Source organism: Oxalobacteraceae bacterium OTU3CINTB1 (assembly GCA_024123955.1).
Taxonomy (GTDB): Bacteria; Pseudomonadota; Gammaproteobacteria; order Burkholderiales; family Burkholderiaceae_D; genus Rugamonas.
The window spans coordinates 3,281,702-3,338,264 of sequence record CP099652.1; the positions used below are offsets into that span (position 1 = coordinate 3,281,702).

Genomic DNA, 56,563 nt, shown 5'->3' on the forward strand with positions numbered 1-56,563 from the left:
GCATTGCAGGCCTACGACGGCAAGCCGCGTCCGGGCGGCGGCGTCTACAGCTCGGCCTTGTCGGCGCCTGCCTGGAACCCGCTGGAAAGCTACCGCGTCGGCGAGAAGACCACTGCGGCCTACGTGCAAGCGGATCTGGCCGGCGACAGCTGGAACGCCGACCTCGGCGTGCGCTTGGTGCACACCAAAACCACCGCGCAGGCCTGGGACGCGAAGATCACCGACATCATTGAAAATGGCGCCTTCAACTACACGGCCGTCTACGCCACGCCGTCGGCTGTCGAACAGGATTCCAGCTACACTTTCGCGCTGCCGGCGGCCAACTTCACCTACATGCTCACCGACGCCCTCCAGTTGCGGCTCGGCGCCGCCAAGACGATGGCGCGCCCGTCGGTGGACAAGCTCGCTCCTTCCAGTACCACCGCCAGCATTTCCTGGGGCGACTTCACGCAGATCTACGGCGGCAATGCCGAGCTCAAGCCGTACACCGCGCGCCAGGCCGACGTCTCGCTGGAGTGGTATTTCGCCAAGGACTCCGCGTTTACGGTCGCCGTCTACCAGAAGAACATCAAGAACCAGATCACCAGCCTCTGGTTGTCGGGCCAGGACATCGGCGCGCCCGGCGGCCGGTTGTTCAACGTGCAGCGTCCCGTCAACGGCGACAAGGCCACCGCGCGCGGCGTCGAGATCGGCCTGCAATACCTGTTCGACAATGGCTTCGGCGTACGCGCGCAGTACACGCGCAACCGCTCGCGCAGCTGGGTGAACGGTACCGAACGCCCGCTCGAGGGCATCGCGCCAGCGACCGCGTCGTTGGGCTTGCTGTACGAACGGGGCCCGTGGAGCATGAGCACCACGGCCGACTACACCGATGCCTTCGTCACCGCCACCAATGTGATCGGCGCCGGCTTCAACGAGACGGCCAACGCCGTGACGTGGCTGACCGCCCAATTGGCCTACGAGGTTAACAAGTCGCTGCGCATCAGCATCGAAGGCAACAACCTGACCGATGCGGTGCAGAAGCCTACGCTGGGCAACGGCACCATCAGCCTTCCCAACGGCTATTACCGCTACGGCCGATCCATCACCTTGGGTGCAAGCTTGAAGTTTTGACTATCTCAATGAAAACAAGTAAAGGGTTACGCATGCCAGATTGCCGGTCCAATAACGGAAAATTACACCGGCCCGCTGTCGTTCGCGGGCTGCTGGCGGCGGCGCTGGCCATGCTGGTCATGCCGGGCGTCGCCATGTCCGGCGACGATCCACTGGCGCCGGCGGCGCGGTGGGAAGGACGCGCAGGGGGAGGGGCGGCCACGCCGCCGATGGGCTGGAACAGCTGGAATGCGTTTCGTACCGAAGTCGACGAGGACAAGGTCATCGGCGCCGCCCGGGTGCTGGTCGACAGCGGGTTGGCGGCGCTCGGCTACCGGTATGTCAACGTCGACGATGGCTGGTGGCTCAAGCGACGCCAGGGCGATGGACGTTTGCAGATACGCACGAATATCTTCCCGTCGGCAGCCACCGGAGGCAAGGATGGGACCAGTTTCAAACCGTTTACGGACAAGCTGCACGCCATGGGCCTGAAAGCCGGCATTTATACCGACATCGGTCGCAATGCCTGTTCGCAGGCCTATGACCTGCACTCGCCCAATCTGCCGCAAGGCACGACCGCCGAGCGCGAAATTGGACTCGATGGGCATGTCGAGCAGGACATCGAACTGTATTTCAAGGAATGGGGCTTCGATTACATCAAGATCGACGCTTGCGGCCTCGCCGACTTCGTGCCCGGCTCGCCGTTGGTGGCACAGCAGCAGTACCGCGCTGTCGCCCCGCTGATCGACCGCGGCGCGATCAACCGCACCGATAGCGACGCGGTGCGGGCCCGGTACGAGGCGGTTGCCGCGGCCCTCAAGGCCGCCAATGCGGACGACGACTACATCCTGTCGATCTGCGCCTGGGGCATGGCGAATGTCCGTTCGTGGGGCAAGGACGTCGGCAACCTGTGGCGCACGAGCAGCGACATCACGCCCAGCTGGACCAGCATGCTGCATAACTTCGACAGCGCGGCGAAGCGCGCGCTCTACGCCGGCCCCGGCCACTGGAACGATCCGGACATCCTGCACATCGGGCACGAGGCTTTCGATGCGGACCATTTGGTGGAAGCGCGCTCGCACTTTACCTTGTGGGCGATGATCAACGCGCCGCTGCTGATCAGCTACGACCTGCGCACTGGACCGGCTTCGCTGCTGGGCGTGCTGGGCAACGCGGATCTGGTTCGCCTCAACCAGGACAAGGCGGGACACCAGGCGGTGGTGGCCTACGACTCCGACGATGCGCAGATCATCGTCAAGACGCTGGGCGAGGGCGACCGCAAGGCCGTGGCGCTGTTCAACCGTGGCGCGACGCCGACCCCGGTGGTCTTGCTCGCCAGTCATCTGAAGTTGGCCGACGATGCGCCGGTCGTCCTGCGGGACCTTTGGACCAAGGAGCGGTCGACCTTCAGCGGCGAACAGGCGTTCACGTTGGCCCCGCACGAAACGCGCGTGTTCGAAGCGACCGGCAAGCGGCGCTTGTCGAACGGCGTCTACCTGTCCGAAATTCCCGGCGCGATCAACGTCGCCGTCGATGGCACCCGGCAGCCGGAGCTCGACCCGACCATCCATCGCATGATCGACCCCTGGACCGGCACGCGCTCCGGTGGAACGCGACCCCAGTACGCGGGCTGGGGCGGCGCGCAGGCGGACACCACGCCTTTCGGCCAGACGCTGCAGATTGCCGGACAGCCGTTCGAATCCGGCCTCGGCGTGCTGTCCAATTCACGGCTTCAAGTCCGCAACGACGCTGGCCATGCGCTGCTGATGGCGTCGGTGGGCGTGGATGATTCCTCCGGCAAGGCGAGTCCGGGCGTACGGTTTTTTGTCTATGGCGATGGCAAGCTGCTTGCCGAAAGCCCGGTGACGGTCTGGGGCGGCAAGGCGGCCCCGATCAGGGCCGATATCAAGGGCGTCAAGCTCATCGAGTTGGTGGCGCGGAACACGAAGCGGGAACCGGTGCAGCCGACGGTGGCGACCTGGGGCGATGTGCGTCTGGTCACCGACGCCGCTGCGGCGCGTTGATGCTGCGCCGTCCTGCCGCTGCGGTCCCTTAACCGGCCGGCTGCGCGGCCAGCCATTGAACCAGCGCGGCGCTCTCGAGCGGCCGGCTGTACAGGTAGCCCTGGCCCTTGTCGCAGCCCTGGCCATGGGCCACGCCGGCCTGTTCGACGGTTTCGATCCCTTCGGCCACCGTGTTCATGCCCAGGCTGCGCGCCACCAGCACCGTCGCTTCGATCAATACCTTGTGGTGGGCGCTGCCGGCCGCCAGGGTGATAAACGAGCGGTCGATCTTGACGGTGTCGACGGGCAGCAGGTGCAGGCTCGACAGCGATGAATAACCGGTGCCGAAATCGTCGAGCGCCAGCTTCACGCCCAGCCTTTTCAGGCCGAGCAGTTGCTGCTGGATGTCGGCGCCTTGCGCCGCCAGGCTCTCGGTGATCTCGAGCTGCAACTGCTGCGCCGGCATGCCGCTGGCGGCGAGGATGGCGGCGACCTTGTCGCACAGGTCGGACTCGGCCAGCTGCGCGCGCGACAGGTTGACCGCCAGCAGACGGGGCGCACCGGCGCCCAGCTGGCCTTGCCATGCGACGAAATCGCGGCAGGCCGTGGCCAGCACCTGCTCGCCGATCGCATGGATCATGCCGGTCGATTCGGCAACGCCGATGAACTCGATCGGCGCGACCAGGCCGCGCACCGGGTGGCGCCAGCGCACCAGCGCCTCGACGCCGGCGGCGGGATCGATCCGGCCGTCGTCCATCAGGCCGACCACGGGCTGGTACACATTGAACAGTTCGCCGCGCTCGACCGCCGTGCGCAAATCCGCCTCCAGGCTGCTGCGCAACAAGGCTTGATCGCGCATGTCCTGCTCGAACCGCACCATGCGGTGGCCGCCCTGCGACTTGGCCACCGTCATCGCGATCGCCGCGTCGCGCAGCAGGTCGTCGGCATCGCGCGAGCCCCCCTCCAGCATCACCATGCCCAGGCTGCAGGTCAGGGCCAGTTCGCGGTCGCCGACGCGATAGGGCTGGCCGAGGCGTTCGAGCAGGCGGGCGGCGATGCGCCCGACCACCGCCGGTTCCGGCAAGCCGTCGAGCAGCACGGTGAATTCGTCGCCGCCCAGGTGGGTGGCGGTTTCGGTGGCGATGCCGTCGTCGCTGACGCGGCCGCCGGCGCGCAGCGTCGTGCGCAGCCGCTCGGCAACCAGCGCGATCACCTGGTTGCCCACCGCATTGCCCAGCGTATCGTTGACTTGCCTGAAGCGGTCCAGGTTGAGCAACAGCAGCGCGCCGTGGTCGCCGCTGGCGTCCCGCCCGCGCGCGGCCATCTTGCGCAGCAAGGCCAGCGTCCCGGCCCGGTTGGGCAACTGCGTGAGCGTGTCCACCTGCGCCGCGCGCGCCAGCATGCTGCGTTCGCGCACCACCTCCTGGGTGGCGTCCAGCAGCACCGCCATCAGGCGGTTGTTGTCGAGTTTGAGCAGGCCGAGCGAGAGCACGGCTGGGGCCTCGGCGTGGTTGCCGGCGTCGTCGACGCCGATGCGCAGGCCCTCGCAAATGACGCCCTGCGGCGCGGCGAAGTCCGCGCACCGCTGCGGCAAATCGGGCGCGTGGCGGCGCAGCACGTGGAAAAAGTTGTCCATCTCGCCGTCCGGCGCGAGCGGCATCAGCAGGCGCGCCGCCATCGGGTTGAGCATTTCGATGGCGCCGTCCTGCTGCAGCTGGATCAGCGCCACCGGCGCCCGATACAGGAACTGGATCAGCGCCTCGTAGGCGAGGTCGGTGTCGCCGCTCATGCCGGCGCTGGCGCTTGCCACGCGGCCACCCGGTTGCGTCCGCCCCGCTTGGCCGCGTACAAGGCCTCGTCGGCGCGCTTCATCAGGTCGTCGAAGCCGGCCAGCGTGTCGTCCATGACGGCCACCCCCAGACTGATCGAGTACGCGATCGGCTGCTGCGCGTAGGTGACCGGCGCCGAGGCCACCTCGGCGCGCAGGCGCTCGGCGATGGCCAGCGCGTCGTCCAGCGCGACGGAAGGCAGGATGATGGCGAATTCCTCGCCGCCGATGCGCGCCAGCACGTCCACCTGGCGGCACACGCGGCGCATGGTTTGCGCCAGATGGGCCAGCACCGCATCGCCGGCCGGGTGGCCGTGGCCATCGTTGACGGCCTTGAAATGGTCGGCGTCGATCACGATCAGCGCCACCGGGCGCACCGCCTTCTTGCGGCGCGTCAGCTCCAGCTCGGCCGCCTCGAAGAACGCGCGCCGGTTCGACAGGCCGGTCAGGTGGTCGCTGTAAGTGGCCTTGCGCAGGTTGTCGCTGGCGTCGCGGCAGTCGGAAATGTCGCGGATGATCATGCAATAGGCCGGCTCGTCGTCGGCTGCCGGGCCGCCGGCGGGAACGTCCTCGTCGCCGCGCAGCGGCAGCGGCGAAATCATGGCGCTGCCCCAGAACTCGCTGCCGTCGGCGCGCCGCCGCAGGCCCTCGTCCAGGGTCCAGCCGTTTTCGTCGGCCTCGCGCAGGCGGTCCAGTTGCTGCGCCTCGGTGGTGGCGCCGTCGGGATAGAAACGCGCGTAGTTTTGGCCTTTGATGCCGGCCGAGTCATAGCCGGTGACGCGCTCGATGCTTTCGTTCCAGGACTCGACCCGTCCCTGGCGATCCAGGCTGACCAGCGCATAGTCGGTGATGTTGGTGATGATGGCATTGAGCCAGGCGTCGGTCTTGCGCAGTTGGCGCTCGCGGCGGTCCTGCACGGTGACGTCGGTGAGCACCGCCATCAAGCGATCGGCGTTCAGTTTTAAAACGCTGAGCGACATGACCTGCGGTCCGGCGCCGTTGTCGTCCGCATGCAAATACAGGCGAACGGCGTCGCACACCTGTCCCTGCGGGGCGGCGAAACTGGCGCATTGCGAGCGCAGGTCGGGCGCCACCGGCGCCAGCGCCTCGAACAGGTTGGTCAGCCCGCCATCGCGGCTGAGCGGCATGAGCAGCTGCGCCGACAAGGGATTGAGCATCTGGATGGCGCCGTCGGCCGCCAGCTGCACCAGGCCCACCGGCGCCAGGTACAGGAACTGCAACAGCGCCTCGTATTCCTGCGCGTCCGGATGTTCGGCGAGGGCGCTCACGGCCGCTGCACCAGCACGTATGCCAGCGCCGCGCCGGGCTGGTACAGCAGCCGCAGCTTGACCTTGGTCGGGCGCATGCGCAAGGTCAGCACGTAGTTGATGGTGTCGTCGAGCGGCGCGCCCTCGGCGCGCGCGTCGGTGAAGCGCTGGGCCACCATGAAGTTGTTCATGCACGGTGCGACGGCCACGAACAGGTCTTCCCCCACGACCCGCTGCGCCCGCAGCCCGGCAGCTTGCGATTCGAAAGCGTTGTAGCGTTGGACGCGGTCGTCATGGTCGAAACCGATGACGCCGAATCCCAGGGCGTCCAGCCCTTCGGCGTCGCTGTGTTCCAGCAAGGCGGCCAGATCGGGCTGGTCGAACGGTGTTTCTGCATGCAATGTCATTTTTGGCTATTCCTTCGGTGGCGGACAGGAAGAAGCATAACATTGGCTCACAGCAATTCGCCAGCGCCGATGCGCGGCGTGCGGGCTTTAATGGGACATTTGTGGGCGGAAGGCATCAACGCGCAAGGAATGTGCCCTCATGCTCCTGTAAGCAAGCGCAGCAGTTGTCCGGCTATCCAGCCGCCGTACGTGCCCAGCGCATAGCCGAGCACGGCCAGCAGCACGCCCACCGGCGCCAGCGCCGGGTGGAAGGCGCTGGCCACCACCGGCGCGCTGGCCGCGCCGCCCACGTTGGCCTGGCTGCCCACGGCCATGTAGAACACGGGCGCCTTGATCAGCCAGGCCATGCCCAGCATCAGCGCACCGTGGAAGCTGATCCAGATCAAGCCCAGCACGAACAGCTCGGGGTCCGAGAAGATGGCGGCCAGGTTCATCTGCATGCCGATGGTGGCCACCAGCACATAGATCGCCACCGAGCCGACCTTGGACGCGCCCGCGCCTTCGAGCTTTTTGGCGCGGGTGAACGAGAGCAGCAGGCCGAAGGTGGTGGCCAGCACCGTCACCCAGAAAAAGTTGGCCGTCAGGCTGAAGCGCTCCAGGTGCGGCGCGTGGGTCTTGATGAAGGGCACGATGTAGCCGGCCATCCAGTGCGCCAGGCCGGTGGCGCCCAGACCGTACGCCAGGATCAGCACCATGTCGTAGGAACCGGCGATGCGCGCGCTTTCCAGCTGCACTTTCTCGACCTTGATCCGCAGCGCGTCGAGCGCGCTGGTGTCGGCGCCGCGCCAGGCGTCGATGCGGGCGCCGCGGCTGGCCAGGAACAGCAGGAAAGCCATCCAGATGTTGGCGCAGATGACATCGACGGCGACGAATTTGCCGAACACGTCCGCCCCCACGCCGTACACTTCCTTCATGGCCGCCTGGTTGGCGCCGCCGCCGATCCAGGCGCCGGCGGTGGTGGTCATGCCGCGCCAGATGGCGTTCGGGCCTTCCGGGTTCAGCAGTGACGGGTCGAATGCGCCCATGATCGCCAGCGCCACCGGCGCGCCGACGATGACGCCGGTGGTTCCGGTCAGGAACAGGATGATGGCTTTGGGTCCGAGCCGCGCGATCGCGCTGAGATCGCAGGCCAGGGTCAGCAGCACCAGCGCCATCGGCAGCAGGTAGTCGCGCGCCATCGGATACAGGCGCGAGGTTTCGCCGTCGATCACGCCGAAGGTGTTGAGCAGGCCGGGGATGAAATAGCACAGCAGCAGCGCCGGCACCACCGCGTAGAACTTGCGCCAGAACGGGTGCGTCGAGCGTTCGCTGGCCATCACCAGCGCAAGAATCGTGACCAGAATGCCGAGCACCACGGGATCGGAGGCGATGAGCGGGGCGGAGGCGGGGACGGTTGCGCTGGAGACGGCCATGGATTTCCTGTAGTGGGACGGATGAGTCGGCGATATTACCACCCCCCGAAGCTGATACATAACAGAAACAATTGGTAATCAGACAGTAATCGCAAGGCGGCTAAAATCGGTTCACTGATGTAGCAACCAACGTAGCAACCAACGTAGCAACCAACGAAAGCCAACATGCCCACCCCCACGCCCACACCGCAGCGCAGCGCCATGCTTCTGCTGCTACCGATCGCTTTGATCCTGGCCGTCCTCGCCGCGCTGTTCGCGTGGGTGGGCGGCTGGTTCGGCAATCACGACCTGACGCCGCAAAAAATGATGGACTTCGCCGAGACGTCGGGCAAGCAGGCGGCCGGTTTCCGGCGCGCGCACAGCAAGGGCGTGTGCTTTGCCGGCACGTTCGCACCGGCGCCGGAAGCGGCCAAACTATCGACTGCGCGCGCGTTCTCGCAGCCGTCGATCGCCGTCATCGGCCGCTTTTCCGCCTCCTCCAACAATCCGTACGCGCCGGACGGCGCGTCCCCGGTGCGCGGCATGGCCGTGCAGCTGAAAACGGACGACGGCCAGGAGTGGCGCATCGCGATGAACAGTTTTCCGTTCTTCGCCGCCGCCACGCCGCAGGCATTCCAGGCCATGAACGAGGCCGGCGCGCCGGATCCCGCCACCGGCAAGCCCAACCCGGACAAGATGAAGGCCGTGCTGGCGGCCAACCCGGAGATCGCCGCGTTCCAGGCCTGGGCCAAATCGGCGCCCCGGTCGGACAGCCTGGGCAGCACCCGCTTTAACGGCGTCAACGCGTTCCGCCTGACGGACGCGCAGGGCACCGAGCGCATGGTGCGCTGGTCGATGCGTCCGCGCGCGCCGTTCGTGGCGCTGACGCCGGAGCAATTGAAGGCGGCCGATCCCAATTTCCTGATCGACGACCTGAACCGGCGCCTCGCCACCGGCCCTTTGCTCTGGGACCTGGTGGTGCAAATCGCCGCGCCTGGCGATCCGATCACCGATCCATCCAAGGCCTGGCCCGACACGCGGCCGGAGGCCACCATCGGCACATTGACGCTGGTCCATGCCGAGCCGCAAGCGACCGGACCTTGCCGCGACCTCAATTTCGATCCTTTGATACTGCCGACCGGCATCGCCGCCAGCGACGATCCGGTGCTGCATGCGCGCTCGGCGGCGTACTCGGTGTCGTTCAACCGTCGCGAGCGTGAAATCAGCCAGGGCAAGACCGCCCAACCTATCGGCCAGAACGGGAGCGCACGATGAACCGCCCACGCCACTTCAACCTCCTTGCCCGGGTGCTGCACTGGTCCATGGCCCTGGCCATCCTCGCCATGCTGTTCGTCGGCGCCGGCATGGTCGTCTCGCTGCGCTACCGCGACCAGCTTCTGGACCTGCACCGTCCGCTTGGCATCGCCATTTTGCTGCTGGCCCTTGTGCGCCTGGTCAACCGCCTGGCGCGGCCGACGCCGGCGCTGCCGGCCGACTTGCCGGCCATCCAGAAATTCGCCGCGCACGCGTCGCACTGGCTGTTGTATGGGCTGATGCTGGCGATGCCGCTGATCGGCTGGGCCATGCTGTCGGCCGGCGGCTATCCGATACCGATGTTCGGCGGCGTCCACCTGCCGGCCATCCTGCCGCACAGCCCCGAGGTGTACGGCATCTTGCGCCCGCTACACGGCGCCCTGGCTTATTTGCTGTTCCTGACCATCCTGGCGCACCTCGGCGCGGCGCTGTTCCACGCCTGGGTGCGGCGCGACGAAGTGTTCGGCCAGATGGCCAAGGGATCAGGCGGCATCGACATCGGTCGATAAGGTCACCGCCTTGTTCGCCTCAAGCTGCGCCAGTCGCGCTTCGAGCGCGGCGCGCACGCCCCGGTAGCTGCTGGCACCCAGCGTCAGGCGTAGCGGAGCAGGGGAGTGCGACGCCGAATCGATCATGGCGCGTGCCATTTTTCGCGGGTCGCCATCGATGGCGAAGGCGCCGCTGTCGAATGCGCGCCGTAGAGCACCCACGGGCGTGTCGTCGTAGATATCCATGGGCAGCGCGCGCTCGATGCCGGCCGCGAAGGCGGTGCGGGCCGGGCCGGGTTCGGCGAGCGTGAATTCGATGCCGAACGGCGCGACCTCCTGGCTCACCGCATCGACAAAGCCTTCGATGCCCCATTTGGTCGCGTGGTAGAGGCTAAATGCCGGATAGCTCAGTTGCCCGCCTTCCGACGAGACCTGGATGATCCGTCCGCCTCCCTGCGCCCGCAAAGCGGGGATGGCGGCCCGGATGACCCCGATCGAGCCGGTCAGGTTGGTCTGGATCTGGCGTGCGATCTGGTCGTCGGTGAGTTCCTCGGCCGCGCCGACCAACCCGTAGCCGGCATTGCTGACGACGACGTCGATCCGGCCCCAGGCCGCAAACGCCTGCGCCATCACCTCGCGGATCGCCACCATGTCGGTGACGTCCAGCACCGCCACCCGCAACCGGTCGCCGTACTGCTCCTCAAGATCGGCCAGCGCGTCGCGGCGCCGCACGGTGGCAAATACATGCGCGCCGCCGTGCAGCAATTGCTCGGTCATTTCGCGTCCCAGCCCGCTGGATGTACCGGTGATAAACCAATGACGTTGTTTCATCTTAACCCCCTCCGTTTGTGTGAAAAGACAGCATAACGTTGCAGGTTGTTGAGATAAACTAGGTAATCATTTAAACGGTATCAACCAGAGGTTAATAATCATGGGCGTGCACGACCTTTTCGATGGCATCAGCGTGTTCCTCGCGGTGGCCGAACACAAGAGCTTCACCACTGCGGCACAGGTCTTGGGCGTCAGCACGGCGGCGGTCAGCAAAAGCGTGCGCCAGCTCGAGCAGCGCCACGCCGTCGTGTTGTTCCAGCGGACCACCCGGCGCGTCGGGTTGACCGAAACCGGGGCCGCGCTATATGAGCGCCTGCGTCCGGCGAGTCTCGACATCGCCGATGCGCTGACGAGTTTGCACGATCATCGCGAGCGGCCCAGCGGGACGCTGCGCATCACCGCCTCGCACGTGGTCAACGAGCGCGTCCTGGCCGGGCTGGTGCCGCGCTTCCGGCTTGCGTATCCCGACGTCACGCTCGACATCGACAGCAATGACGGATTCGTGGACCTGATCGCAGAGGGGTACGACGCCGGAATACGCCTGGACAGCGCGGTAGAAAAAGACATGCTGGCGGTGCGCATGACACCGCCGGTGACGTGGTCGGTCGTCGCCACGCCGGGCTATTTCGCGGGGCATGGGCGCCCGTCGACGCCAGCCGAGTTGACCGGTCACGAAGCCATCCGCTATCGTTTCGCCGCCTCCGGGCGCATGCACCACTGGGAGTTCCGAGAAGGCCGGCGCCACTTCACGGTCGATGTCACGGGCCGCGTGGTCGTCAACAGCCGTGCGATGCTCGTCGCCATGGCCCGTCAGGGAATGGGGCTGGCGTTTGTCTCCGACATGGAAGTTGGCGCCCATGTGGCGGCCGGGGAGCTGGAGGCCACTCTGCAAAGCTTCATTCCGCCCGATCAGGGCCTGTACCTGTATTTTCCGGCCCGGTCGCAGTCGCAGCCGAAAATGAAGGCGCTGCTCGACACGATCAACCAGTGGCGTGACGCCACGGCCATGTAGCGCGTCTTTAGCGCACCGATATGAAGGCGGCCAGCTCTTCCGGCGTGCCGGCAGGAAAAGCTTCCCTTAAATAGCCGAGGAAAGCGGACACGCGGGCACTCATCAATCGCCTTGAAGGGTAGAGCACCCACAGGGCGACATCCGGTCCATCGACATCGCCCCAGGCCACCAGAGAGCCTGAGGCCAGGTCACCGATCACCAATGACAATGGCAGGCGTGCGGCGCCGGCGCCCAGCCGAACGGCGTCGCGCACCATGAAGTGCGATGACAAGCGCAGGACCGTTTCCATGGCGACGGTGGATTTCCCCGTCGGCGCCGCCAGACTCCAGACTTCGCTCCTGTCGGCCGTGCCGCGCACCACGGCGGGGACGGTTGACTTGTCCTGCGGCCGATGCAGATCCGGGTGCGCCACCACCACCAGTCGATCTCGCAGGAAGATCCGGCCAACCAGACTTTCATCGGGGTCCGGGTTGACGCGGATCACCAGGTCGTAGCCTTCCTCGACCATGTCGACGGGACGGTCTTCCGTCGTCACCTCCAGCCGTACCCGGGGATATTTCATCGCGAAGCCGGCGGCCAGCTTGCCCATCGCTGCGTGTGAAAAAAGCAGCGGCGCGCTGATCCGCAACCTGCCTTGCGGCGTCTCGCCGCCCGATACGATCGCCGCCACCGTTTCATCGACCTCCGCCAGTAAAGCCCAGGTGCGCTCATGCAGCGCGCGACCCTCCTCAGTCAGTTTCAGCGAATTCGCGCCGCGTTCGAGCAGGCGCAGGCCGAGACCGGCCTCCAGTTCCGCGACCCGCCGCGACAGCGTGGCTTTCGGGCGGCCGGTGGCGCGGGCGGCCCGTCCAAATCCTCCATGGCGGACGACAAGGTTGAAATCGGTGAGTGCAAGCAAGTCCATGTGTTCCACCAGTGAGACGAGGTGTCCCATTATGGCATCTATCGGGCCATGTGCGGTACGACTACTATGGAACTGTCTTCCAAACAAAGCCTTTCAACCCAACCAAGGAGCAATACCATGACTATCCTCGTTACCGGCGCCACCGGCCGTGTCGGCCGCCAAGTTGTCCAGCAACTCGTTTCCCGTGGCGCCGACGTGCGCGTCCTCGTCCGCGATCCGTCGAAGGCCGTTTTCCCCTCCAGCGTGGAGATCGTCAAAGGCGACCTGCTCGACATCGACTCGCTGCGCAGCGCCTTCAAGGGCGTCGGCACGCTGTTCCTGCTCAACGCGGTGGCCGGCGACGAATTCACCCAGGCGCTGATCACCTTGAACATTGCCCGCGAATCGGGCGTCGAGCGGCTGGTCTACCTGTCGGTGCTGCACAGCGACCGCTTCGTCAACGTGCCGCACTTCGCGGTCAAGCTGGGCGCGGAGCGGATGATCGAACAGATGGGCTTTAGCGCCACCATCCTGCGGCCGTCGTATTTCATCGACAACGAGCACATGGTCAAGGACGTTATCTTCGAGCACGGCGTGTACCCGATGCCGGTCGGCGGCAAAGGCGTTGCCATGGTCGATGCCCGCGACATCGCCGAAGTCGCCGCGATCGAGTTGATCCGCCGCGACCGGGCGCCTGGCAAGCTGCCGATCGACACCATCAACCTGGTCGGGCCGGACACTCTTACCGGCGAGGGCGTGGCGGCGATCTGGTCGGAGGTGCTGGGCCGTCCCGTGGTCTACGGCGGCGACGACCCGACCGGCTTCGAGCAGAACCTGGCGACCTTCATGCCGAAATGGATGGCCTACGAAATGCGTCTGATGGCGGAGCGTTATGTCAGCGATGGCATGATTCCCGAGGCTGGCGACGTCGAGCGCCTGACCAAGCTGCTGGGCCGTCCGCTGCATTCCTACCGCAACTTCGCCCGGGAAATCGCGCCGGCAGCATGATCGCCGGCCGGGTTGCCGGGCCGCTGTGCTCCAGGGCGGTCCGGTTCTTCAGCGGCCAGTGCCAGCCCGATGCGCCCATCCGCACGGGTACCTTGATACATAGTAGAAACAATTCTTGGACCGTGAATAACAATAAAACGGCTAAAATTGATTCACTAATGTAGCATTGTCCGGCCTTCGTGGCCGGCCGGTCGTCCCTGGGGGTGTTGTGTTAATCGATATTGTCCGCGTGGCGCTTCGGCGTCCCTATACGTTTGTGGTCATGGCCTTGCTGCTGCTGATCGCCGGTCCGCTGGCGGCGCTGCGCACGCCGACCGACATTTTCCCCGATATCAAGATCCCGGTGATCGCGGTGGCGTGGCAGTACACCGGCCAGCCGCCCGACCAGATGGCCGGCCGCGTGTCGACCCTGTTCCAGCGCGCGCTGACGACCACCGTCAACGACATCGAGCACATCGAGGCCAACACCTACACCGGTGTGAGCATCGTCAAGATCTTTTTCCAGCCCGGCGTCAACGTGGCGGTGGCCAACGCCCAGGTGACGGCGATCTCGCAGGCGCTGCTCAAGCAGATGCCGGCCGGGATCACGCCGCCGCTGATCATCAACTACAACGCCGCCACCGTGCCGATCCTGCAGGTGGCGCTGTCGGGCAAGGGCCTGTCGGAACAGCAGCTGTCCGACCTGGGCACCAACACCGTGCGCACGCCGCTCGTCAGCGTGCCGGGCGCGGCCATTCCGCTGCCGTATGGCGGCAAGCAGCGGCAAGTGCAGATCGACGTCGACCCGGCGCTGCTGCAGGCGCGCGGGCTGTCGGCGCAGGACATCGCCAACGCGCTGGCGGCGCAAAACGTGCTGACCCCGGTCGGCACGCAGAAAATCGATACGCTCGAATACACGATCCAGCTCAACAGCGCGCCGTCGGCCATCGCCGACCTGGCGCGCCTGCCGGTCAAGGTGGTCAACGGCGCCACCATCTACCTGGGCGACATCGCCAACGTCCACGACGGCAATGCGCCGCAGACCAACGTGGTGCACGTCGACGGCAGCCGCTCGGTGCTGATGTCGGTGCTCAAGAACGGTTCGGCGTCGACCCTGGCCATCGTCGACGGCGTGCGCGCGAAAATCGATACGCTCAAGGCCGGCTGGCCGGACGCGCTGACGGCCACGCCGATCAACGACCAGTCGGTGTTCGTGCGCGCCGCCATCAAGGGTGTTGCCTCGGAAGGCGTGATCGCCGCCGCGCTGACGTCGCTGATGATCCTGCTGTTCCTCGGCAGCTGGCGCTCGACCATCATCATCGCCGTGTCGATTCCGCTGTCGATCCTCGGCTCCATCGTGGCGCTGTCGGCCATCGGCGAGTCGCTCAACCTGATGACCCTGGGCGGGCTGGCGCTGGCCGTCGGCATCCTGGTCGACGACGCCACCGTCACCATCGAAAACATCAACTGGCACCTGGAGCAGGGCAAGTCGGTGGAAAACGCCATCCTCGACGGCGCCGCGCAAATCGTCACGCCGGCCTTCGTTTCGCTGCTGTGCATCTGCATCGTGTTCGTGCCGATGTTCTTCCTCGACGGCGTGTCGCGCTTCCTGTTCGTGCCGATGGCCGAGGCGGTGATCTTCGCCATGGTCTGCTCGTTCATCCTGTCGCGCACCCTGGTGCCGACCATGGCCAACTACCTGCTCACGCCGCACGACACCGGCGAGGGCCATGCCCACGCCCACGGCGGCCACGGCGCGCCGCCGCCGTCGGGCAATCCGCTGGTGCGCTTCCAGCGCGGCTTCGAGGCGCGCTTCGAAAAGGTGCGCGCCGGCTATATGGACATCCTGCAGTCGGCCGTCGGCAACCGGCCGCCGTTCGTCATCGGCTTCCTGCTGGTGGTGGCCGCGTCGTTCGTGCTGGTGCCTTTCCTGGGCAGTAACTTCTTCCCGTCGGTCGATTCCGGCCAGGTGCTGATCCACGCGCGCGTGCCGGTCGGCACCCGCATCGAGGAAACCGCCGCGCGCTTCGCCCGCATCGACCAGGCGATTCGCCGCGTGATTCCGGCCAGCGAGATCGTCACCATGACCGACAACATCGGCATGCCGGCCAGCTCGATCAACATGGTCTACAACAACACCGGCATGATGGGCGCGCAGGACGGCGACTTCCAGATCGCGCTGGGCGAAGGGCACGCACCCACCGCCGGATACGTGCGCACGCTGCGCAAGGTACTGCCGGAGGAATTCCCTGACACCACGTTCTCGTTCCCGCCGGCCGATATCGTCGGCCAGATCCTGAATTTCGGTTCGCCGGCGCCGATCGATGTGCAGATACGCGGCGGTAAGATCGCCGACAACTACGTCTACGCCGAGAAGCTGCTGAAGCGCATCCGCGCCATTCCCGGCGTGGCCGACGCCCGCATCCAGCAATCGAACAAGGCGCCGGTGTTCAATGTCGAGGTCGACCGGGGGCAGGCGCAGCAGCTGGGCCTGACCACGCGCGACGTCACCAACAGCATGGTGGTCAACCTGGCCGGCTCGTCGCAGGTGGCGCCGACCTTCTGGCTCAATCCGGCCAACGGCGTCAGCTACCCGATCGTCATGCAGACGCCGCAACCGCAGCTCGATTCGCTGTCGGCGCTGGCCAACCTGCCGGTCGGCAACGGCGCCACCACCGGCGGCGCCACCCTGGGCGGCGTGGCCCGCTTCGAGCGTGGCACGGCGTCGGCGCTGGTGAGCCAGTACGACATCGCGCCGATGGTGCAGATCTACGCCACCACGCAGGACCGCGACCTCGGCGCCGTCGCCAAGGACATCAACCAGCTGCTGGCCGAGACCAAGGCCGAGCTGCCGAAAGGCGCGTCGGCGCAGATGCTGGGCCAGGTCAAGACCATGGACCGGGCCTTCTCCGGCTTGCTGTTCGGTCTGCTCGGCGCGGTGGTGCTGATTTACTTCCTGATCGTCGTCAACTTCCAGTCGTGGCTCGACCCGGCGGTGATCGTCTCGGCATTGCCGGCGGCGCTGGCCGGCATCGTCTGGATGCTGTTCGCCACCAACACCACGCTGTCGGTGCCGGCGCTGACCGGCGCCATCATGTGCATGGGCGTGGCCACCGCCAACTCGGTGTTGGTGATCTCTTTCGCGCGCGAACGCCTCGACGAACTGGGCGACGCCACCGCCGCCGCCCTGGAGGCGGGCTCGGTGCGCTTCCGTCCGGTGCTGATGACCGCGCTGTCGATGATCATCGGCATGCTGCCGATGGCGCTTGGGCTGGGCGACGGCGGCGAGCAGAACGCGCCGCTGGGGCGTGCCGTCATCGGCGGCCTGATCTTCGCCACCACCGCCACCTTGCTGTTCGTGCCGGTCGTGTTCAGCATCGTGCACAAAAAACACGCGCCCGGGACCAAGGCCTCGCCGACCCCGCCGCCGCACCATGACCAACCTGTTTCCGGAGCACCCGTCCATGCCAACTAAAACCACCCGTATGGGGCACAAGCCAATGTTCTTCGGGCTGATCGTGCTGGCCGCCGCGCTGGTCGCGGCCGGCGTCATCAGCCGCCGTTCGGAAGCGCAACAAGTCAAGGAAGCCAGCGCGCCGCTGGTGCCGGCCGTCAGCATCCTGCCGGCAGGGCAAATGGCCGGCGCCTCGATCGACCTGTCGGCCCGCATCGAGCCGTGGGCGAGGGCGCCGATCTATGCGCGCGTCAGCGGCTATCTGAAAAACTGGAAGGTCGACATCGGCGCGCCGGTCAAGGCCGGCCAGACGCTGGCCGACATCGAAACCCCGGACCTCGACCAGCAGCTGCTGCAGGCGAAGGCCGAACTGGCCAGCGCGCGCAGCAACCTGACCCTGGCCACCAGCACCGCCAAGCGCTGGCAGGGATTGCTGGAGGCGGACGCCGTCTCGCGCCAGGAATCCGATGAAAAGGCCGGCGACCTGGCGGCCAAGCGCTCGGCCGTCAACGCCATGCAGGCCAACGTCGACCGCGTGCAGGCGCTGCAGCGCTATACCCGCCTGGTGGCGCCGTTCGACGGCGTGGTCACCGCGCGCAACACCGACGTCGGCGCGCTGATCAACGTCGGCGGCACGCCCGGCAGCGAGCTGTTCGTGGTATCCGACATCAGCCGCCTGCGCGTGTACGTCAACGTGCCGCAGCGCCAGGTGGCCGCCATCAAGGTCGGTGACCAGGCCGAGCTGACGGTGCCCGAGCGCGCCGGCAAGGTCTACACGGCAACCGTGCAGTCGCTGTCGCAGGCCATCAACGCCAACTCCGGCGCCATGCTGGTGCAGTTGGCGGTGCGCAACGATAGCCGTGAACTGCTGCCGGGCGGCTATGCGTCGATCCATTTCGACGCGCCGCTGTCGAGCGGCGCGCTGAGCATTCCACCGAGCGCGCTGATCTTCAACAAGGGCGGCACCCAGGTGGCCGTGCTGGGCAAGGACAATCGCGTGGTGGTCAAACGGATCACCGTCGGCCGCGACCTCGGCAACGCGGTCGAAGTCGCAGCCGGCCTCGACAAGGGGGAGCAGGTGATCGCCAACCCGCCCGACGGCGTCGCCACCGGCGACGTGGTGCGCGTGGCGGCCACCGCCGGTCCTACCAACAACGCCAAGGCCAAGCCGTGAAGATCCTCTACGCCACCACCCTGACGCTAGCACTAGCGGCGTGCGCCGAGGCGCCGTTGCAGGCGCCGCCGGCGGTGCCGATGGCAGCCACCTTCCGCGACGTGCCGCCCGGCTGGTCCGCCGCCGGTGACCCGGCGCCTGCCTTGCCGGCCGACTGGTGGACCATGTACGCCGATCCTCAGCTGGACCAGCTCGAACGGCAACTGATCGCCAACAGCCCGGACCTGGCCAGCGCGCTGGCGCGCTACCGCCAGGCGCAGGCCGCCACCGGCGTGTTGCGCGCGGCGCAATCGCCTACCTTGGGCGCGTCGCTCAATGGCCAGCGCTTGCGCCAGTCCGATATGAAACCGCTGCGCGGCGCCACCTCGCCCAGCCAGTACGACAGCGGCACGCTGGAACTCGACCTCGGCTACGAAGTTGACCTGTGGGGCCGCATTGGCAAGCAGGTCAGCGCCGGCGTGGCGCAGGAGCGCGCCGCAGACGCCGACCTGGCCGCCGCGCGCCTGTCGCTGCAGGTGCAACTGGCCGACACGCTGCTGGCCCTGCGTGGCGCCGACGCCGACCTCAAGCTGCTGCGCGAGACCGAAGTGGCCTACCAGCGCCAGGCCGATCTCATCACGCGGCGCCACGACGGCGGCAGCGCCTCCGGCCTGGATCTGGCGCGCGCCGAGACCCAGCTCGAATCGGCCCGTTCATTGCTGCGCCAGCGCCAGGCGCAGCGCAATGTACAGGAGCACGCGATCGCCGCGCTGGTCGGCGCCAACGCCGCCGACTTCGCGGTGGCGCCGGCCGGCGACGGCTTCGCCACCCCGGCGCTACCGCTGGGCCTGCCTTCGCAGTTGCTGCAACGCCGGCCGGACATCGCCGCCGCCGCAGCGCGCGTGGCCGCCGCCAGCGACCAGGTGGGCGTGGCGCGCGCGGCGCTGTTCCCGTCGCTGACCCTGAACGCGGCGGGCGGCTTCCAGTCCAGCGATTTCGGCCGCTTCGCGCAGGCCTCGAACCTGTTCTGGGCGGTCGGTCCCACCTTGGCGGTCAGCCTGCTCGACGGCGGCAAACGCAAGGCGCAGATCGGCAACGCCGAGGCGGTGCTCGACGAAGCGGGGCAGCGCTACCGCTCGGTGGTGCTGACCGCGTTCCAGCAGGTGCAAGACCAGCTGTCATTGCTGACCAACTACGACGAGGCGGCCAAGTCCGACCACTTGGCGGCGGCCGCCGCCAAACGCGCGCTGGACCTGGCCAAGAAACGCTACGACCAGGGCGCGGCCAGCTACCTCGATGTGGTGACGGCGCAAACCGCCTATCTGCAGTCGGCCCGCAGCGAACTGGATTTGACGACACGCTACCGCCAGGCCGGCGTGCAGCTCGTCAAAGCGATCGGCGGCGGCTGGTCGGCGGGCCAAGTGCTGGACAGGAAGTCGCGCGGCGGATCATAAGCCGGCGGGATCATCAACAGGGGGAAGTCGCGCTTATTGCAAAAGACTTGCAATAGTGCAGCGTGCGTGTATACTTCCACGCGGCGCCGCCTTTGTGATTTCTCCACTGAAGATTCTTATGAAACGAAAACTCCTGCCGCTGGCCATCGCCTCGGCCATGCCCTTTATGAGCGCCAGCGCCCAGTCCGACGACACCGCCATCACGATCGGCCAAGTCCACATCAGCGGGCAGCGGCTCGCCGGGCCGCTGCTGAGCAATCGGGTGCTGACGTCGGTCGACATCCTCGGCGCCGACAAGGTCGAGGACAAGAACGTGGGCAACAGCTGGGAGCTGGTCGGCCAGCTGCCGGGCGTCCAGCTCACCGAAACCCGCATGGGCGCCGAGTCCGGCAAGGCCACGTTCCGGGCCTTCAACGGCGAGGGCTACATCAACGGCATCAAGGTGTTGATCGACGGCGTGCCGAGCAACGTCAACAGCGGCAACCAGCGCTTCATCGACATGATCTTCCCGCTCGAGGTCGACTATATCGAAGTGGTGCGCGGCACCAACGACCCGCGTTACGGCCTGCACAATATTGGCGGCAACATCAACTTCGCCACCCGCCAGGGCGGCAATTACGTCGATAGCCGGTTCACCTACGGCAGCTTCGACACCCGCGAGGCGCAGGTGGCGATCGGCCGCGAGAGCGACGGCTTCGCCCAAAACTATATGCTGGCCAGGCAGGATTCGGGCGGCTACCGCGATCATAGCGATAGCGACAAGTACTCGCTCGGCGCCAAGTGGTTCCTGACGTCGCCCGGCAAGGAGGTCAAGGCCGGACTGATCGTGCGTGCCTACAAGCACGACGCCGAAGAGCCGGGGTTCCTGACCGCTAAACAAATGGCCGAGGACCGCCGCCAGTCCCCTGCCAAGAACGCCAACGACACCACCGAGCGCGAGATGCGCCATGCCAGCGCACACCTCGACTGGCAGATGACGCCGGATGCTTTCCTGAGCAGCAAGCTTTACTACAACAGCTATGCGGACGATCGCCGCGTGACCTTCACCAGCAATCCCGCCGGCACCGCGCCCCGGCAGCGCCGCCTGTGGGACGAGGACCAGTACGGTTTCCTGAGCACGCTGACCTGGCGCGCCGACGACAAGCTCGTCATCGACGGCGGCGTCAACGCGGAACACCAGGACAACCGCTACCGCCGCCAGCGCTACAGCTTCGCCGTGCCCACCAACTTCGGCACGCCGGCCCAGATCCAGAACAACGACATCTATACGCTCGATAACTTTGGCGCCTACGTCCAGGCGATTATCAAGCCGTTCGAGTCGCTCAAGATCGTGCCCGGCTTCCGCACCGACAAATTCTCCGGCAGCTCGAAAGTCAGGACGGTGGGCGTCAAGTCCGACCTGCAGGACTATGGCTGGATCGAACAACCGAAGTTGAGCATGGTGTACAACCCGGCCGCCAATGTCAGCCTGTACGGCAATTGGGGACGCACGTTCCAGGTCCTGACCGGCTCGGGCGCCCCGGCCTATCTGGTCGCCAACCAGGCCACCTTCGCGCCGTCGATCAACACCGGCAAGGAAGTCGGCATCAAGTTCAAGCCGCTGCAAGGGTCGGAAATGCGCCTGGCCGTCTGGCGCCAGGACGCCACCGGCGAAGTCGCCAACATGCCGGCCACCGGCACCACGGTCGGCCTGGGAGAAACCCGCAGGCAGGGCGTCGACATCCAGCTATCCACGCGCGCGACCGACAAGCTCGATTTCTGGCTTTCGCACTCGCTGCAAAAGGCCGAAGTGACCAGCGCGTTCACGGCCGATGGCGTATCGCTGGCCGGCAAGGAAGTGTTTTCCACGCCGCGCCATATCAGCAACGCCGGCGCCGAGTATCGCCCCTCGGACAAATGGCGTGTGGGTCTGCAGGGCAGGGCGCAGGGCGACTACTTCATCGACAGCCCGAACACGCGCGGCAAGTTCGGCGGCTTCGTCCTGTTCGACGCCAGTGTGCGCTACGCGGTGTCCAAGCGCGTGAGCATCGATGTCCAGGTCAAAAACCTGGCCGATCGCCAGTATGCGTATGCGTGGTACGACAATTTCTTTTGGCCGGCCGCCGACGCGCAACCGATGTTTTCTCCGGGACCCGGGCGCGCCGCGTATATTTCGCTCAACCTGAAGATGTAAGGCTCAAGGTTATAGATGGCACTTAAGTCTCCCTGCACCGGCGTGTGCGAATTCGACGGTCGAACCGGGTACTGCTCGGAGTGCCTGCGCACGCTCGAGGAGGCGCGCGACTGGAAGAAAATGACGGATCACAAGCGTCACCAGATCGTCAACGACAAGGCGCGGCGCGTGAAAAAACTGGCGAAGGTGGCCGGCGCGGCCAAGGACGAGTGACGTCGCGTCGAAGACCCTTGTATTTTTGATGGAATCCGTGTTTTTGCAGTTCCCGGAGCTCGGATTGATACCATTTTCTGCTACCATCTTGCTATGAGACGCAAGCACCAACGCACTTTGGAGTTGGTTTTCGCACGGCCAACATCGGCGAATGTCCGTTGGGCCGATGTCGAAGCTTTGTTCGTCGAATTGGGTGCCAGTGTTGAAGAGCGCGAAGGTTCGCGCGTTCTGGTGCGCTTATTCGACGAGCGGCGCGTTTTTCACCGGCCACATCCAGAACCCGTGACGGACAAGGGAGCACTTGTATCCATCCGAAAATGGTTCGAAGAGAACGGAGTTAAGCCATGAGTATGCAGAATACGATGACCATCGGCGGCTACCAAGCTGTGATTGCTTTCGATCCTGAAATTCAAATGTTCCGCGGCGAATTTCTTGGGCTCAACGGAGGAGCGGACTTTTACGCTAAGGATGTCGAGGGACTGCAAAGGGAGGGTATGATTTCCCTAAATGTTTTTCTCGAGGCTTGCGCTGCGGACGGCGTCGAACCGCGCAAACAATTTTCCGGCAAGTTCTCCCTGCGCGTCGATCCTTCGCTGCACGAGGCCGCGGCGCTCGCAGCCGCCGCCCACGGCAAGAGCCTGAATCAATGGGTCGAGGACGTGCTGCGTCGGGCCGCGTTGGCCTGAACTGCGCGGATCACAAGGAACTTGTTCGGAATGGATGCCACCTGGCTGGAAGATTTTATCGCCGTCGTGCGCGAAGGCGGATTTTCCCGCGCCGCCGAGCGGCGCGCCATCAGCCAGCCGGCCTTCAGCCGGCGCATCGGCTGCCTGGAGGAGTGGGTCGGCACGCCGCTGTTCGAGCGCGCCGGCCGCGCGGTGCGGCTGACCGCCGCCGGCGAGCGCTTTACACCCTTCGCCGAGGAAATCCTGCGCCAGCTGGACACCGGCCGGCGCGACGCGCTCGGCGCCGCCCAGGCGTGCGTCGAGACGCTGCGCTTCGCCTCGACGCAGGCGTTGTCGATGACCTTCTTTCCGCCATGGTTGCGCGCGCTCGAGGACAGGGAGCCGCTGGCGTCGCCGATCCAGCTGACCGCCGACACCATGCAGGGCTGCGAGCGCCTGATGATCGACGGCGCGGCGCAATTCCTGCTGTGCCACGCGCATCCGGCGGCGCCGGGCAAGCTGTCGCCGGATCGCTTCCGCTCGGTGGTGCTGGGCGGGGACGCGCTGGTGCCGGTGGCCGCGCCGTCGCTGGCCGGCGCCGGCGCGTTGCGCGACGGGCCGCACCTGGCGTACACGCCGTCGTCGGGCATGGGCCGCATCCTGCGCGCGGCGTGGGACGAGGGGCGCCGCGCGCCGCTGGGCGAGCCGGTGTTTTCGTCGCACCTGGCGACCGTGCTGGTGATGATGGCGCGCGAGGGACGCGGCGTGTCGTGGTCGCCGCTGAGCCTGGTGGCCGACGACCTCGCGAGCGGCCGGCTGGTCAGGCTGGGCGGTGCCGCCGACGAGGTGCGCATCGAAATCCACTTGTTCCGGCCGCGCGCGCGGCAGGTGCGCGCCGCCGAGCGCTTCTGGGAGCAGGTCGTCGCGCACGGTTGCTGGGCGCCGCCGGCGCCGTGATCGCCACCGCCCCAGTGCGCAGCGCACTGGGGCGCTTTTAGTCCGGGTCCGCCAGGAACCGCTCCAGCTCCTCCAGCACTTCCAGCGGCCGCTCCTCCTGCAGCGTGTGGCCGCAGTCGAGCGCGCGCCCGCGCACGTCGAGCGCTTTCTCGCGCCACGTCGCCAGCACGTCGTACAGGGCGCCGACGGTGCCTTTGCCCCCCCACAGGGCCAGCACCGGCACGGCCAGCCTTGCGTCGGCGTCGGCGGCGTCATGCTCCAGGTCAATGTCGGCCGCCGCCCGGTAGTCCTCGCAGATCGCGTGGCGGGTGCGCGGATCGCGGTAGCAGCGCAGGTATTCGGCGAAAGCCGCCGGCTCGGTGGCGCCGGCCGTCTTGTTCTGGCCGTCGATGTGCGTGCGCAGGAAGAACTCCGGATCGGCGTCGATCAGCCGTTCCGGCAGCGGATACGGCTGGATCAGGAAGAACCACCAGAAATAGCGGGTGGCGAAGGCCTTGTCGGTGCGCGCGTACATGGTGGCGGTGGGAGCGATGTCGAACAGCGCCAAGCGGGTGACGGCCTGTGGGAAGTCCAGCGCCAGCCGGTGGCCGACCCTGCCGCCCCGGTCGTGGCCGGCGAGCGCGAACCGTTCCAGGCCGAGCGCCGTCATCAGCGCGACCAGGTCGGCCGCCATGGCCCGCTTGGAATAGTTGACATGGCGCTCGCCGCCATCGGGCTTGCCGCTGTCGCCGTAGCCGCGCAGGTCCGGCGCGACCACCGTGTGGCGCCGCGCCAGCGCCGGCGCCACCTTGCGCCACGTGACATGGGTTTGCGGATGGCCGTGCACCAGCAGCAGCGCCGGGCCGGCACCGGCGATGGCGAAGCGGATCGTCACGCCCGACGGGGCGGCGAAGTCGTAGAGCGCGTGGCCGTCGAGGAACGGCGACGGGCCGCGTGGCGTGAAGGGCGCCGACGTCAAAGAAACCATGGATGTGCCTTGAAATGTCTGTTTTGGAACGCGACGATCTCGTCGCGCAGGGTCAACGTTTGGCCGACGGCGTCCAGCCCGCGCATCAGCGCCTCCCTGCGCACGGCGTCGATCTCGAAGCCGATTTTAACGTTGCCCGCGCTGATGGTCTGCCGTTCGAGGTCGACCGTCAACAGATTTGTCGCGGCGTCTTCGGCCAGGGCCGTCAGCATGGCGACGACGTCGGCCGGCAGGGAGAGCGCCAGCAGCCCGTTGCGCGCGCAATTGTCGAAGAAGATGCCGGCGAAGGTGGTGCCGATGACGGCGCGCACGCCGTATTGCATCAAGCCCCAGACTGCGTGCTCGCGTCTCGAGCCGCAGCCGAGCGATGGATCGTGATCGACGCCATCGCCTGGCCCGCCTGCAGCCCCATGTAGTCGAGCGCGCGCTGCATGTCGCGCCGGCGTGCCGGGTCCGCAGCCTCGGCGGGGTCGGGCACGCGTTCGTCGATGCGCACCGCCTGGTCCGGGCTGGTGCCCCAGGTGACCATCGGCGCGATGTCGGCGGCCGGCAGGACGACCTCGGCGTCGAATTTGGCCCCGGGGTCGCTGTGCAGGCCTTTCCAGGAGTCCTGGGCGGCGTCCCACAGTGCGCCTTGCGGCGCGCGCGGGCGCCCGCGCAGATATTCGACGACCTTCTCGTCGGGCGCGATCAGCGCGCCGCGCGCGCCGCACTCGACGGCCATGTTACAGATGGTCATGCGCGCCTCGACGCTGAGCGCACGGATCGCCGTGCCCTCGAACTCGATGGCGTAGCCGGTGGCGCCCGAGGCGCCGATGCGCTCGACCAGCGCCATGATCACGTCCTTGGAGCGCACGCCCGGCCCCAGGCGGCCGTCCACCGTCACGCGCATGGTCTTGAGGCGTTTGTAGGCCAGCGTTTGGGTGGCCAGATAATGCTCGATGTCGGAGGTGCCGATGCCGAAGCCGAGCACACCGAGGGCGCCGTAGGTGGTGGTGTGGCTGTCGCCGGCGGCGATCACCATGCCCGGCAGCACCGCGCCGATCTCCGGCATGACGACATGTTCGATGCCCTGCAGCGGATGCAGCACGTCGAACAGCTCGATGCCGAAGTCGCGGCAGTTTTCCGCGAAATACGCGGCCTGGCGCGCCGCGCCGGCGTCGGGCATCAAGGCGGTGCGCCGCGCCGCCGTCGGGTTGACGTGGTCGACCGTTCCCAGCGCCGCCTCTGGGCGGAAGACCGCGCGGCCGGCCTGCCGCAGTCCGGTGAACGCCTGCGGCGAGGTGTATTCGTTGAGCACGGTCCTGTCGACGTACAGCAGCACCTGGCTGCCGTCGGCGTCGAGCGGTCGCACCGTGTGGCTGTCGACCAGCTTGTCGTAGAGCGTTCTTACCATGATGGTTATCTTGGCCTTGTTGTTGGTGGTAGGGATGAGCAGCAATTCTAACGACGCCGCCCGCCGTCATCCCATGCAAAGATCGAATCCAACCATCCGATTATTGCAACGTTTAATTTTTTTAAAATAGTTGTAGACGACCGGTCTAATCAATGATAAAGTTCTTCACATGGACGGACCAAACGGCAAACAGAAACGCCCCCAGGTCTGTTTTTTTTAAAACTGCCCCTAGACGACTGGTCTATTAGCTCAAATGAGATGTAACGTAAATTAACTTAACTCTGGAGAACTAACATGAAAAAAGTACTGATGGTTTTGACGTCGCACGACACCCTGGGCAACACCGGCCGTAAAACCGGCTTCTGGCTCGAGGAACTGGCCGCGCCGTATTACACCTTCAAGGACGCTGGCGTTGAAGTCGTGCTGGCATCGCCACTGGGCGGCCAGCCGCCGCTGGACCCGAAGAGCAACGAGCCATCGTTCCAGACCGAGCAGACGCGCCGCTTCGAAGCCGACGCCGCCGCGACCGCCCAACTGGCGGCCACCGTGCGCCTCGACAGCGTCAACCAGGCCGACTTCGATACCGTCTTCTATCCGGGCGGCCACGGCCCGCTGTGGGATCTGGCGGAAGACCGCAACTCGATCGCCTTGATCGAATCGTTCCTGGCCGCCAACAAGCCCGTCGCGCTGGTCTGCCATGCGCCCGGCGTACTGCGTCATGTTCAAACGCCGGCTGGCCGTCCGCTGGTCGAGGGCAAAAAGGTCACCGGCTTCACCAACACCGAGGAAGACGGCGTCGGACTGACCAATGTGGTGCCGTTCCTGGTCGAGGATGAACTGGTCGCCAAGGGCGGCGTCTACTCCAAAGGCCCGGACTGGGGTTCGTACGTGGTCCGCGACGGCCTGCTGATCACCGGCCAGAACCCGGCCTCGTCGGCGGAAGCGGCAGCCCTGTTGCTCACGCAAATCGCTTAAGCGGCATTGCGGCGCGACGGCCACTCGGCCGCGCGTCGCCAGTGCGGCGGTCGCCATAACACCTTGAACGCTATGACCTTCCTTTTATTTCTATTTCCTTTTGGAGACGCACCATGAAAACCGTTACCCGCATCGCCGCTGCACTCGCCATCGCTTTCGCCGCCGGCACCGGCACCGCCGCCATGGCCGCGCCGGTCAAGCCGCCGGTCAAGAACATCGTTTTAGTCCATGGCTTCTTCGCCGATGGTTCCGGCTGGCAGGGCGTGGCCGACATCCTCACCAGGGACGGCTACAACGTCGCCGTCGTGCAACAGCCGGAAACGTCGCTGGCCGACGACGTCAAGGCGACGGCGCGCGCGGTCGACGCCATGAACGGCGATAGCATCCTGGTCGGCCACAGCTACGGCGGTGTGGTCATCACCGAGGCGGGCAACAATCCAAAGGTCGCGGGCCTGGTGTATGTGGCCGGTTTCGCGCCGGACGCCGGCGAAAGCCTGCTCGATCTGGTCAAGAAAACGCCGCCGGCCAGCGAGGCGATCAAGGCCAGCGCCGACGGTCATCTGTATTTCGAGCCATCGCTGTTCCACGCGGACTTCGCCGCCGATCTGCCGGCCGCCACCGCGCGCTTCATGGCCATGTCGCAGGTGATGCCGGCTGTGCAAACGGCCGGGACGGCGGTCACGCAGGCCGCCTGGAAAACCAAGCCGAGCTGGGCGATCGTGTCGACCGCCGACCGCACCGTCAACCCGGACCTGGAACGCACCATGGCCAAGCGCGCCGGTAGCACGACCGTGGAGATCAACGGCAGCCACGCGGCTTTTATCGCCCGTCCCGCCGACGTCGCCAAGGTGATCGAGCAGGCCGCCGCCAAGGTTGGGCACTGATCGCGTGGACTACAACCTGGCCTGCGCCGTTGAGGCGATCGACCAGCGCGCGGCGGCGATGCTTTGCGCGACGAGGTCGATCGCGACCCGCGTCCGGGTGGGCAGATGCGGTGATTCCGGCCAGATCAGATGAATTTCCTCAAGCCTGCTTGCCAGCCCGGGCATCAGATTGACCAGCTCGTTTCTCTCGAGCGCTTCGGCCACCAGCCATTCGGGTAGCCATGCGACTCCTTGCCCGGCCAGCGCCGCGTTGAGCATGGCGCCGAGATCGTTCAGGCCTAATCTGGCCGGCGGCACCAATTCCATCGGCGTGCCGTCGGCACGAAGAAATTGCCAAATGTGCAAATGGCCATCGCGGCTGTAGACGATCGCTTCATGCCGGGCGAGATCGTCGGGCGTGACCGGCACGCCGTGCCGTTCGACATAGGCAGGCGAAGCACAGACGACGTAACGGCTCAGGGCGATGCGCTGCGTTTGCAGGCCGGTGACGACGCCGACGGGGCCATTTCGGATGGCCAGGTCCATGCCGGCGTCGATGAGATCGACAACGTGGTCCCGAAAATCGAGTTCGAGCGAGAGTTCGGGATTGGCGGCCGCCAGGCCCATCAAGATCGGCGCGACCCACATGCGCCCGAACAGCACCGGCATGGTCACCCGCAGGCGGCCACTGACGGTTTTGCGCCCCGTTTCCAGCCGGGCTTTCCCGGACTGCAACGCGGCAATCGCGTGTTGGCAGTGCTCGTAAAAAATCTGGCCGTCGTCGGTCAGGCTCTTGCTGCGGGTGGTCCGCTGGAACAGCCTGACGTTCAGGCGCTCCTCGAGCCGCGCCACCGCCTTGCCCACGGCCGAGCGCGACAAGTGCAAGCGCCTGGCCGCGTCGGCGAAGCTGCCGGCTTCCACCACCGCCACAAAGGCGGGCACATCGTTAAACAAATCGATCGTGGTCATTGTAGATTTTGAGGAGACAATAAGGGGAAATAATATCATTAGCGTCGCCTGTGGGTAGCGTTATACAGTGGCGACAGCTGGCAACCGCCAGTATGTCATCCACCAAACAGGAGAATTACCCATGAAGGCTTATGAACTGACATCAGGCAAGGGCGTCGACTCGCTGCGCATGGTCGACCGGGCGGAAGGCCCGCTGGGACCGCACGAAGTGCGCGTCAAGTTGGCCGCGGCGGCGCTCAACTACCGGGATGTGATGATCGCCGAAGGCACTTATTATTCGGCCGGCGAGGTCGTGGTGCCGCTCAGCGATGGCGTCGGGCGGGTCGTCGAAACCGGCTCGGCGGTGACGCGGGTGAAGAACGGTGATCGCGTCATCCTCGGTTTCTGGCCCGACTGGCTCGACGGCCCGATCACGCCCGGTAAGGTGGCGCGCTCGTTCGGCGCGCAGCTTGCCGGCACGCTGGCCGAGGCGGTGGTCGCCGATGAACACGCACTCGTCATCGCGCCGGACAGCTTGTCGGACCGCGAGGCGGCAACCGTCGCCTGCGCCGGGCTGACCGCCTGGAACGCGTTGTTCGCGCGCGGCGCGCTCAAGCCGGGGGCGACGGTGCTGCTGCTGGGCACCGGCGGCGTCTCCTTGTGGGCGCTGCAATTGGCGCTCGCGGCGCGCTTACGGCCGATCATCATCTCCTCGAGCGATGAAAAGCTGGCGCGTGCGAAAAAAATGGGCGCTGTCGCCACGATTAACTACAGCGCCACGCCCGAGTGGCAGCAAGAGGTCCGGCGCCTCACCGATGGGGTTGGCGTTGATCTGGTGATCGAGGTCGGTGGGCAGGGCACCATGCGCCGTTCGGTTGAGGCGACACGGATGGGCGGCGCCGTGGTGGTGGTGGGCGCCAGGGCCGGTGCGGCCGGGGACGGCGTCGAACCGGGCGCGCTGATCGGCGGCGCCAAGACGCTCGCCGGCATCATGGTGGGCAGCCGGGCGATGCTGGAGGACCTGGTGCGCTTTATCGACGTCGCCGGCGTGCGTCCCGTGATTGACTCGAGCTTTGCGTTCGAGCAGGCGGGCGACGCTTTCCGCCGCGTGCAGGCAGGCGCGTTCGGCAAGGTTGTCATCGATATCACTCAGTAAAGCGTGGTGCGCTGGCGGGCCGGCAACTCGGCGTCGTACTTGCCGCCATCGATAGCGTTGTCGCTGAGGGCGGCAAGGATGGCGCCGGGGCTCGGCAGCGCGGTGTCGCGCATGGCCGCCGCCGGATCCCACAGGCGCGAGCGCAAGACCGCGCGGGCGCATTGAAAGAAGACCGACTCCACCTTGATCACCAGCACGCATTTTGGCGGATTGCCGTTGACGGCGAACCGCTCCAGCAATGCGGGCTCGGCGACGATGCTCGCGCGGCCCTGAACGCGCAACGTTTCGCCGTGCCCGGGAATGAGAAACAGCAGCGCGACGCGCGGATCGACGACCAGGTTGCGCAGGCTGTCGATGCGGTTGTTGCCGCGCCGCTCGGGCAGCAGCAGCGTCGTGTCGTCTTCCACGACAACGAAACCCGGGGCGTCGCCACGCGGCGACACATCAAGGCCGTCCGGGCCGTTGGTCGCCAGCACCGCGAAGGGCGAGGCGGCGATTAAAGTCGCGTAGTGGGAATGGATGTAAGCGGCTTCCTTGGCGATCGATGGCGCCGCCGGCGGCGCGAACAGGGCCTCGAGGTCGGCGATGGTCGTGATGGCGTGATGTGGCGGGTAGGCTGGCATGGGTCGTCCGGTCCGAGAAGGGCTCTCCATGGTCTCACAACGCCGCGATCGACGCGACGGCTAAACCGTTAAAAACAACTCGACGACGCTGCGGGGCGCCTCGGGTCCGAAAAAGCGTTGATGGTTGCGCGCCGTTTGCGCGGCCACCGCTGCGCTGCGCGGGAACAGGGCCTGCTCGTAGCTTGCCAGCGCGGCCTCGATATCGTCGCGATGGGCGCAGATCGCCTTGCCCAGCTCGGCGCCGTCATGGATCGCCAGGTTGGCGCCTTCGCCGGCAAAGGGCGACATCAAGTGGGCGGCATCGCCCAGCAGCGTGACACCGGCGACACGCTCCCACCGGTGGACGACGGGCAGCGCGTGGATCGGCCTGACAACCGGCGCGGCCTCGCCGTCGGTGATCAGCGCCCGCAGCGGCGCGGCCCAGTCCTTGAACTCGTCGGCGATGCGCGCCAGCGCTGCGGAGGGGTCACTAAAATCGATCATGTCGATCCATGCCTCGGCCCTGTTCAGCGCGATATAGGCATGCAAGGTCCCGTTGGCGTAACGGTGCGCCAGAATGCCTTGCCCTGGCGCGACCGCCATCAGCGTTCCCCGGCCGACCGCCTCCGCGGTGGCCGGGTGCCGGGTATCGCCGTCGATCAGGCTGGTCTCGATGAACGTGGTGCCGGTGTACGCCGGCAAGGCCGCCGAGAGCAGGGGACGCACGCGCGACCACGCGCCATCGGCCCCCACCACCACGTCGCACATCGCCGACGATCCATCGGTGAACACCAACGCCGGTCGCGCGCCACCCGGACGCGCCGTCCTGGCGAGTTTGCGCCCCCAGCGGATGGCATCGGGCGGCAGCGATTCGATCAGGAGGCGGCGCAGCTCGCCCCTGGCCACCTCGGGTCTGGCGAGGCTGACCAGCCCTGGTCTGTCGAGCAGGACATTGCCGTGTTTATCGACCACCCGCTTGGCGTCCTCGGCCGGCAGCACGATCCCGAGAAATTCCTCGTAAAGGCCGGCGTCCCTGAGTCCTTGCTGGCCGTTGTACTCGTGGATGTCCAGCAGGCCGCCCTGGGTACGGGCCCCGGGCGAGGCCTCGGCTTCGTAGATGGTCGAGGCGATGCCGTTGCGGTGTAAAACCCGGGCGAGCGTCAAGCCACCCAGGCCGGCGCCGACGATGGCGATGCGGGCATGCGTACAGGACTTTGATTTGGTGGGGAATGTGTTCATGGCGCGTTCCAATAAATACGTGCAGTCCCGGCAGGGACTGTTCGCAATACATTCCGACGGATGTCGGGGGAAACGCTGGCCGAGCCGGCAGGATCGCCGGTCGGCGTGTGCGCGGCCGCCTTTCCCAGCGGCGCGTGGGCCACTCGGTTCGGACGGCCGTTTTTCGCGGTCTTCGAGCGGCGATTATGGCATAGCTTGCGGCGATGGCAAAGCCGGGCGTCGCCATGTGAGGCACTTTCCCGGCTTGCCAATCCGGTCATAATGTTGTCACATTGAGTTGCTACTATGCATCTTTACTTGATTGGGTGAACTGTGGAATTCGACGCCTCCCGCCAGCATCTGCCGCGCTTCCGCCAATCGACGGCGGGCGACCTGTGCCGTGAGACGGCGGCCGTCGTCGCCGACGCTTGCAACGCCGAGGTGCAGCAACTGTTCACCGACCGCCGCGACCTCATGAGTCTGCCGGTGCTGGACGGCGCCCGCCCGATCGGGCTCATCAGCCGCAACATCTTCATGTCGCAGATGTCCAAGCCCTTTTACCAGGAGTTGTACGGCAAGAAGAGCTGCATCGCCTTCATGGACAAGGAACCGCTGATCGTCGAGGCGTCGCTGAGCATCGAGGAGCTGACGTTCCGCGCCGTGGCCTCGGGCGAGAAGGCGCTGGCCGACGGCTTCATCATCACGCGCGGCGGCGAGCTGGCCGGCGTCGGCTTCGGGCTGCAGCTGATGAACGTGGTCGCCACCATGCAGGCCGAGCGCAACCGCCAGATCATGCACAGCATCGAATACGCCAGCGTCATCCAGCGCGCGGTGCTGCGGCCCTCGCGCGACGCGCTTGCCGCCATGGCCGACGCCCATCTCGAATGGCAGCCGCGCGACATCGTCGGCGGCGACTTTTACCTGGTCGAGCGGCATGCCGACGGCTGGTTCGTCGGGCTCGGCGACTGCACCGGCCACGGCGTGCCCGGCGCCTTCATGACCTTGATCGCCTCGCAGGTGCTCAACCAGGCCTTGCCGCGCGTGGGCGCGCGCGATCCCGGCCGCCTGCTGCGGGAGGTCAGCGCCGGCGTCAAGGCCTTGCTGGGCCAGACGCACACGGGCCAGCGGCGCGCGGTGGCCGAATCGGACGACGGCCTCGACGCCGCCTTCCTGTGGTTCGAGCCGGCCAGCCGCCGGCTGCACTTCGCCGGCGCCCGCATCGCGCTGCACGTGCTGGCGCCGGGCGAGCCGCTGCGGGTGGTGGAGGGCGAACGGGCCGGCCTCGGCTACGTCGACACCGACCCGTCCCAGGAATGGCCGACCCACGTGCTGACCTTGGCGCCGGACAGCCTGCTGTTCGTCGCCAGCGACGGCTTGACCGACCAGATCGGCGGCGCCAAGGCGATCGCCTTCGGCAAGCGGCGCGTGCGCGAGTTGCTCGCCGCGTACGCTGGCGAGACCGCGCCACGCTTGGCCGCGTTGTTGCTGGAGGCGCTGGCGGAGTGGCAGGGCGAGCAGCCGCGCCGCGACGACCTGACTTTCTTTTGTTGCCGTCCTTGAGGAGTAGCGCCGTGTTGTACGAGGAGTTCGATGAGTTGTGGCAGGTGGCGCAAAAGCGCCACGTGATCTTTTTCTATGCCGGGTATTTCTCCCAGCCGGTGGTGGCGGCCGTTTCCGAGACGATCCGCGCGCGCCTCGACAGCGCCGGCGCGGCCGGGCCGACCAGCCGCCGCATCTTCTCGGCCTTCGTCGAGATGGCGCAGAACATCATGCACTATTCGTCCGAGGCGCTGACCCCGGCCGACCAGCGCGACCGCCAGATGCGGCGCGGCTCGTTTTGCATCGGCGCCAGCGGCGACCAGTTCTTCCTGCTGTGCGCCAATCCGGTCATGAGCAATCAGGCGTTGGCGATCCAGACGCGGCTCGAATCGCTGCGCACCATGACGGTCGAGCAGCTCAAGGCCGCCTACAAGCAGGCGCTGCGCGCCGAAACGCCGGCCGACAGCAAAGGCGCGGGACTGGGCTTTCTGACGATGGCGCGCGAAGCGAGCGAACCGCTCGAATTCGAGTTCGTGCCGGCGGCGAACGACCCCGACACGACTATTTTTTGTATCAAAGCCATCATTTGAATGCCATGGACCCCTTATTTATCGCCGCCACGCCCACCTCGCCCGAAGTCGACTTCCGCTTCGCCGAGCACACCCTGTCGCTGAAAGGCGAGTCCTATCCTGAAAACGCGGCCGCTTTCTACGGCCCGGTGATCGAACAGTTGCGCCACTATCTGGCCGGGTGCGACGGCAGCAGCATCACCGTGCACGTCTCGCTGGCCTACTTCAACAGCTCGTCGACCAAGATGCTGTTCGCGCTGTTCGAGGCGCTCAACGACACGGCGCTGGCCGGCAACGAGGTGCTGCTCAACTGGTACCGCGACCCGGAGGATGACACCATCCTCGAATTCGGCGAGGAGCTGCGCGACGATTTCGCCGCGCTGCGCTTCCGCGACTGCCCGATATGATCAGCGCACCCACGGCGGCGGCCGAAGCCGCGCCCGATCTATTCGGCGCGGAGCAGCGCGCGCTCGACGCCGCGCGGCGCGCCTGCCATAGCCCGGGCGGCCACCTGTTGGCGCTGGGCGAGCTGGCCGCGCACTATGAGCGGCTGTTGCGCGAGAGCCGCCGCCTGGTCCAGCGCAGCGACCGCGCCGAGCGGCACCTGACCCAGCTCAACGCGCGCTTGCAGGAGATGGCCAGCCAGCTGGAATACCGCGCCAGCCACGATCCGCTGACCGGCGCGCTCAATCGCGGCGCCGTGATCGAACAGGCGCGCCGCTGCCTGGCGCAAGAGGACATGGTCCTGATCGTGCTCGACATTGATTTTTTCAAGCAGGTCAACGACACCTACGGCCATCCGGCCGGCGACACGGTGATTCAAACGGTGGTGCGTTGCCTAAAGACGCTGGCCGGCAGCCAAGCGGTCATCGGCCGCGTCGGCGGCGAGGAGTTCTCGGTCGTGTGGCCGGGGCTGACGCCGGTGCAGGGCCTGGCGCTGGGCGAACGGTTGCGCCAGGCCATCGAGGCGACCGCCTGGCCGGCGCCCATCGAGGTGGCCGTGACGGCCAGCGTCGGCGTCAGCTGGAACGCGCGCGGCAGCACGTTCGAGCAGGCCTACAGCCGCGCCGACCAGGCACTGTACCGCGCCAAGCGCCAGGGCCGCAACTGCGTGCGCATGGCCGACTGAAGGGGCGCGCTCTAGCGGCGCCATTGATTACTGCGTTTGTGGAAGCGGAATTCCTCTACCGCGTCATCTTCATTCGGTCAATGGCGTGCAATGACCGTCCTAAATGCCGGCTTTCCTTTTCCGCCGCCGCCGTCACGTAGCCCCGCGCGTACTGCACGTATGGCGCCGCGTCGGCCGCGTCGATCTGCGCCAGCAGCTCCTGCGCGACCGCAAGGTCGTTCAAGTGGCCGAGTTTCCCCTGCAAATCTTCCAGCGTGCGGAGATAAGACTTGATCTGTTTTGGCGGCAAAAGATCGCGGAAAAACTCGGCGGCGTAGCGCGTTTTCTTGGCGGCGATGCGGATGCGGTGACGCGACGGCGCATCGTTCTGGTCCAGCGTGTCGATGCGCTTGTGCAGGCGGCGCTGCGCCTTGCGCAACAGGGGCGCCATGGCCTCGTGCGCGGGACGCGCCAGCGACGAACCTTTCGGCAGCTTTCCTTCGGCACGCCATAGCCGCGCATGGAACCATCCGTTCAGCTGGAGGATCAGTTCTGTATAGCGTGGCTCGTGGAGCTTGTCCAGCATGTCGCGGTGTAATTGCTGCGAGCGCTGGTGCGCGATCTCTCGCAAGCCCGACACATCCGCCCCCTGTATGCCCGCCAGGGTCGATCCCGCCAGCACGTCCCAGTCGCGGGTGGCGCCCAGTTCCCCCGCCAGCCATTCCAGGCTGTCGCGTGTTTGCGCCGGCAACGGCGCCATCTCCTCGAACATATCCAGCAGGGCGCGCAGACGCCGCAAGCCCACGCGCATCTGGTGCAGGCTTTCCACGCTTTTCTTCAGCACGCCGGGGACGTTTGCCTCCATCTGCGCCAGACAGTTCAGGCCCATGCTTTGCAGCGCATCCTCCAGCGACATCTTCTTCGTCAGCCTCACCGCCGTGGCCTTGACCGGCTTGATCGGCTCGCTGTGGAGCAGCGCATAGCCACGGGCCGCCTTGCTGTCGTTGGCGATCTCGAAGGGGATGTCGGCGTGCAGCGCCAGCGCCAGCTCGAACAGGCTGGCGGGATTGCCCCGTTTGAGTTCAAATTCAAGTTCGCCGATCGCCGCGTTGCGGCTGCCGACATGCAGGTCGCCCGCGTCCAGCGCGCACTCGACCTTGCGCCCGTCCGGCAGCACGATGCGCCAGCTGGTGCGGCGGGTGGTGTTGTTGAATATCGGCGCGAGGTGCTTGCCGATCTCCGGCGAGCGCAGCAGCTCGGCGATGCGGCTCCGCTTGATCTGTTTGGCCAGTGTGGCCGGTTCCGGCGCCGGTCCGTCAAGAACGGATTCCCATTCGCCACGCTGGTGCAAGCCGTTTGAACTCTGCGCGGCCGTCTTGACGGTCTGCGTCCAGCCACCTGCTTCGGCGCGCACGCGCAACGTCAATCCGTTTTGCCACAAATCCAAATTCGGGGTGTCGTAGTAAACATCGTGCAATTCGTGTTCCACCGGCGCCGTCGCAGGCGAGCCGGTCAGCAAATGATGTTCACGCAGCCGTGCCAGATCGGGCTGGGCGACCTTCAGTTTGAGTTCGGTTTCCATTCGCATTTCCTTGCTAGTTTCCTGAGGCTTAATTAGAACCTTTTTGCAACCCGACGGGAGTAGGACTAAGAGCAACTTCAGTGTAGGGTTCGACCGCATGGCTGAGCATCGTAACGGCCTGTCGGCGGCCACGCTGTCATTCCTGGGTAATTTTCCGTAGATAAACTTTGCCTGGTGTGACAAACCTGGAAAGTAGACGCAATGGCGGTGTGGCAGAGTGATTTGTATCTGATATCGGGGGTGGAACACCTGCCCGATATCACCCTGGATGGGTGGTTGCCACCGGTCCTGGACCAGAACCGGGTACTGCGGGCGCAGCAGATCGTGTCCGGCTACCTTGGGCCATCGTGGTCGGTCGCCAATGACTGGTTTGTTTTCGGGCCGGAAAACGGCAATCGCATTGACGTCATCTTCTCGAACGGGTCTACGGCGTCCATCGTGGCGCGCTTCGACAGAAGAAACGATAGCGTTCAGTTTCACGGACTGGTCTGCCGCTTGGCCGCCGAACTGGTCTGCCTGTTGTTTTCGCCGGACCTCAACGCCATCATCGAGCCCGATTACAAGGTGCTGCGCATGGCGTTGGCCGACATCCAGACGGACGTGACGCTGTAGAAGCCCCTGACCTTGCGAGACCGCGACCGGCGATAGGCGATGCCGGCCGGTCAAATATCCTACAATCGCGTCTTGATCCTTTTTACACGAGTCGCGATTGAACCAACGTGCCGAACCTGGTAGACCGAACAAGGCGCCGCAGCACGACGTACTGCTGGCCGCCGCTTGCCAAATCGTCGGCGACGGCGGGCTGGCCGCCCTGACGCTGCGCAGCCTGGCGGGGGAGCTGGACGTGTCGGTCACAGTGTTGACCCATCATTACGGTGCGCGCGCCGGCGTCATCGCCGCCATTTGTCAGGCCGCCGCGCAACACGATGCGCGCATGCTCGACGGCTGGCGCGCCATGCTGGACCAGGAGCCGCCCGTGCCGATGCCGATGGGGCTTGCCGCGGACTTGGCCGAAGCGATCCTTGAGGAGCAGGCGAGCGGTCAACGCGGACTGACGGTGCTTTTTCTTGAAATGCTGCACGCCTGCACCTGGGACGCATCGCTGCGGCCGGCAATGGTCGACTGGATCGGCGTGCGGCGCGACTTCTGGCACGCCTTCGCCAAGCAGGCGCAAGTGGCGCCGGCGTTGATCGCCTGCGGCTGGTGGCATGGTTATGTGATCGCCGAACATGCCTATGGCGTGGTGCTCGACGGCATGGGGCCGTATCGCATGCTGCGCCGTTTGTGCTTGCAGCGCTTGCTCGGCGGTGGCGTCGCGCCAACCCCGGACGCGGCGGATGCCCGGCTGTTCGCGGCGGTGGCGCAACGGATGGCATTGCCGTCCGTGGGGCAGCCGGCAGGTGCGAGCTCGGCGCGCGTGCCGGCGTGGTCCGTTGCGGCGGCGCGGGTGTGCGGCATCCGGCTGGCGGCGCAGGGCGTCGGCGGCCTGACCCATCGCGCCATCGCGGCCGAAGTCGGTATCCCGTCCAGCACGCTGAGTTACCGTTATCCCGCCCAGCGCGATCTGGTGCTGGCCGGGCTGGAGTCGATCGTCGCCCATATCTCGGCCGCCGTCGATGCGGACGACCTCGACAAGTTACAGCGCTTGCGTACCGACGGCGACGGCGAAAAACTCGACCTGGCGCGCGCCAGCCTGGCCGTCGCCATCGCCGCCACGCGCATGCCGGAGCTGGCCGGATGCGTCGCCGACATGCGCGCGCGCCGGGGCGCCAACCTGGTCAAGGTGTTCGGCAAATACCTGCCGCAGGCGCGCGGCATCGACGCGCTGGCGGCCCAGGTGGTGTCCATGGGACTGACCGGGCTGACCATCACCGAACCGCCCGGTGAGGCCTCCGACAAGTCGGTCGCCACGGCGTTTGCGGCGGCGGGCCGATGGCTTGCCACTTACTCCGGGTAGGCCCACAGATCGACCGGCCCGCCGGCGCCCGAGGTGATCAGGCGGAACGCGGCCGGCGCATAGTCGTCGTCGGCGACCAGCAACCCCTCCGATTGCGCGGCAAGGTCGCCGCAGCCGCTGGCGGCCAACGACAGCTTGAGCGCGTTCGGCAAGCTCGATGTCGCCAGCTTGCCCGACAGTTTGCAAGGGCTGGCGCCGGCCGTGATCTCGCCGCCGGCGCCGATCGAAAAGAGCGCGGCGCTGCCGTTGTCCAGCCGCGCGGCGTAACTGCCGGCCAGTGGCGCGGTGGCGAGCGCCTTGGTGGGAATGGCGCTGCTGTGGAGCAGGTCGAGCGCGGTGTCCGCCTTGGCTTCCGGCGAGCGCAGCCAGGCGCCATTGGCGTCCCGGCGGTAGGTGGCGCTGGCCCGCTGGGCGCTGTTGTTGAGCACAAGCAGGCGGCTGCCATCGGCCGCCGCATAGTATTTGCCAGCGGTGGGATCGGCGGCGTCTCCGGCGCTGACGGCGTAGGCGCCGGCGCTCAATTCGGTCACCTTGACGACGGGTGCGGGCGGGCTCGCCGGGGCGTCGTCATGGTTGCCAAAGCAAGCGGACAGCAGCGACACCAATACGAGCGGGGCTCCGGTACGTGAGAGGAAACGCGATGTCATGGCGCGGCTCATTGGGCAAACAGGTCGCGCAGGCGCAGGCGCAGCCATTGCTGGCCGGCGGGGCGCTGTTCATAGCCGACCTGGAACGCGGTTACCGCCACCTTGGTCCGGTACAGCAACGCTTCATCCTCGGCCTGTTCGGCGGTCGGCGACCCCGGCGCCGTGCCGCTCAGCCCCCATGGCGCGGCGCTGCTGAACTTCAGGCGATAGCTGTCGTAGGTGCCCTGGCGCGAGAAAGCCCAGCCGGTGTTGGCGGCCGGAGTGTCCGGGAAATTCACGTTCAACGCCAGTCCGCCTGGCAGCAGCGGGGACGCGCCCGCCTTCGATTGCAGCGCGGCGATCAGTTTGACGGTCAGTTGCGCCACCACGCGCGACTTTGGATTGGCCAGGCCGCTGTTGTCGGCGCTGTCGGCGCTGGCGCTCAGGGCGATGGCGGGAATGCCGCGCCCTGCGGCGAACTGCACGTTGCCGATGGTGCCGGAGTTGATCGCCAGCTTGCCGACGTTTTGTCCCTCATTGGGCCCGGACAATACCAGGTCCGGCGCCTTGCCCCAGCGCGCCGTGGCCAGAACGTCGAGCCCGTACATGGTGGCCATGACCGGCGTTCCATGCACATAGTTGTAATCGCCTCCCGTGTAGCCGCTCTTGGTGAACGCGCCCACCGCCGGTGCGCCGACCGGCGCCGCGCCGTTGTGGCAGCCGCCCTCGGCTTCGATCTGGGTCTTGTCGTTGTCGGCCACAATGGTCGTGGTGCTGTACATGACGATGGCGGCGCTGCGCCCGCTCTGGCCCGTGCAGGGCACCGAGACGATGACGGAATGGCCGGCGGCCTTGAGCTCGTCGTACAGGGCCTTGACGTTGCTGGTCAGGCCGTCGTCGTTGGCAACCAGGATGTTCAGTGCTAACGCCGGGCTGGCACAGACGGCCAGACCGACGCCGGCCATCAAACGGTGATTCATGTTCTACCTCTTGTGCTCGGGATGGAAGCACGAATCATATTCAAAGTTTGTGACATCATTATGACGATCGTGCGGATATCATCGCTTAATAAATGCCATCTATGCGAAATAAAAATACAGATGTGCGAGACACGCTGACTCCTGAATCATTGCTGCACCTCATACTGGAATCGAAAAACGGGCCGTTGCTCGTCTAAGGACAGGCGGGTGCTTGCGTACAGGCCGTCGTTATAACGTTTGCCGGAGTTGCGCGCCGATTGCAGCAGGTTGGCCACTGTCAGCCGCAAGCGGCCACCGGCGGCCGGCCAGGTCGCGTAGGCTTCCAGCTCGCGGACGACGCCGGTTTCCTGGACCAGGGATTGGGCCGTTCGCGCCCGCCAGCCGCCGACAAAGCGGAGGTTCGCGCCGGCGCCGCGCCCCTGCGGCATGCGCCAGTCCATGCCCAGGTTGGCGGTCAGCGGCGCCTGGTTGCCAAGCCGATTGTCGGGGCCGGCCACACCTTCGACGCGCGACCAGTTGCGGCTGAGATTTGTCCGCAACTCGACCGTGGTGCCGCCGGCCCACGCCAGCTTGAGCGGGACGCGTGCGTCAATCTCCACGCCGCGCACATCGGCGACGCCGCCATTGGCCGGGCTGCTGACCCAAACGCCGTTTTCCTGCCAAAGCCTGAGCTGGACCACGTCCTGTATGCGCCGCACATACGCCGAGACACTGACCATCGCGTCACGTGCAAAATACGATTCCAGCGCGGCGTCCAGGCCCCAGGCCAGCTCCGGGCGCAGCGACGGATTGCCTTGGTAGTCCGGCTGCGTCGGTCCGTTGTCGTTGTTGATCGTATAGCGGCGCGGCACCAGATCGCGTGGCTGCGGCGCCTTGTAGGTGCGCGCGAGCGCGAGGCGCAGCTGGTCGCGCGCGCTGTCGGGAAGCTTCCAGGCCACTTGGGCCACCGGACTCCAGACGCGCGAGGCTGTCGCGGCCTTGCCCGGCCCCCAGGTGCGCGTTTCCAGTCCTTCCCAACGCAAGCCAAGATACGCTTGCAGGCGCGGCGTGACGCTCCACTCGTCCTGGGCGAACAGCGCCACTTGCTCGACGCTGGCGTTGTAGTCTTGATCCAGGGTGTACGAGGGCGCGGCGTCCGGCTGCCGCGGGTTGGTGTCGCGCTGGTGGCGGCTTTCTTCGCGTCGCACCTGGGACGCGTCCCAGCCGATCACGACGTCATGGCCGGCGGCCAGCGGTGTCAGGTATTTTCCGCTGGTGTTGGCGCGGCGCTGGTAGGCGCGCGACAGGACGGCGCGATTCAGCCAGGGCGTGCCGCCCGCGTCGATGCCGTGGAAAAGGTAGTCGCCGTCCCGGTTGCCGGCCTCCACGCCCGCCTTGAGCGTGAGACTGCCGGCATCGAAGCGCTGCATCCAAGCCAGGTCCGACTTCACCAGCCAGTTTTTAGACAGCGATCGCCAGTTGGAGTCGGGCGACGCGGTGGGGGATCCCTGCAGCGTGTCCTCCGACTGCGCGCCGCGCGCATCGATATGGGACAGATCGACCAGTCCTTGCCATGTCAACGTGTTGCCGCCGTCGAGCTTGACGTCGGCGCGTGGGGCGGCGCTGAGGCGACGGGTGCGGGTGTAACCCTCATCCTCCAGGCGGCGCACGGCGGTGACGCCGGCATCGCTGGTTTGTTCGCCGGTGGCGATGCGGTCGCGCCGCCGCGTCTCGCTGGCGGTTGTGGTCAGGCCATAGCCGACCGCGCCGCTGCGTGCGATCCATTGGACGGTCGCGGTAGGGCTGGTTTCGCCGGCCTGCCGCTCGGCGCTGATTTTTGCGGTGCTCCGCGCGGCGCCCGCCGCCTTGCGCAATACGATGTTGAGCGAGCCGGCGACCGATTGCGCGCTGGCATCGACTTGCGCGCTGCGCTGGATTTCGACGCGCTCGATCAGCTCCGGCGACAAGGTGGCGATGTCAAAGTTGGCGGGCGCGGGCTGGCCGTCGATGAGGATTTGGGTGTAGCCTGCGCCGAGGCCGCGCATGCGTATCTCGCCGCCGACGACGCTCAGGCCGGGCTGCCGCTTCAGCGCGTCCGCCAATGTCGTCTCGCCATAGCGCTGCAGGTCGTCGCGGCCGATCACGATGCGGCCGACGGCTTCGTCACGCCGCAGTTGACTGCTCCCCGGCCCGCGCACCTCGACTTGCTGCAACGGGGCTGTGTCGTCGCTGGCCGCGGCGGCGAGACTCAAGGCAAGCAGCGGGATTGGTCGCAATATGGAAAGGCGCATGATGAAGGTAGACCGAAAGTTGGAAAGCGGCCAGCGTAGCCCAAGGCCAGCCGCAGCCACAGCGGGGTGTGACGAGTGCCTGTATCTGCGGGACGAGCGGGCCAGGAGCGGGCGGGGGCGGCTGTTATACTTTGCCAACTAGATCAACAATATTCGCTGCCCATGTCCGCTAATTTGCGTGCCTTTTTGATTAACTTCGGCCTCTGGACGCTGCTATGCGCGGTAGCGGGAATCAGCACCTATGGCGATGCGGCGCATCATCTCGACGCCCGCAGCTATTGGATGATGACATTGGGCTGGTGGTGCGGCTACGCGGTGATGATGGTGCAAAGCTATGTGCTCTACCTGGTTTATCAGCGCCATCCCGACTGGCTGGCCACGCGCCGGCGCATCGTGCGCGGTTACCTGTTGTACCTGGCGGTGTGTTGGCCGGTCGCGATGCTCGGCCTTGCCTATCGGCGCTGCTTCAAGGTTGACCTGGTCCCGAATCTTTCAAACGCCTGGCGCTACTGGCTCTCGATGGGGAAATTCGAGTGGTTCGTGGTGTTCGTGTTGCTGACCCTGGCGTTTGGCGTGGTGGTGGCGGGCTTGCTGTGGCAGCAGCGGCAGCAGCAGACACGCGAACTGGCCGACATGCGATTGGCGCTTGAGCGGCAACGCCTGGCGGCGTTGCGCGGACAGCTGGAGCCGCACTTCGTCTTCAACACGCTCAGCGCGATCGGCGCCATGGTGCGCACCGATGACAAGCCCCTGGCGCTGGAAGGGCTGTCGCGCTTCGGCGACTTGCTGCCATATGCCTTGTCAAGCAGTGAGCGCGACTGGGTCAGCGTGGCACAGGAGCTGCAATTCGTGCGGGATTATCTGGACCTGCAACACCTGCGTTTCGGGCCGCGTTTGCGCGTCATCATCGAGGGCGCCGACTTGCTGGACGAGGAGGTGGAGTGTCCGCCGATGCTGCTGCAGCCATTGGTCGAAAACGCGCTGCGGCATGATCTGGAATGTCACGCAGACAGCAGCGATATCAGTGTGACGTTTGCGCGGCAGGGCATGTTCCTGCTGGTCCGGGTGAGCAACCCGATCTTCCCGCAGGCGGCGCCGGCGGCGGGGTTGGGGATCGGCCTGCGGGGAATCCGGGCCCGCCTGGCGCTTGCCTACGGCGGCCAGGCGTCGCTGGAGATCGCGCGGGTCGATGGCCGTTTCGTTGCCGAACTGCGGCTGCCATGGCAAGTGATGGATTGACGATGGCTTTTACAGTACTGATCGTCGACGACGAGGCGCACGCGCGCACCAATTTGAGGCTGGCGCTGGCGCCGCTCGGCGATTGGACGGTGGCAGCCGAATGTCCCGGCGCGGCCGCCGCGCGCAGCTTCCTGCAATCGAATGACGTGGACCTGGTGCTGCTCGATGTCCAGATGCCGCAGGAGTCCGGGCTGGAGATGGCCCGTTCCCTGAGCCAGCTGGAGCAACCGCCGCTCATCGTATTCGCCACCGCGCACCGGGGACACGCGCTCGACGCCTTTGACGCCCATGCGCTGGACTACATCGTCAAGCCCGTCGACGAGCGGCGCCTGCACCAGGCCATGGCCCGCGCCCAGGTGTTGCTGGAGCAGCGCGCCCTCTACACAAAGGCTTTGCGCCAATTCACCGACCCTGCTCCCGGGTTCTGGCGTGAACTGATCGTCAGGTCGGTGGGGCGGATGGATAAAGTCGCGTTGGAGGATGTGTTGTGGATCGAGACGGCTGGCAATTACGTCGAACTGCATCTGGCGCAGCGCACCCTGTTGCATCGGACGACGCTGACGGAACTGGTGCAATACCTGGACCCGGACGAATTCCTGCGCGTTCATCGCCGCATACTGGCCAGGCGTGATGAGGTGCTAGGACTGCGTCAGGTGCCGGAGGGCGGCTACGTCGTCGCGCTCCGCGGCGGCCAGTCGCTGCCGGTCAGTGAGCGCTATTGGGCGACCGTCAAGTCCGCGCTGGAAGGCGGGATAGCCAAGCTGCCGTGATATTCTTGCGCGAATCAATTTTTTTAAATGTCGATCATGAATTTGCGAATGAATGGTTTGTTGCGTCGTCTGACCGTATTTTGGCTCGCGGGCGCGGCGGCATCCGCGCACGCGGCCAACCCAGTCGTTCCCGGCTGGTACGCCGATCCGGAGATTCGTATTTTCAATGGGAAATACTGGATTTACCCGACCTACTCGGCCGACCAGGGCGCGCCGGACAGGTCGAAGGCCTTCACGCCCGCGCAGCAACGCATGCGGGCGCAGTCGGAGCTGATCTGGGAGCCTTTCCTCAAGAGCACCTTCTTCAATGCCTTCTCGTCGCCGGATCTGGTGCACTGGACCAAGCATCCGCATGTGCTCGATGTAGAGAACGTGTCGTGGGCCGCCTATGCGGTGTGGGCGCCGTCGGCGATCGAGCACAAGGGAAAGTACTATCTGTTCTTCGGCGCCAATGACATCAAAACCGACGCGCAGCTCGGCGGCATCGGCGTGGCCGTCAGCGACCGGCCGGAGGGACCGTTCAAGGACGCGCTGGGGCGGCCCCTGATCGGGAAAATCCACAACGGCGCCCAGCCCATCGACCAGATGGTGTTCAAGGACGACGATGGCCAGTTCTATATGTATTACGGCGGCTGGAAGCACGCCAACGTGGTCAAGCTGGCGCCGGATCTGCTCAGCGTGGTGCCATTCCCCGACGGCACGACCTTCAAGGAAATCACGCCGGACCCGGCATACGTCGAAGGCTCGTTCATGGCCAAGCGCAAGGGCGTGTACTACTTCATGTGGTCGGAGGGGGAGTGGACCGGGCCTGGGTACAGCGTCGCCTATGCGATGAGCAACTCGCCGTTGGGACCGTTCAAACGTATCGGTAAAATCCTGCAACAGGACGAGCGCGTCGCCCGTGGCGCGGGCCATCACTCGGTGGTCAATGTTCCGGGAACCGACGAGTGGTACATCGCCTACCATCGCCGTCCATTGACGGAGGTCGACGGCAATCATCGCGAACTGGCGATCGAGCAGATGGTCTTCAACGACGACGGCACGATCCGGCCGGTCGTCATGACGACCGAGGGCGTGGCGCCAAGGCCTCCGTCGCGTTGAATGCTTACCCCTATTAAGTTCTGTCCATTCGTCCAAACTATGACATCATGCTGGCCCCTGTGCACTAGACTCACATTCCATGTCCTCCGCTCCCACGCCACCTGTGCCCCTCACTCCACCGCATCCCGTGCCTGATGTCAGGTTCCAGGCGCTGTTCGAACAGGCGCCCGTCAGCATCCAGATCTTGTCGCCGGACGGCCGCACGATTCGGGTGAACAAGGCGTGGGAGAACTTGTGGCAGATTTACGAGGGCTCGCCACTGAAGGCGTTCGTCTTCAGCGCCGAGTACAACGTGCTGCGCGATCCGCAATTGGTCAAGACCGGCATCTCGCTGCTGCTCCAGCGAGCATTTGACGGCGAATCGGTCGAAATCCCATCGGCCCTCTACGACGTCACCGCGCTCGGCGGTAGCGGACCGGCGCGCTGGGTGACGGCGCGGGCGCATCCGATCAAGGACGGCGCGGGCAAGGTGCTGGAAGTGATGCTGATACATGAGGACATCACCGAACGGGTGCACAACGAAACCGCGCTGCGCATCCGCGAAGAGCGCTTCCGGTCGCTGGTGATGGCGACGTCCCAGATCGTCTGGTCCAACACGCCGGACGGCCGCGTGCTGGAAGACTCGCCGTCCTGGCGCGCGTTCACCGGCCAGACTTACGACGAATGGAAGGAGTTCGGCTGGCTCGACGCCTTGCATCCGGACGACCGCGCGCCGACCGAGACGCTGTGGCTGGCCTGCGTGGCGTCGCGGTCCGTGTTCGAGACCAAATACCGCATCCGTTGCCCGGACGGCGCCTACCGCTGGACCGCCGTCAAGGGCGTGCCGATCGTCACCGCCGACGGCACGATCCGCGAATGGATCGGTGCCAACACGGACATCCATGACATGGTCATGGCCGAAATCGAACTGGCCCAGCGCCTGGAGTACGAAAAGCGCACCAGCGCGCTGCTGGCGAAGGTGGCGCAAGCGGCGCGTACCTTGCACACGGTGTTGTCGAGCGACGAAATTGCCAAGGCGCTGGTGGCCGAGGCGCGCGGCATCCTGCAGGCGCACCAGGCGGTGGTCTCTCTGACCGAGAATGGCAGCTGGTCGCAGGCGATCAACGCGGTGTCCTTGTCCGAAAAGTATGCCCACTTCGGCGACTACGCGGTCAAGACCGACGGTTCCGGCATTTACGCCCAGGTGTGCCGCGACAACCGCGTCATGCGCCTGACGCAGCAGGAACTGGAGGCGCACCCGGCCTGGAAGGGCTTTGGAAGCCAGGCCCATGCGCATCCGCCGATGCGCGGCTGGCTGGCCGTACCGCTGATCGACCGCAAGGGTAACAACATCGGGCTGATCCAGGTCTCGGACAAGTTCGAGGGCGATTTCACCCAGGAGGACGAGGCCATTCTCGTGCAGCTCGCCTCGATCGCCGCCACCGGCTTCGAGAACGCGCGCCTCTATGGTTCGCTGCGCGAGCAGGACCGCCGCAAGGATGAATTCCTGGCGATGCTGGCGCACGAGTTGCGCAATCCGCTGGCGCCTATCATGTCGGCCGCCCAGCTGCTGCAGTTCAAGGCGGGCGACGAGCAGCAGGTGCGCCGGTCGAGCGACATCATCAGCCGCCAGGCGCGTCACATGACGTCGCTGGTGGACGACCTGCTCGACGTCTCGCGCGTCACCCACGGCCTGATCCAGCTCGATAAGGCGGTGCTCGATCCGATGGCGATCGTGGCCGGCGCCGTCGAGCAGTCACAGCCGCTTGTCGCCGCGAAAAAGCATGAACTGGTCGTCGAGGGCGATGCAGGCGGCGCGGTCATCGTTGGCGATCAGGTCCGCTTGACGCAGGTCCTGGTCAACCTGTTGAACAACGCGGCGAAATACACACCGGCCGGCGGCCGGATCGGCCTAACGGTGTCGTCGCGAGATTCCGAGGTGTCGATCAGCGTGCGCGACAACGGCATCGGCATCGACGCGCGCCTTCTGCCGCAGGTATTCGACCTGTTCACGCAGGCCGAGCGCTCGCCAGACCGCGCGCAAAGCGGTTTGGGCATCGGCCTGGCGCTGGCGCGCGAGATCGTCGTGCTGCACGGCGGGCAGGTGACGGCGGAGAGCGACGGGCAGGGGACCGGCAGCCGGTTTACCGTCACATTGCGCGCATCATCTGGCGGGCGCGACGATCCCCAGCTCGCGTAGAAAATCACGCATCGCCAAGTAGGCTTGCTGGTCCTGCGCGGGGGTGAAGCCGCCGTGGCCGCCGCCCTTGATCGTCAGCAGCCGGTTCTTCTGGCCGGCCTTGTCCATTGCCTGCCGCAGGCGCAGCGCGTGCGCGTAAGGCACAAGCGGATCGGCGTCGCCGTGGATGGTCAGCACTGCGGGACCGTCCTTGCGCACATAGCTCAGCGGGGAGAGGCTGCGCGCCAGCTCCTTGCGGCCCTCCGTGGCGCCGAACCACGCCACCGCATACGAGCGCACGTTCGGCCCTTCCAGCATGTCAGCCACGTCGGTGATGCCGAACCAGTTGATCACCGCCGCCACTTTCGGCGCCGGGTTGACGTACGGCCCGCTCCACGAGCCGTGCAGCGCGCACTGGTTGGTGAGCGGCGAATCGGAGGGGATCATCGCCGTCGCCAGCGCCAGATGTCCGCCAGCCGAGCCGCCCGTCGCCACCACCTTGGACAGGTCGAAGTTGTACTCCTTGGCGTTGCGGCCGACCCATTGCAGCGCGCACAACGTGTCTTCCACGGCGGCAGGCGCCAGCGCGGTTTTGCCAAGCCGGTATTCGACATTGACCACCGCGAAGCCCATCTGCATATAAGGCAGTAGCTTCAGCAAGCTCCCTTCACGCGAGCCCGCCACCCAGCCGCCGCCGTGGAAGTTGATCACCACCGGGACGGCCGATGTGGCCGGCGAAGGCTGATAAACGTCGAGCTTGAGGTCGCGTCCGCTGGCGGTCAGGTAGGTCACGTTCGCCTTCACGTTGTAGCCGTTGCCGATCTGGACGGCGCCAGCGAAGCCGTCGTCGGCGGCGCTCTGCGCCAAGGTTGGCGCCGGCGGCAGCAGGCACAGGGTGGAGCACAGCAGTATTAGCGGAAGTCTCATCGTTCGGTCTCATCCTGGTTGAATTGGCAAACGCTCAGACTATCACGCGCAGCAGGGCGGAGCCGTGCGGAACCAGTTTCTGGCGGATGACGCCGCGCGCGGGTGGCAGATCCTGACGCGTCCACAGGTCGCGCAGCTTGACCGTCTTGTCGCCCAGGTTCAGGCGCGACAGGTCGAATTCGATGTCCACCGGTGTGTCCTCGGTGTTGAACAACGCCAGGTAGTGGGCCGCTTGGGCGCCGTCGGCCCGCGCGCTCCAGATGCGCGTGCCCGGATCGGCGCGGTGCGGCCGGTTGTGGTGGCTCTTTTGATTGACCGCGATCACTTCCGGATTGGTCAGCAGGGCCAGCGTGTTCGTGTCCAGGCGCCGCAGGTCGCCGCCCATGATCAGCGGCGAGCGGGCGATGGACCATAACGTCATCAGCGTCTGCTGCTCGTCCGGGGTGAACTTGGTGTCGCGCTCGCCCATCGCCAGGCGCCCGAGCGGCAGCATGTCGGCGTCCGGCCAGGCGTTTTCCGCCATCGTCGGGTTCCAGTTTTCCAGGCGCTGGAACTGCTCCTTGAGTAATTTCCACTCGTCCCAGAAATCGTCCGAGATGCGCCACAGCTGCGCGTAATGCGGCACGTGCCCGGCCCATTTGAGATCGGTTTCGCCGGGCGACAGGCTCAGCGTTATCGCCCGGCCCGACTCCTGGATGGCCTTGTGCGCCGCCTCGACCTCGCGCCAGTTCTTTTCATACGGACGCGACATGTCGTCCATCTTGACGAAGTCGACGCCCCACGAAGCGTACAGCTTGAAGATCGAGTTGTAGTACTCCTGCGCGCCGGGCTTGGTCATGTCGACGCCGTACATGTCGCCGTTCCATGTACAGATGGAATTGGTGTCGGCGATATCGCGCGCGCACAAGTTGGTGCCCAGGATCGGGGTGTTCATCCTTACCGCCTGGCGTGGAATGCCGCGCATGACGTGAATGCCGAATTTCATGCCCATGCGATGGATTTGATCGGCAAGCGCTTTGAACCCCTTCTCATTGGCGGCCGAGGGAAAGCGGTTCGGCGCCGGATGCAGTCGGCCATGCGCATCCATGGTCAGTTCGGCGTCCTTGCGATAGTCGTAGCCGGTGGCGTTCGGCTCGTACCACTGGATGTCCACGGTAAAGATGTCGTAGCCCGACGGGAGCAACTTCTGCGCCATGATGCGCGCGTTTTCCAGCGCCTGGGCCTCGGTGATGGTGGTGGCGAACGAATTCCAGCTATTCCAGCCCATCGGCGGCGTCGGCGCCAGCGACGTCCGGCCGGCGGGTTGGTCGCTGGCGGCAAGCGCCGCGCCGGGCAGGGCTGTGGCCGCTGCGGCGGTGGCGAGGGAGGCGGTCAGAAGGTGGCGGCGCGGTAAGTTGATCATGGAATCCTGAGCGGGACGAGTCGGGGGGATATTTCGGTGCGGAATAGCATTGCACAACTCGCAATTCTTATCAATTGTGAATTTCGCCAAAACGGCAACCAAAATGCGTCAGCCTGCGTGCCGACAAGCCGCTGGCGCACAAGCTGCGCCTGCCTGCTAGGGAGAAGGCGTTTGCCGTTCAACGTCTCGATCAGTCGATACGTCAGCCCTTGTCCGGGGCGGCGTACACACGCCGGGGCGGCAACTGGATCGTCGCCAGAGCCGTGTAAAGGGGCGGGCTCAGCACGCGCGAGACGGTGCTGGCGATGACCGCGCACGCCATCAGGCTGAGCACCATGCCGTGGCCGTCCACCATTTCCATGACGATGATGAACGCGGTCAGTGGCGCCTGGGTCGCGGCGGCCAGGAAGCCGACCATGCCCAGCGCGATGACGGCCGGGGCGTTCGGATAACCGGTCAGCGCGGCGACGTCGTGCCCGAGCGCCGCACCGATCGACAACGACGGCGCGAAGATGCCGGCCGGTACACCCGACCAGGCCGTCAACCAGGTCGCGGTGAACTTGAACAGCGCGAACCCGGTCGGGACGTGGCCGTTATTGTCGAGTAAGGCGCGCGTGGCTTCGTTGCCGCTGCCATACGTGGCGCCGCCGGTGACGACGCCGATCAGCGCCACCGCCAGTCCGCAGCCGATGGCGAAGCGGATCGGAAAGCGCTGCCGCCAGCGGCTGGGCCGGTCGGGCGAGGTGCCGCGCAGCGACGCGAGCAGCAGGCGGGCGAACAGACCGCCAGCCAGCCCGGCGACCAGGGTCACCAGCAGTCCCGGCCCCAGCAGGGGCAGGCCGATCGGCCCCGGGTGGATAACGCCGAAATGCGTGCCGTTGCCATACACCGAGACGGCGATCAGGCCTGCCAGCACGATGCCAGAGACGATCAGACCGCTATTGCGTTGTTCGGGCGTGCGCGACAGTTCTTCGATGGCGAACATGACCCCGGCCAGCGGCGTGTTGAACGCCGCCGCGATGCCGGCCGCGCCGCCGGCCACCAGCAGGGAATGGGCGCTCACGCCGCTGCCGCGCGGCAACCAGCGTCGCGCGGCGAGCATCACGCCGGCCGCGATTTGCACCGACGGTCCCTCGCGTCCCAGCGACAGGCCGCCCAGCAGGCCGGCCGACGTCAGTCCGATCTTGGCGACGCTCAGACGCAGCGAGACAAGCAGCGGCCGCCTGCCGCCGGACACTTCCGGGTCGAGCGCGGCCATCACTTGCGGAATGCCGGAGCCGCCCGCGCCGCGCGCATAGCGCCGGGTGAGCCAGACGATGACGCCGCAGCAAAGCGGTGTCCACAGCAGCGGCAGCCACCACGCGGCGTTGGCCAGTTGGAGGAACATGCCCAGCGCGCGCTCGGCCAGCCAGGTGAAGCCCACCACCACCAGACCGGCGACGGCGGCCGCGCCCACCACCACGGTGCGCACCATCCACACTTGTGGCGAAGCGAACTCGCGCCGGAAGGCGCTGCGCATGTCGTGGGGAGACTTGTCGGGCGGATGCATGGGTGGGCTCGGAAGACGGAAACCTATTATATATGCGGGGGAAGGGCAGCCGTGCCCGGCAGGATGTATGCACCGGACACCGGCCTTGTCCCGGCCCCTATTTGGATAACAACTCGCGCACCCGCTTGCGCATCTCACGCTCGCGTTTGTTCTCCGCGTCCCAGTCTTCGCGCAGCGCGCGCCACAGCGCCACGACCATCAGCACGATCACGACAGCGAACGGCAGCGCGAACAGGATGGTGGCCGTCTGCACCGCCTCCAGTCCGCCGGCCAGCAGCAGGCTGACGGCGATGCCGGCCACCAGCACGCCCCACAGCACCTTGACCTTGTTAGGCGGGTTGGGATTGCCATTGGTGCTCATCATGCCTAGCACGAGCACGGCGGAGTCGCCCGATGTAATGAAAAACACCAACACCAGCATGGTCGCGACCACCGACATGATCAGGCCGAATGGCATGGCCGCGAACATGGCGAACAGCGCTGTCGCGACGTCCGCCTTGACTGCTGCCGACAGCGGCACATGTTGCCAGATTTCCATGTGCAGCGCGGTGCCGCCGAACACCGAGAACCAGACGAACGCCGCCAGTGAAGGTGCGACGACGGTGCCCACGATAAACTCCCGGATCGTGCGGCCGCGCGAGACGCGGGCGATGAACAGGCCGACGAAAGGCGACCAGGAGATCCACCAGGCCCAGTAGAAAATCGTCCAGTTGCCCACCCATTCGCTGTCGCGGAACGGCGTTGACCTCAGGCTCATGCGCACGATATCGGTCAGGTAGCTGCCAAGGGTGTTGCTGAAGGTGTCGATGATGGCCACCGTGGGTCCCAGCACGAACACGGTGGCGGCCAGCAGCACGGCCACGACGATATTAAAGTTCGACAGATATTTGATGCCTTTTTCGACGCCCGTCACGGCCGACGTCATGAACACGGCGGCCGTTACCACGATGATGACGATCTGCCAGGTCTTGCTGACGTCGAGGCCGAAGACGGCGTGCATGCCGGTATTGATCTGCAGCGCGCCCACCCCCAGCGATGCGGCCACGCCGAAGGCCGTCGCGACAATCGCGAGGCCGTTGAAAACGCCCGACAGCGACCGCACCCAGCGCCACGGCAGGCTGCCGGTTACGGTGCTGATCATGGGAAGGCCGCCGCGCCGGTACTGGAAGAAGGCGATCGCCAGCGCGACGATGCTGTAGACCGCCCACGGGTGTATGCCCCAGTGGAAGAAGACGTAGCGCATCGCCGCGTTGGCCGCCTCCGGCGTGCCGGCGGTGATGCCCGGTGGCGGTGTGACGTAATGGGAAACCGGTTCGGCCACGCCCCAGAACACCAGGCCGATGCCCATGCCGGCGGCGAATAGCATGGCGAACCAGCTGCCGACGCTGAATTCCGGCTCATCGTCCTCGTTGCCCAGTTTAAGATTGCCGTAGCGGCTGAAGGCGACGTAGGCGGCGAAAAATACGAGGCCGAGGACGACCCACAAATACAGCCAGCCGAAGTTTTTGGTCAGTAGCGACAGCGCGGCGCCGAACACGGTGGCCATCGTCGCGGGAGAGAAAATTCCCCACAAAACGACGAGCATGATTAAACATGCGGGGAATAAAATTTGCATTGGAACTCCTTAACTCATGGCAAATTATGCCGTAGCAAATTTGCTATCATTTTCAGGCGTGCGTCGGTACCGTGCGCCGCAAGTCGTTACCTTCTGTTATCATCCTAATTGGGTGTCCACACATGTCGTGTGGCAGGGAATGCGTCAGGTCGGGCCGCCGCGCGGTTTTTACGCGTCCTTATGAATATCATTCCAACGCCTCTCTCCAACACCTTCAACCGTTTCGTCGAATCGGAAAAAGCCGGCGGTATCCTGCTGATCGGGTGCACCATCATCTCCCTGTGCCTGGCCAACTCGCCGTTGGCCGAGCGCTATCTGCATTTTTGGCATGCCAAGGTCGCCGGCCTGTCCGTGGAATTGTGGATCAATGACGCCTTGATGGCGATCTTCTTCCTGTTGATCGGCCTTGAGCTCGAGCGGGAGATCCACAATGGCGAGCTGTCGAGCATACGCAGTGCGCTGTTGCCGATGGTGGCGGCGGCCGGCGGCATCGCCGTGCCGGCGCTGATCCACTTCCTGTTCAATGGCGGTACGCCTAGCCAGGCCGGCATGGGCATTCCCATGGCCACCGACATCGCCTTCGCGCTGGCAGTGCTGATGCTGCTCGGCAGCGCCGTGCCCACCTCGTTGAAAGTGTTCCTGACGGCGCTGGCGGTGATGGACGATCTTGGCGCGATCATCGTCATCGCCGTTTTCTACACCTCGACCCTGGCGCCGCTCTACCTGCTGGGAGCGCTGCTGGTGTTCGCCGGCCTGCTGTGCATGAACCGCGTGTTGCGCGTGGTTGCGCTCGCGCCGTACCTGGTCGGCGGCGTGCTCATGTGGTTTTTGATGTTCAAATCCGGTGTGCACGCCACCATCGCCGGCGTGCTGCTGGCGTTCGCCATTCCCTATTCGGCCAAGGGAGAGGACGTCGCCTCGCCGTCGCACCGCTTGGAGCATGCGCTGCACATGCCGGTGGCGTTTGTCATCCTGCCCATCTTCGCGTTGGCAAATACGGGGATTGTCATCGGCTCCGGGTGGATGGGCGAGCTGCTGTCGTCCAACAGCATCGGCATTCTTGCCGGCCTGGTATTGGGGAAGCCGTTGGGCATCACGCTCGCGTGCATGGGGGCGGTGGCGCTGGGCGTTTGCGCCTTGCCCGCCGATTTGAAATGGCGTCACGTCATCGGCGCCGGCCTGCTCGGGGGAATTGGATTTACGATGTCGATATTCATCACCAATCTTGCGTTCAGCAACGATGCGGCGCTGATCAACGCGTCCAAAATGGCGATTTTGTTGGCCTCGCTGGTGGCCGGCATCGCGGGTTTTGTCTGGTTGAAGATGTTCGGCAAGCCCGTTGCCGAACATCCGTGACCGACGCTTACTTCTTCATCGCGTCTTTCGCCATGTCATCCTTTTTCATGTCGTCCTTCTTCATCTCGTCCTTGGCCATGCCGTCTTTCTTCATGCCGTCCTTGGCCATTTTGTCCTGATGCATGGGCTTTTTCATGGCGTCCTTCTTCATGCCATCCTTCGCCATGCCGTCCTTGGCCATGGCGTCCTTGGACATGTCGTCTTTCTTCATCGCATCCTGGGCGTAGGCGGCGCCGGACATCATCAGGCAGGCGATCAGGGTGGAGGTCATTTTGTTCATGGTGGTTCCTTTTAGTTTAACAACGGTTTTAACAACGAGATTAACAACGTGGATACCGGTCAGCTGCCGCCGAACCAGTTATACCCCTGGTCTTCCCAATAGCCGCCAGGGTGGGTATTCGTGATAAAAATGGCTTGTACATGCTTGGGATTCTTGTAACCGAGCTTGGTCGGCATGCGCAGCTTCATCGGGAAGCCGTAGCGCGGCGGCAGCGGCTGGTCGTTGAAGCTGAGCGCCATCAGCGTTTGCGGATGCAGGGCGGTCGGCATGTCGATGCTGGTGTGGTAGTCGTCGCCGCATTTGAAGCCGACATATTTCGCGCTTAAATCGGCGCCGATGTGGCGCAGGAAGTGGGAGAAGGGCACGCCGCCCCATTTGCCGATCGCGCTCCAGCCCTCGACGCAGATGTGGCGCGTGATGTGCGATTGCTGCGGCAGCGCGCGCAAGGCGGCCAGCGTCCACGGTTTGCGGTCGGCGACCATGCCGCTCAGCTCCAGGCGCCAATCGTCGCCGTCGATGTCGCGGATCTCCTCCTCGCCGTAATAGGCGTTGAAGGGAAACGGTTGCGTGATCATCGATGCCGGATAGGTCGGCGCCAGCCGGGCGGGATCGAACAGCATCCCCTGCACCCGGTCATTGAAACGGGAAACCTGGTTCAGCGCCGCCTCGATGCTTTCCTCGCCGCCGAGGGAGCAACCGGTCAGCAGGGTCAATCCGCCCAGGGTGACGCTGCGCTGCAGGAAGGCGCGGCGCGACGGCTCCGGCACACGGGCGATGGCGTCGGCCAGCATCGCGGCGCCTTCGGTCGGCAATACGATCTCGCGTTTTTTGAAGAGTTTTATCATGGTGTGTCCAGTCGGCGATCAGCGGCCGCGTAACATGGCAAGCAGTGTGCGCGGCACCAGGGCCACCATCACCACATGAATAACGATGAAGGCCGACAGGCCCGCCATCGCGAAAAAGTGCACCAGGCGCGCGCCTTCGTAGCCGCCCATCAGTGCGCGCAGCAGCGGAAACTGCACCGACTTCCACAGCACCAGCCCGGACAGCACGATGACGACGCTGGCGACCATCACAAACAGATACGCCAGCCGCTGCACGCTGTTGTAATGGCGCGGATCGGCGTGCGTCAGCTTGCCGCGCAAGGCCCGGCCCACGTCATGCAGCAGCTGGCGTGGCGCGACCGGGAAAAACTGTCGCCGCAACCTGCCCGAGGCGACATTGATCAGCAAATACAGGACGCCGTTGGCGACCAGCAGCCACATGGCGGCGAAGTGCCACTGCAAGGCGCCGCCGAGCCAGCCGCCCAGGGTCAGGCCCGGCGGTATGGCGAAATCGAAAAACCGCGTGGCGTTGTAGATGCGCCAGCCGCTTGTCAGCAGTATCACGACGGCGACGGCGTTGAGCCAATGTGTCAGCCGCAGCCATATTGGGTGGATAATCGCTGTTGCCCGGTGCGCTGGCATAACTGTGGGTTTCATGATGAGCGTTCTCGATGTCGGTAACAGTGAGTTCGCGGCGGCCGGCGGATTGGTTACAGGCCGGATCAAAATATTCGCAAAAAAATTTATTTGCAGGACGATGTAACCAAAGGCCGCGATGCGACGAATAGAAGAGGTGGACCACCTTCGCATGACCGAATTACGCCTCCATGCCCTGTTTTTACAGGGCAGGGATGGTGACGCCCTGGCTTATCGCCGCTTTCTGACGGCGACGGCGACGCATTTGCGCGCCTTCCTGCGCCGGCGCCTGAGCCGCTGGCCGGACGAAGTGGAGGATCTGGTGCAGGAGGCGCTGCTGGCGATCCACAACCAGCGCCTCAGCTATGACACGGCAG

General features: G+C 65.8%; 52 protein-coding genes (2 of these 52 cut by a window edge). 29 read left to right on the forward strand and 23 right to left on the reverse strand.

Going from position 1 to position 56,563, the window contains the following annotated elements:
- Together NHH73_14495 and NHH73_14500 are read left to right on the forward strand one after the other, a co-directional pair.
- Positions 1–1,113: the 3' portion of a TonB-dependent receptor gene (locus NHH73_14495; GenBank protein USX29422.1), read on the forward strand. 1,731 nt of this gene lie to the left of the window's left edge; only the last 1,113 of its 2,844 coding nucleotides appear in the window; the start codon falls outside the window, past its left edge; it ends in the stop codon at positions 1,111–1,113.
- A 32-nt stretch (positions 1,114–1,145) separates the two neighbouring features.
- Entirely contained in the window at positions 1,146–3,116 is a 1,971-nt protein-coding gene (locus tag NHH73_14500; protein ID USX29423.1) for an NPCBM/NEW2 domain-containing protein, read from the forward strand.
- 28 nt (positions 3,117–3,144) lie between these two features.
- On the opposite strand, the gene NHH73_14505 is transcribed toward NHH73_14500, so the two are convergent.
- From NHH73_14505 to NHH73_14520, 4 genes are all read right to left on the reverse strand, one after another.
- Positions 3,145–4,905, reverse strand: a complete 1,761-nt coding sequence (locus NHH73_14505; GenBank protein USX29424.1) for an EAL domain-containing protein — start codon at positions 4,903–4,905, stop codon at positions 3,145–3,147.
- A complete protein-coding gene (locus NHH73_14510) occupies positions 4,881–6,212 on the reverse strand; it encodes a sensor domain-containing diguanylate cyclase (protein USX29425.1) in 1,332 nt (443 codons plus the stop codon). Before NHH73_14510 ends, NHH73_14505 begins: the two co-directional genes overlap by 25 nt.
- Positions 6,209–6,598: a phosphonate transporter gene (locus tag NHH73_14515; protein ID USX29426.1), complete on the reverse strand. Its 390-nt coding sequence runs from the start codon at positions 6,596–6,598 to the stop codon at positions 6,209–6,211. Before NHH73_14515 ends, NHH73_14510 begins: the two co-directional genes overlap by 4 nt.
- 137 nt (positions 6,599–6,735) lie before the next feature.
- Positions 6,736–8,010 (reverse strand): DUF819 family protein, encoded by a 1,275-nt coding sequence (locus tag NHH73_14520; GenBank protein ID USX29427.1) that lies wholly within the window; start codon positions 8,008–8,010, stop codon positions 6,736–6,738.
- 165 nt (positions 8,011–8,175) lie between these two features.
- On the opposite strand from NHH73_14520, the gene NHH73_14525 reads away from it, so the two are divergent.
- Both NHH73_14525 and NHH73_14530 read left to right on the forward strand, forming a co-directional pair.
- Positions 8,176–9,264 carry a catalase family peroxidase gene (locus NHH73_14525; GenBank protein ID USX29428.1) on the forward strand — a complete coding sequence of 363 codons (1,089 nt, stop codon included), beginning with the start codon at positions 8,176–8,178 and terminating at the stop codon, positions 9,262–9,264.
- Positions 9,261–9,812, forward strand: a complete 552-nt coding sequence (locus NHH73_14530; protein USX29429.1) for a cytochrome b — start codon at positions 9,261–9,263, stop codon at positions 9,810–9,812. Before NHH73_14525 ends, NHH73_14530 begins: the two co-directional genes overlap by 4 nt.
- Here NHH73_14530 and NHH73_14535 read toward each other — a convergent pair.
- On the reverse strand, positions 9,786–10,622 hold the full coding sequence (locus tag NHH73_14535; protein ID USX29430.1) for an SDR family oxidoreductase: 837 nt from the start codon (positions 10,620–10,622) through the stop codon (positions 9,786–9,788). The two genes, NHH73_14530 and NHH73_14535, sit on opposite strands and share 27 nt — an antisense overlap.
- A gap of 100 nt (positions 10,623–10,722) precedes the next feature.
- Between NHH73_14535 and NHH73_14540 the strand changes: the two genes are divergently transcribed.
- Positions 10,723–11,634 carry a LysR substrate-binding domain-containing protein gene (locus tag NHH73_14540; GenBank protein USX29431.1) on the forward strand — a complete coding sequence of 304 codons (912 nt, stop codon included), beginning with the start codon at positions 10,723–10,725 and terminating at the stop codon, positions 11,632–11,634.
- A 7-nt stretch (positions 11,635–11,641) separates the two neighbouring features.
- On the opposite strand, the gene NHH73_14545 is transcribed toward NHH73_14540, so the two are convergent.
- Entirely contained in the window at positions 11,642–12,538 is an 897-nt protein-coding gene (locus NHH73_14545) for a LysR family transcriptional regulator (GenBank protein ID USX29432.1), read from the reverse strand.
- A 117-nt stretch (positions 12,539–12,655) separates the two neighbouring features.
- On the opposite strand from NHH73_14545, the gene NHH73_14550 reads away from it, so the two are divergent.
- The 9 genes from NHH73_14550 to NHH73_14590 all read left to right on the forward strand — a co-directional run bounded on the left by NHH73_14550 (position 12,656) and on the right by NHH73_14590 (position 23,573).
- Positions 12,656–13,525 carry an NmrA/HSCARG family protein gene (locus NHH73_14550; GenBank protein ID USX29433.1) on the forward strand — a complete coding sequence of 290 codons (870 nt, stop codon included), beginning with the start codon at positions 12,656–12,658 and terminating at the stop codon, positions 13,523–13,525.
- A 262-nt stretch (positions 13,526–13,787) separates the two neighbouring features.
- The gene (locus NHH73_14555) at positions 13,788–16,979 is read left to right on the forward strand and encodes an efflux RND transporter permease subunit (GenBank protein USX29629.1); all 3,192 of its coding nucleotides are present in this window, start codon (positions 13,788–13,790) and stop codon (positions 16,977–16,979) included.
- Positions 16,969–18,132, forward strand: a complete 1,164-nt coding sequence (locus NHH73_14560) for an efflux RND transporter periplasmic adaptor subunit (protein ID USX29434.1) — start codon at positions 16,969–16,971, stop codon at positions 18,130–18,132. The genes NHH73_14555 and NHH73_14560 overlap by 11 nt, the downstream gene beginning before the upstream one ends.
- The gene (locus tag NHH73_14565) at positions 18,129–19,565 is read left to right on the forward strand and encodes an efflux transporter outer membrane subunit (protein ID USX29435.1); all 1,437 of its coding nucleotides are present in this window, start codon (positions 18,129–18,131) and stop codon (positions 19,563–19,565) included. The genes NHH73_14560 and NHH73_14565 overlap by 4 nt, the downstream gene beginning before the upstream one ends.
- A 118-nt stretch (positions 19,566–19,683) precedes the next feature.
- Positions 19,684–21,738, forward strand: a complete 2,055-nt coding sequence (locus NHH73_14570) for a TonB-dependent receptor (GenBank protein ID USX29436.1) — start codon at positions 19,684–19,686, stop codon at positions 21,736–21,738.
- A 15-nt stretch (positions 21,739–21,753) separates the two neighbouring features.
- Positions 21,754–21,951 (forward strand): DUF1289 domain-containing protein, encoded by a 198-nt coding sequence (locus NHH73_14575; protein USX29437.1) that lies wholly within the window; start codon positions 21,754–21,756, stop codon positions 21,949–21,951.
- A gap of 93 nt (positions 21,952–22,044) precedes the next feature.
- Positions 22,045–22,299, forward strand: a complete 255-nt coding sequence (locus NHH73_14580) for a type II toxin-antitoxin system HicA family toxin (protein USX29438.1) — start codon at positions 22,045–22,047, stop codon at positions 22,297–22,299.
- The gene (locus NHH73_14585) at positions 22,296–22,637 is read left to right on the forward strand and encodes a type II toxin-antitoxin system HicB family antitoxin (GenBank protein USX29439.1); all 342 of its coding nucleotides are present in this window, start codon (positions 22,296–22,298) and stop codon (positions 22,635–22,637) included. The genes NHH73_14580 and NHH73_14585 overlap by 4 nt, the downstream gene beginning before the upstream one ends.
- A gap of 30 nt (positions 22,638–22,667) precedes the next feature.
- The gene (locus tag NHH73_14590) at positions 22,668–23,573 is read left to right on the forward strand and encodes a LysR family transcriptional regulator (protein USX29440.1); all 906 of its coding nucleotides are present in this window, start codon (positions 22,668–22,670) and stop codon (positions 23,571–23,573) included.
- A 37-nt stretch (positions 23,574–23,610) separates the two neighbouring features.
- Here NHH73_14590 and NHH73_14595 read toward each other — a convergent pair whose 3' ends face one another.
- From NHH73_14595 to NHH73_14605, 3 genes are read right to left on the reverse strand one after another with little or no spacing between them, the layout of a single operon-like run.
- Complete coding sequence (locus NHH73_14595; protein ID USX29441.1) at positions 23,611–24,540, reverse strand: alpha/beta hydrolase; 930 nt, start codon at positions 24,538–24,540, stop codon at positions 23,611–23,613.
- The gene (locus NHH73_14600; GenBank protein USX29442.1) at positions 24,528–24,863 is read right to left on the reverse strand and encodes a hypothetical protein; all 336 of its coding nucleotides are present in this window, start codon (positions 24,861–24,863) and stop codon (positions 24,528–24,530) included. The genes NHH73_14595 and NHH73_14600 overlap by 13 nt, the downstream gene beginning before the upstream one ends.
- The gene (locus NHH73_14605) at positions 24,863–25,936 is read right to left on the reverse strand and encodes an aconitase family protein (GenBank protein USX29443.1); all 1,074 of its coding nucleotides are present in this window, start codon (positions 25,934–25,936) and stop codon (positions 24,863–24,865) included. The genes NHH73_14600 and NHH73_14605 overlap by 1 nt, the downstream gene beginning before the upstream one ends.
- 294 nt (positions 25,937–26,230) lie before the next feature.
- Between NHH73_14605 and NHH73_14610 the strand changes: the two genes are divergently transcribed.
- On the forward strand, positions 26,231–26,911 hold the full coding sequence (locus NHH73_14610; GenBank protein USX29444.1) for a type 1 glutamine amidotransferase domain-containing protein: 681 nt from the start codon (positions 26,231–26,233) through the stop codon (positions 26,909–26,911).
- Positions 26,912–27,024: 113 nt separating this feature from the next.
- Positions 27,025–27,795 carry an alpha/beta hydrolase gene (locus tag NHH73_14615; protein ID USX29445.1) on the forward strand — a complete coding sequence of 257 codons (771 nt, stop codon included), beginning with the start codon at positions 27,025–27,027 and terminating at the stop codon, positions 27,793–27,795.
- A 9-nt stretch (positions 27,796–27,804) separates the two neighbouring features.
- Here NHH73_14615 and NHH73_14620 read toward each other — a convergent pair whose 3' ends face one another.
- The gene (locus tag NHH73_14620; GenBank protein USX29446.1) at positions 27,805–28,743 is read right to left on the reverse strand and encodes a LysR family transcriptional regulator; all 939 of its coding nucleotides are present in this window, start codon (positions 28,741–28,743) and stop codon (positions 27,805–27,807) included.
- 121 nt (positions 28,744–28,864) lie between these two features.
- Between NHH73_14620 and NHH73_14625 the strand changes: the two genes are divergently transcribed.
- Complete coding sequence (locus NHH73_14625; protein ID USX29447.1) at positions 28,865–29,878, forward strand: NAD(P)-dependent alcohol dehydrogenase; 1,014 nt, start codon at positions 28,865–28,867, stop codon at positions 29,876–29,878.
- Here NHH73_14625 and NHH73_14630 read toward each other — a convergent pair.
- Both NHH73_14630 and NHH73_14635 read right to left on the reverse strand, forming a co-directional pair.
- On the reverse strand, positions 29,872–30,501 hold the full coding sequence (locus NHH73_14630) for a pyridoxamine 5'-phosphate oxidase family protein (protein USX29448.1): 630 nt from the start codon (positions 30,499–30,501) through the stop codon (positions 29,872–29,874). The two genes, NHH73_14625 and NHH73_14630, sit on opposite strands and share 7 nt — an antisense overlap.
- Positions 30,502–30,561: 60 nt before the next feature.
- Positions 30,562–31,719 (reverse strand): FAD-dependent monooxygenase, encoded by a 1,158-nt coding sequence (locus NHH73_14635; GenBank protein USX29449.1) that lies wholly within the window; start codon positions 31,717–31,719, stop codon positions 30,562–30,564.
- 312 nt (positions 31,720–32,031) lie between these two features.
- On the opposite strand from NHH73_14635, the gene NHH73_14640 reads away from it, so the two are divergent.
- Genes NHH73_14640 through NHH73_14655 form a run of 4 tightly spaced genes read left to right on the forward strand, consistent with a single transcriptional unit; the run spans position 32,032 to position 34,935 of the window.
- The gene (locus NHH73_14640) at positions 32,032–33,258 is read left to right on the forward strand and encodes a SpoIIE family protein phosphatase (GenBank protein ID USX29450.1); all 1,227 of its coding nucleotides are present in this window, start codon (positions 32,032–32,034) and stop codon (positions 33,256–33,258) included.
- Between the two features lie 11 nt (positions 33,259–33,269).
- Complete coding sequence (locus NHH73_14645) at positions 33,270–33,827, forward strand: SiaB family protein kinase (protein ID USX29451.1); 558 nt, start codon at positions 33,270–33,272, stop codon at positions 33,825–33,827.
- Between the two features lie 5 nt (positions 33,828–33,832).
- The gene (locus tag NHH73_14650) at positions 33,833–34,213 is read left to right on the forward strand and encodes a DUF1987 domain-containing protein (GenBank protein USX29452.1); all 381 of its coding nucleotides are present in this window, start codon (positions 33,833–33,835) and stop codon (positions 34,211–34,213) included.
- Positions 34,210–34,935, forward strand: a complete 726-nt coding sequence (locus NHH73_14655; protein ID USX29453.1) for a GGDEF domain-containing protein — start codon at positions 34,210–34,212, stop codon at positions 34,933–34,935. The genes NHH73_14650 and NHH73_14655 overlap by 4 nt, the downstream gene beginning before the upstream one ends.
- 55 nt (positions 34,936–34,990) lie before the next feature.
- Here the strand turns inward: NHH73_14655 and NHH73_14660 are convergent, their stop codons facing one another.
- Positions 34,991–36,496, reverse strand: a complete 1,506-nt coding sequence (locus NHH73_14660; GenBank protein ID USX29454.1) for a CHAD domain-containing protein — start codon at positions 36,494–36,496, stop codon at positions 34,991–34,993.
- Positions 36,497–36,697: 201 nt separating this feature from the next.
- Between NHH73_14660 and NHH73_14665 the strand changes: the two genes are divergently transcribed.
- A complete protein-coding gene (locus NHH73_14665) occupies positions 36,698–37,108 on the forward strand; it encodes a hypothetical protein (GenBank protein ID USX29455.1) in 411 nt (136 codons plus the stop codon).
- Between the two features lie 97 nt (positions 37,109–37,205).
- On the forward strand, positions 37,206–38,453 hold the full coding sequence (locus tag NHH73_14670) for a hypothetical protein (protein ID USX29456.1): 1,248 nt from the start codon (positions 37,206–37,208) through the stop codon (positions 38,451–38,453).
- Here NHH73_14670 and NHH73_14675 read toward each other — a convergent pair.
- The 3 genes from NHH73_14675 to NHH73_14685 all read right to left on the reverse strand — a co-directional run bounded on the left by NHH73_14675 (position 38,441) and on the right by NHH73_14685 (position 42,290).
- The gene (locus tag NHH73_14675; protein ID USX29457.1) at positions 38,441–39,100 is read right to left on the reverse strand and encodes a hypothetical protein; all 660 of its coding nucleotides are present in this window, start codon (positions 39,098–39,100) and stop codon (positions 38,441–38,443) included. The genes NHH73_14670 and NHH73_14675 overlap by 13 nt on opposite strands.
- 8 nt (positions 39,101–39,108) lie before the next feature.
- Positions 39,109–40,059 carry a 5'/3'-nucleotidase SurE gene (locus NHH73_14680; protein USX29458.1) on the reverse strand — a complete coding sequence of 317 codons (951 nt, stop codon included), beginning with the start codon at positions 40,057–40,059 and terminating at the stop codon, positions 39,109–39,111.
- A 146-nt stretch (positions 40,060–40,205) separates the two neighbouring features.
- Positions 40,206–42,290, reverse strand: a complete 2,085-nt coding sequence (locus NHH73_14685) for a TonB-dependent receptor (protein USX29459.1) — start codon at positions 42,288–42,290, stop codon at positions 40,206–40,208.
- Between the two features lie 201 nt (positions 42,291–42,491).
- Between NHH73_14685 and NHH73_14690 the strand changes: the two genes are divergently transcribed.
- The 4 genes from NHH73_14690 (at position 42,492) to NHH73_14705 (ending at position 47,618) form a co-directional block, all read left to right on the forward strand.
- Positions 42,492–43,568, forward strand: a complete 1,077-nt coding sequence (locus NHH73_14690; protein ID USX29460.1) for a histidine kinase — start codon at positions 42,492–42,494, stop codon at positions 43,566–43,568.
- Between the two features lie 2 nt (positions 43,569–43,570).
- A complete protein-coding gene (locus NHH73_14695) occupies positions 43,571–44,338 on the forward strand; it encodes a LytTR family DNA-binding domain-containing protein (GenBank protein ID USX29461.1) in 768 nt (255 codons plus the stop codon).
- 48 nt (positions 44,339–44,386) lie between these two features.
- Complete coding sequence (locus tag NHH73_14700; GenBank protein USX29462.1) at positions 44,387–45,439, forward strand: glycoside hydrolase family 43 protein; 1,053 nt, start codon at positions 44,387–44,389, stop codon at positions 45,437–45,439.
- Positions 45,440–45,566: 127 nt separating this feature from the next.
- Entirely contained in the window at positions 45,567–47,618 is a 2,052-nt protein-coding gene (locus NHH73_14705; GenBank protein USX29463.1) for an ATP-binding protein, read from the forward strand.
- Here the strand turns inward: NHH73_14705 and NHH73_14710 are convergent.
- From NHH73_14710 to NHH73_14725, 4 genes are all read right to left on the reverse strand, one after another.
- The gene (locus NHH73_14710) at positions 47,583–48,524 is read right to left on the reverse strand and encodes an alpha/beta hydrolase (protein ID USX29464.1); all 942 of its coding nucleotides are present in this window, start codon (positions 48,522–48,524) and stop codon (positions 47,583–47,585) included. The genes NHH73_14705 and NHH73_14710 overlap by 36 nt on opposite strands.
- Positions 48,525–48,558: 34 nt before the next feature.
- Positions 48,559–49,926 carry a glycoside hydrolase family 27 protein gene (locus tag NHH73_14715; protein USX29465.1) on the reverse strand — a complete coding sequence of 456 codons (1,368 nt, stop codon included), beginning with the start codon at positions 49,924–49,926 and terminating at the stop codon, positions 48,559–48,561.
- Positions 49,927–50,128: 202 nt separating this feature from the next.
- Positions 50,129–51,475, reverse strand: a complete 1,347-nt coding sequence (locus NHH73_14720) for a chloride channel protein (protein ID USX29466.1) — start codon at positions 51,473–51,475, stop codon at positions 50,129–50,131.
- Positions 51,476–51,572: 97 nt separating this feature from the next.
- Complete coding sequence (locus NHH73_14725; GenBank protein ID USX29467.1) at positions 51,573–53,090, reverse strand: BCCT family transporter; 1,518 nt, start codon at positions 53,088–53,090, stop codon at positions 51,573–51,575.
- A gap of 180 nt (positions 53,091–53,270) precedes the next feature.
- On the opposite strand from NHH73_14725, the gene nhaA reads away from it, so the two are divergent.
- Positions 53,271–54,446 carry a Na+/H+ antiporter NhaA gene (nhaA, locus tag NHH73_14730; GenBank protein ID USX29468.1) on the forward strand — a complete coding sequence of 392 codons (1,176 nt, stop codon included), beginning with the start codon at positions 53,271–53,273 and terminating at the stop codon, positions 54,444–54,446.
- A gap of 7 nt (positions 54,447–54,453) precedes the next feature.
- On the opposite strand, the gene NHH73_14735 is transcribed toward nhaA, so the two are convergent.
- From NHH73_14735 to NHH73_14745, 3 genes are read right to left on the reverse strand one after another with little or no spacing between them, the layout of a single operon-like run.
- Positions 54,454–54,726, reverse strand: coding sequence for a pentapeptide MXKDX repeat protein (locus NHH73_14735; GenBank protein ID USX29469.1), 273 nt, complete (start codon positions 54,724–54,726; stop codon positions 54,454–54,456).
- Between the two features lie 59 nt (positions 54,727–54,785).
- Positions 54,786–55,568 carry a molybdopterin-dependent oxidoreductase gene (locus NHH73_14740; GenBank protein USX29630.1) on the reverse strand — a complete coding sequence of 261 codons (783 nt, stop codon included), beginning with the start codon at positions 55,566–55,568 and terminating at the stop codon, positions 54,786–54,788.
- A 21-nt stretch (positions 55,569–55,589) separates the two neighbouring features.
- On the reverse strand, positions 55,590–56,207 hold the full coding sequence (locus tag NHH73_14745) for a cytochrome b/b6 domain-containing protein (protein USX29470.1): 618 nt from the start codon (positions 56,205–56,207) through the stop codon (positions 55,590–55,592).
- A gap of 151 nt (positions 56,208–56,358) precedes the next feature.
- On the opposite strand from NHH73_14745, the gene NHH73_14750 reads away from it, so the two are divergent.
- On the forward strand, positions 56,359–56,563 hold the beginning of the coding sequence (locus NHH73_14750) for a sigma-70 family RNA polymerase sigma factor (protein ID USX29471.1). The gene runs 347 nt beyond the window's last position; the window shows 205 of its 552 coding nt (coding positions 1–205); its start codon is at positions 56,359–56,361; its stop codon lies off the right edge, out of view.

Excerpts from the sequence above, each read along its gene's own strand:
- NHH73_14500 (USX29423.1), top strand. The coding sequence starts at position 1,146 with ATGCCAGATTGCCGGTCCAATAACGGAAAATTACACCGGCCCGCTGTC.
- NHH73_14515 (USX29426.1), bottom strand. The coding sequence starts at position 6,598 with ATGACATTGCATGCAGAAACACCGTTCGACCAGCCCGATCTGGCCGCC.
- NHH73_14520 (USX29427.1), bottom strand. The coding sequence starts at position 8,010 with ATGGCCGTCTCCAGCGCAACCGTCCCCGCCTCCGCCCCGCTCATCGCC.
- NHH73_14525 (USX29428.1), top strand. The coding sequence starts at position 8,176 with ATGCCCACCCCCACGCCCACACCGCAGCGCAGCGCCATGCTTCTGCTG.
- NHH73_14530 (USX29429.1), top strand. The coding sequence starts at position 9,261 with ATGAACCGCCCACGCCACTTCAACCTCCTTGCCCGGGTGCTGCACTGG.
- NHH73_14535 (USX29430.1), bottom strand. The coding sequence starts at position 10,622 with ATGAAACAACGTCATTGGTTTATCACCGGTACATCCAGCGGGCTGGGA.
- NHH73_14540 (USX29431.1), top strand. The coding sequence starts at position 10,723 with ATGGGCGTGCACGACCTTTTCGATGGCATCAGCGTGTTCCTCGCGGTG.
- NHH73_14545 (USX29432.1), bottom strand. The coding sequence starts at position 12,538 with ATGGACTTGCTTGCACTCACCGATTTCAACCTTGTCGTCCGCCATGGA.
- NHH73_14550 (USX29433.1), top strand. The coding sequence starts at position 12,656 with ATGACTATCCTCGTTACCGGCGCCACCGGCCGTGTCGGCCGCCAAGTT.
- NHH73_14555 (USX29629.1), top strand. The coding sequence starts at position 13,788 with ATGGCCTTGCTGCTGCTGATCGCCGGTCCGCTGGCGGCGCTGCGCACG.
- NHH73_14560 (USX29434.1), top strand. The coding sequence starts at position 16,969 with ATGCCAACTAAAACCACCCGTATGGGGCACAAGCCAATGTTCTTCGGG.
- NHH73_14570 (USX29436.1), top strand. The coding sequence starts at position 19,684 with ATGAAACGAAAACTCCTGCCGCTGGCCATCGCCTCGGCCATGCCCTTT.
- NHH73_14575 (USX29437.1), top strand. The coding sequence starts at position 21,754 with ATGGCACTTAAGTCTCCCTGCACCGGCGTGTGCGAATTCGACGGTCGA.
- NHH73_14580 (USX29438.1), top strand. The coding sequence starts at position 22,045 with ATGAGACGCAAGCACCAACGCACTTTGGAGTTGGTTTTCGCACGGCCA.
- NHH73_14585 (USX29439.1), top strand. The coding sequence starts at position 22,296 with ATGAGTATGCAGAATACGATGACCATCGGCGGCTACCAAGCTGTGATT.
- NHH73_14590 (USX29440.1), top strand. The coding sequence starts at position 22,668 with ATGGATGCCACCTGGCTGGAAGATTTTATCGCCGTCGTGCGCGAAGGC.
- NHH73_14595 (USX29441.1), bottom strand. The coding sequence starts at position 24,540 with ATGGTTTCTTTGACGTCGGCGCCCTTCACGCCACGCGGCCCGTCGCCG.
- NHH73_14600 (USX29442.1), bottom strand. The coding sequence starts at position 24,863 with ATGCAATACGGCGTGCGCGCCGTCATCGGCACCACCTTCGCCGGCATC.
- NHH73_14605 (USX29443.1), bottom strand. The coding sequence starts at position 25,936 with ATGGTAAGAACGCTCTACGACAAGCTGGTCGACAGCCACACGGTGCGA.
- NHH73_14610 (USX29444.1), top strand. The coding sequence starts at position 26,231 with ATGAAAAAAGTACTGATGGTTTTGACGTCGCACGACACCCTGGGCAAC.
- NHH73_14615 (USX29445.1), top strand. The coding sequence starts at position 27,025 with ATGAAAACCGTTACCCGCATCGCCGCTGCACTCGCCATCGCTTTCGCC.
- NHH73_14620 (USX29446.1), bottom strand. The coding sequence starts at position 28,743 with ATGACCACGATCGATTTGTTTAACGATGTGCCCGCCTTTGTGGCGGTG.
- NHH73_14625 (USX29447.1), top strand. The coding sequence starts at position 28,865 with ATGAAGGCTTATGAACTGACATCAGGCAAGGGCGTCGACTCGCTGCGC.
- NHH73_14630 (USX29448.1), bottom strand. The coding sequence starts at position 30,501 with ATGCCAGCCTACCCGCCACATCACGCCATCACGACCATCGCCGACCTC.
- NHH73_14635 (USX29449.1), bottom strand. The coding sequence starts at position 31,719 with ATGAACACATTCCCCACCAAATCAAAGTCCTGTACGCATGCCCGCATC.
- NHH73_14650 (USX29452.1), top strand. The coding sequence starts at position 33,833 with ATGGACCCCTTATTTATCGCCGCCACGCCCACCTCGCCCGAAGTCGAC.
- NHH73_14655 (USX29453.1), top strand. The coding sequence starts at position 34,210 with ATGATCAGCGCACCCACGGCGGCGGCCGAAGCCGCGCCCGATCTATTC.
- NHH73_14660 (USX29454.1), bottom strand. The coding sequence starts at position 36,496 with ATGGAAACCGAACTCAAACTGAAGGTCGCCCAGCCCGATCTGGCACGG.
- NHH73_14665 (USX29455.1), top strand. The coding sequence starts at position 36,698 with ATGGCGGTGTGGCAGAGTGATTTGTATCTGATATCGGGGGTGGAACAC.
- NHH73_14675 (USX29457.1), bottom strand. The coding sequence starts at position 39,100 with ATGACATCGCGTTTCCTCTCACGTACCGGAGCCCCGCTCGTATTGGTG.
- NHH73_14680 (USX29458.1), bottom strand. The coding sequence starts at position 40,059 with ATGAATCACCGTTTGATGGCCGGCGTCGGTCTGGCCGTCTGTGCCAGC.
- NHH73_14690 (USX29460.1), top strand. The coding sequence starts at position 42,492 with ATGTCCGCTAATTTGCGTGCCTTTTTGATTAACTTCGGCCTCTGGACG.
- NHH73_14695 (USX29461.1), top strand. The coding sequence starts at position 43,571 with ATGGCTTTTACAGTACTGATCGTCGACGACGAGGCGCACGCGCGCACC.
- NHH73_14700 (USX29462.1), top strand. The coding sequence starts at position 44,387 with ATGAATGGTTTGTTGCGTCGTCTGACCGTATTTTGGCTCGCGGGCGCG.
- NHH73_14710 (USX29464.1), bottom strand. The coding sequence starts at position 48,524 with ATGAGACTTCCGCTAATACTGCTGTGCTCCACCCTGTGCCTGCTGCCG.
- NHH73_14715 (USX29465.1), bottom strand. The coding sequence starts at position 49,926 with ATGATCAACTTACCGCGCCGCCACCTTCTGACCGCCTCCCTCGCCACC.
- NHH73_14720 (USX29466.1), bottom strand. The coding sequence starts at position 51,475 with ATGCATCCGCCCGACAAGTCTCCCCACGACATGCGCAGCGCCTTCCGG.
- NHH73_14725 (USX29467.1), bottom strand. The coding sequence starts at position 53,090 with ATGCAAATTTTATTCCCCGCATGTTTAATCATGCTCGTCGTTTTGTGG.
- nhaA (USX29468.1), top strand. The coding sequence starts at position 53,271 with ATGAATATCATTCCAACGCCTCTCTCCAACACCTTCAACCGTTTCGTC.
- NHH73_14735 (USX29469.1), bottom strand. The coding sequence starts at position 54,726 with ATGAACAAAATGACCTCCACCCTGATCGCCTGCCTGATGATGTCCGGC.
- NHH73_14745 (USX29470.1), bottom strand. The coding sequence starts at position 56,207 with ATGAAACCCACAGTTATGCCAGCGCACCGGGCAACAGCGATTATCCAC.